The organism is Salmonella sp. SA15303 (assembly GCF_029962125.1).
Classification (GTDB): domain Bacteria; phylum Pseudomonadota; class Gammaproteobacteria; order Enterobacterales; family Enterobacteriaceae; genus Salmonella; species Salmonella enterica.
The window spans coordinates 3,568,022-3,625,692 of sequence record NZ_CP123924.1 but is presented as its reverse complement, the minus strand read 5'-3'; the positions used below and the strand labels follow the sequence as shown (position 1 = coordinate 3,625,692).

48 protein-coding genes and 2 pseudogenes (2 of these 50 running past the window's edge) are annotated in these 57,671 nt (G+C 51.2%); 35 read left to right on the top strand and 15 right to left on the bottom strand.

The genetic code is table 11. The annotated features are described in order from the left end of the window. The 3 genes in view from QEN31_RS17825 to QEN31_RS17815 are tightly spaced (at most 33 nt apart) and all read left to right on the top strand, a layout consistent with a single transcriptional unit that may run on beyond the window. Positions 1-265, top strand: the 3' portion of a protein-coding gene (locus QEN31_RS17825; protein ID WP_000780208.1) for a fumarylacetoacetate hydrolase family protein. Its footprint begins 614 nt before the window's first position; 265 of the gene's 879 nt are visible here — the last part of the coding sequence; its start codon lies beyond the left edge, outside the window; it ends in the stop codon at positions 263-265. Continuing rightward, positions 265-1,179: an alpha/beta fold hydrolase gene (locus QEN31_RS17820; protein ID WP_000105592.1), complete on the top strand. Its 915-nt coding sequence runs from the start codon at positions 265-267 to the stop codon at positions 1,177-1,179. The genes QEN31_RS17825 and QEN31_RS17820 overlap by 1 nt, the downstream gene beginning before the upstream one ends. A 33-nt stretch (positions 1,180-1,212) precedes the next feature. Beyond that, positions 1,213-2,178: a LysR family transcriptional regulator gene (locus QEN31_RS17815; RefSeq protein WP_000859020.1), complete on the top strand. Its 966-nt coding sequence runs from the start codon at positions 1,213-1,215 to the stop codon at positions 2,176-2,178. On the opposite strand, the gene QEN31_RS17810 is transcribed toward QEN31_RS17815, so the two are convergent. From QEN31_RS17810 to QEN31_RS17785, 6 genes are all read right to left on the bottom strand, one after another. Beyond that, the gene (locus tag QEN31_RS17810; protein ID WP_001749081.1) at positions 2,123-2,395 is read right to left on the bottom strand and encodes a hypothetical protein; all 273 of its coding nucleotides are present in this window, start codon (positions 2,393-2,395) and stop codon (positions 2,123-2,125) included. The two genes, QEN31_RS17815 and QEN31_RS17810, sit on opposite strands and share 56 nt — an antisense overlap. A gap of 138 nt (positions 2,396-2,533) precedes the next feature. After that, complete coding sequence (gene stbE, locus QEN31_RS17805) at positions 2,534-3,292, bottom strand: fimbrial biogenesis chaperone StbE (RefSeq protein ID WP_001247027.1); 759 nt, start codon at positions 3,290-3,292, stop codon at positions 2,534-2,536. Further along, the gene (gene stbD, locus QEN31_RS17800; RefSeq protein WP_000899082.1) at positions 3,258-4,583 is read right to left on the bottom strand and encodes a fimbrial usher protein StbD; all 1,326 of its coding nucleotides are present in this window, start codon (positions 4,581-4,583) and stop codon (positions 3,258-3,260) included. The genes stbE and stbD overlap by 35 nt, the downstream gene beginning before the upstream one ends. A 4-nt stretch (positions 4,584-4,587) precedes the next feature. Further along, on the bottom strand, positions 4,588-7,149 hold the full coding sequence (locus QEN31_RS17795) for a fimbrial outer membrane usher protein (protein ID WP_000075335.1): 2,562 nt from the start codon (positions 7,147-7,149) through the stop codon (positions 4,588-4,590). After that, positions 7,133-7,894 (bottom strand): fimbrial biogenesis chaperone StbB, encoded by a 762-nt coding sequence (stbB, locus tag QEN31_RS17790; protein ID WP_000781486.1) that lies wholly within the window; start codon positions 7,892-7,894, stop codon positions 7,133-7,135. The genes QEN31_RS17795 and stbB overlap by 17 nt, the downstream gene beginning before the upstream one ends. Positions 7,895-7,955: 61 nt before the next feature. Continuing rightward, entirely contained in the window at positions 7,956-8,492 is a 537-nt protein-coding gene (locus QEN31_RS17785; protein ID WP_099949704.1) for a fimbrial protein, read from the bottom strand. 663 nt (positions 8,493-9,155) lie between these two features. Here QEN31_RS17785 and QEN31_RS17780 point away from each other — a divergent pair. From QEN31_RS17780 to QEN31_RS17740, 9 genes and pseudogenes are all read left to right on the top strand, one after another. Further along, positions 9,156-9,890 (top strand): winged helix-turn-helix domain-containing protein, encoded by a 735-nt coding sequence (locus QEN31_RS17780; RefSeq protein ID WP_001005867.1) that lies wholly within the window; start codon positions 9,156-9,158, stop codon positions 9,888-9,890. Then, positions 9,863-10,163: pseudogene (locus QEN31_RS17775) on the top strand (hypothetical protein). Before QEN31_RS17780 ends, QEN31_RS17775 begins: the two are co-directional and overlap by 28 nt. 501 nt (positions 10,164-10,664) lie before the next feature. After that, positions 10,665-12,239, top strand: coding sequence for an EAL domain-containing protein (locus QEN31_RS17770; protein ID WP_099949703.1), 1,575 nt, complete (start codon positions 10,665-10,667; stop codon positions 12,237-12,239). Between the two features lie 99 nt (positions 12,240-12,338). Then, positions 12,339-13,082: a transcriptional regulator gene (locus QEN31_RS17765; RefSeq protein WP_000081376.1), complete on the top strand. Its 744-nt coding sequence runs from the start codon at positions 12,339-12,341 to the stop codon at positions 13,080-13,082. Further along, a complete protein-coding gene (locus tag QEN31_RS17760) occupies positions 13,055-13,543 on the top strand; it encodes a hypothetical protein (protein ID WP_000545415.1) in 489 nt (162 codons plus the stop codon). Before QEN31_RS17765 ends, QEN31_RS17760 begins: the two co-directional genes overlap by 28 nt. A gap of 401 nt (positions 13,544-13,944) precedes the next feature. Beyond that, positions 13,945-14,469: an Ail/Lom family outer membrane beta-barrel protein gene (locus tag QEN31_RS17755; protein WP_000830237.1), complete on the top strand. Its 525-nt coding sequence runs from the start codon at positions 13,945-13,947 to the stop codon at positions 14,467-14,469. A gap of 143 nt (positions 14,470-14,612) precedes the next feature. Beyond that, positions 14,613-15,254 carry a helix-turn-helix transcriptional regulator gene (locus QEN31_RS17750; RefSeq protein WP_000610824.1) on the top strand — a complete coding sequence of 214 codons (642 nt, stop codon included), beginning with the start codon at positions 14,613-14,615 and terminating at the stop codon, positions 15,252-15,254. 10 nt (positions 15,255-15,264) lie between these two features. Continuing rightward, complete coding sequence (locus tag QEN31_RS17745; RefSeq protein ID WP_000737127.1) at positions 15,265-15,489, top strand: membrane protein; 225 nt, start codon at positions 15,265-15,267, stop codon at positions 15,487-15,489. 57 nt (positions 15,490-15,546) lie between these two features. Further along, positions 15,547-15,906 carry a DUF4156 domain-containing protein gene (locus tag QEN31_RS17740; protein ID WP_000722978.1) on the top strand — a complete coding sequence of 120 codons (360 nt, stop codon included), beginning with the start codon at positions 15,547-15,549 and terminating at the stop codon, positions 15,904-15,906. Positions 15,907-15,975: 69 nt separating this feature from the next. Here the strand turns inward: QEN31_RS17740 and mdsC are convergent, their stop codons facing one another. From mdsC to mdsA, 3 genes are read right to left on the bottom strand one after another with little or no spacing between them, the layout of a single operon-like run. Next, complete coding sequence (mdsC, locus tag QEN31_RS17735; protein WP_024132171.1) at positions 15,976-17,433, bottom strand: multidrug efflux transporter outer membrane subunit MdsC; 1,458 nt, start codon at positions 17,431-17,433, stop codon at positions 15,976-15,978. A 16-nt stretch (positions 17,434-17,449) separates the two neighbouring features. Next, positions 17,450-20,617, bottom strand: coding sequence for a multidrug efflux RND transporter permease subunit MdsB (mdsB, locus tag QEN31_RS17730; RefSeq protein ID WP_000673157.1), 3,168 nt, complete (start codon positions 20,615-20,617; stop codon positions 17,450-17,452). Further along, positions 20,614-21,840, bottom strand: a complete 1,227-nt coding sequence (gene mdsA, locus QEN31_RS17725) for a multidrug efflux RND transporter periplasmic adaptor subunit MdsA (RefSeq protein ID WP_001254854.1) — start codon at positions 21,838-21,840, stop codon at positions 20,614-20,616. Before mdsA ends, mdsB begins: the two co-directional genes overlap by 4 nt. 276 nt (positions 21,841-22,116) lie before the next feature. Here mdsA and golT point away from each other — a divergent pair, with 276 nt between their 5' ends. The 13 genes and pseudogenes from golT (at position 22,117) to foxA (ending at position 38,328) form a co-directional block, all read left to right on the top strand. Beyond that, complete coding sequence (golT, locus tag QEN31_RS17720; RefSeq protein ID WP_000083306.1) at positions 22,117-24,405, top strand: gold/copper-translocating P-type ATPase GolT; 2,289 nt, start codon at positions 22,117-22,119, stop codon at positions 24,403-24,405. 11 nt (positions 24,406-24,416) lie between these two features. Continuing rightward, on the top strand, positions 24,417-24,881 hold the full coding sequence (gene golS / locus QEN31_RS17715; RefSeq protein WP_001020583.1) for an Au(I) sensor transcriptional regulator GolS: 465 nt from the start codon (positions 24,417-24,419) through the stop codon (positions 24,879-24,881). A gap of 77 nt (positions 24,882-24,958) precedes the next feature. Next, positions 24,959-25,153, top strand: a complete 195-nt coding sequence (gene golB / locus QEN31_RS17710) for a gold resistance metallochaperone GolB (protein ID WP_001159470.1) — start codon at positions 24,959-24,961, stop codon at positions 25,151-25,153. A 291-nt stretch (positions 25,154-25,444) separates the two neighbouring features. Beyond that, on the top strand, positions 25,445-26,698 hold the full coding sequence (locus tag QEN31_RS17705; protein WP_000288502.1) for an MFS transporter: 1,254 nt from the start codon (positions 25,445-25,447) through the stop codon (positions 26,696-26,698). Positions 26,699-26,886: 188 nt separating this feature from the next. Next, the gene (locus tag QEN31_RS17700; protein WP_000910349.1) at positions 26,887-28,845 is read left to right on the top strand and encodes a site-specific DNA-methyltransferase; all 1,959 of its coding nucleotides are present in this window, start codon (positions 26,887-26,889) and stop codon (positions 28,843-28,845) included. A gap of 9 nt (positions 28,846-28,854) precedes the next feature. Then, positions 28,855-31,827: a type III restriction-modification system endonuclease gene (locus QEN31_RS17695; protein WP_012219085.1), complete on the top strand. Its 2,973-nt coding sequence runs from the start codon at positions 28,855-28,857 to the stop codon at positions 31,825-31,827. A gap of 276 nt (positions 31,828-32,103) precedes the next feature. Continuing rightward, positions 32,104-32,205 carry a small effector SsaA gene (gene ssaA / locus QEN31_RS17690; RefSeq protein ID WP_000934834.1) on the top strand — a complete coding sequence of 34 codons (102 nt, stop codon included), beginning with the start codon at positions 32,104-32,106 and terminating at the stop codon, positions 32,203-32,205. Between the two features lie 116 nt (positions 32,206-32,321). Beyond that, positions 32,322-33,725, top strand: a complete 1,404-nt coding sequence (locus QEN31_RS17685; protein ID WP_000393711.1) for a cytochrome ubiquinol oxidase subunit I — start codon at positions 32,322-32,324, stop codon at positions 33,723-33,725. After that, positions 33,722-34,732, top strand: a complete 1,011-nt coding sequence (cydB, locus tag QEN31_RS17680) for a cytochrome d ubiquinol oxidase subunit II (protein WP_000151045.1) — start codon at positions 33,722-33,724, stop codon at positions 34,730-34,732. The genes QEN31_RS17685 and cydB overlap by 4 nt, the downstream gene beginning before the upstream one ends. Further along, a complete protein-coding gene (locus tag QEN31_RS17675; RefSeq protein ID WP_305954967.1) occupies positions 34,678-34,863 on the top strand; it encodes a DUF2474 domain-containing protein in 186 nt (61 codons plus the stop codon). Before cydB ends, QEN31_RS17675 begins: the two co-directional genes overlap by 55 nt. Further along, positions 34,782-34,974 (top strand): annotated as a pseudogene (locus QEN31_RS17670) (hypothetical protein). The gene QEN31_RS17675 and the pseudogene QEN31_RS17670 overlap by 82 nt, the downstream one beginning before the upstream one ends. Positions 34,975-35,069: 95 nt before the next feature. Next, entirely contained in the window at positions 35,070-36,074 is a 1,005-nt protein-coding gene (foxR, locus tag QEN31_RS17665) for a ferrioxamine uptake transcriptional regulator FoxR (protein ID WP_000074601.1), read from the top strand. Positions 36,075-36,219: 145 nt separating this feature from the next. Then, entirely contained in the window at positions 36,220-38,328 is a 2,109-nt protein-coding gene (gene foxA, locus QEN31_RS17660; RefSeq protein WP_099949702.1) for a ferrioxamine B receptor FoxA, read from the top strand. 40 nt (positions 38,329-38,368) lie between these two features. Here the strand turns inward: foxA and QEN31_RS17655 are convergent, their stop codons facing one another. Further along, complete coding sequence (locus QEN31_RS17655; protein WP_000433131.1) at positions 38,369-39,001, bottom strand: LysE family transporter; 633 nt, start codon at positions 38,999-39,001, stop codon at positions 38,369-38,371. A 231-nt stretch (positions 39,002-39,232) separates the two neighbouring features. On the opposite strand from QEN31_RS17655, the gene yahO reads away from it, so the two are divergent. Continuing rightward, positions 39,233-39,508: a DUF1471 family periplasmic protein YahO gene (yahO, locus tag QEN31_RS17650; protein ID WP_000848026.1), complete on the top strand. Its 276-nt coding sequence runs from the start codon at positions 39,233-39,235 to the stop codon at positions 39,506-39,508. Positions 39,509-39,643: 135 nt separating this feature from the next. On the opposite strand, the gene prpR is transcribed toward yahO, so the two are convergent. Further along, positions 39,644-41,269, bottom strand: coding sequence for a propionate catabolism operon regulatory protein PrpR (prpR, locus tag QEN31_RS17645; protein WP_020839545.1), 1,626 nt, complete (start codon positions 41,267-41,269; stop codon positions 39,644-39,646). A 265-nt stretch (positions 41,270-41,534) separates the two neighbouring features. Between prpR and prpB the strand changes: the two genes are divergently transcribed. The 4 genes from prpB (at position 41,535) to prpE (ending at position 47,132) form a co-directional block, all read left to right on the top strand. After that, positions 41,535-42,422, top strand: coding sequence for a methylisocitrate lyase (gene prpB, locus QEN31_RS17640; protein WP_001577356.1), 888 nt, complete (start codon positions 41,535-41,537; stop codon positions 42,420-42,422). Between the two features lie 122 nt (positions 42,423-42,544). Then, complete coding sequence (prpC, locus tag QEN31_RS17635) at positions 42,545-43,714, top strand: bifunctional 2-methylcitrate synthase/citrate synthase (RefSeq protein ID WP_000132746.1); 1,170 nt, start codon at positions 42,545-42,547, stop codon at positions 43,712-43,714. Positions 43,715-43,753: 39 nt separating this feature from the next. After that, on the top strand, positions 43,754-45,205 hold the full coding sequence (locus tag QEN31_RS17630) for a bifunctional 2-methylcitrate dehydratase/aconitate hydratase (protein ID WP_063916556.1): 1,452 nt from the start codon (positions 43,754-43,756) through the stop codon (positions 45,203-45,205). Between the two features lie 40 nt (positions 45,206-45,245). Continuing rightward, on the top strand, positions 45,246-47,132 hold the full coding sequence (gene prpE / locus QEN31_RS17625; protein WP_001524001.1) for a propionate--CoA ligase: 1,887 nt from the start codon (positions 45,246-45,248) through the stop codon (positions 47,130-47,132). A gap of 106 nt (positions 47,133-47,238) precedes the next feature. Here prpE and hemB read toward each other — a convergent pair whose 3' ends face one another. Further along, the gene (hemB, locus tag QEN31_RS17620) at positions 47,239-48,213 is read right to left on the bottom strand and encodes a porphobilinogen synthase (RefSeq protein ID WP_000130731.1); all 975 of its coding nucleotides are present in this window, start codon (positions 48,211-48,213) and stop codon (positions 47,239-47,241) included. A gap of 512 nt (positions 48,214-48,725) precedes the next feature. Here hemB and QEN31_RS17615 point away from each other — a divergent pair. Both QEN31_RS17615 and iprA read left to right on the top strand, forming a co-directional pair. Beyond that, a complete protein-coding gene (locus QEN31_RS17615; protein WP_079951164.1) occupies positions 48,726-51,548 on the top strand; it encodes an autotransporter outer membrane beta-barrel domain-containing protein in 2,823 nt (940 codons plus the stop codon). Positions 51,549-51,633: 85 nt separating this feature from the next. Beyond that, positions 51,634-52,257, top strand: a complete 624-nt coding sequence (gene iprA / locus QEN31_RS17610) for a hydrogen peroxide resistance inhibitor IprA (RefSeq protein ID WP_099949701.1) — start codon at positions 51,634-51,636, stop codon at positions 52,255-52,257. A 44-nt stretch (positions 52,258-52,301) separates the two neighbouring features. On the opposite strand, the gene ampH is transcribed toward iprA, so the two are convergent. Then, positions 52,302-53,459, bottom strand: a complete 1,158-nt coding sequence (gene ampH, locus QEN31_RS17605) for a D-alanyl-D-alanine-carboxypeptidase/endopeptidase AmpH (RefSeq protein WP_000830772.1) — start codon at positions 53,457-53,459, stop codon at positions 52,302-52,304. Positions 53,460-53,805: 346 nt separating this feature from the next. Here ampH and sbmA point away from each other — a divergent pair, with 346 nt between their 5' ends. Next, complete coding sequence (gene sbmA, locus QEN31_RS17600) at positions 53,806-55,026, top strand: peptide antibiotic transporter SbmA (RefSeq protein WP_000477024.1); 1,221 nt, start codon at positions 53,806-53,808, stop codon at positions 55,024-55,026. Positions 55,027-55,040: 14 nt separating this feature from the next. Then, a complete protein-coding gene (yaiW, locus tag QEN31_RS17595) occupies positions 55,041-56,135 on the top strand; it encodes a surface-exposed outer membrane lipoprotein YaiW (protein ID WP_023222115.1) in 1,095 nt (364 codons plus the stop codon). Positions 56,136-56,172: 37 nt separating this feature from the next. Here yaiW and QEN31_RS17590 read toward each other — a convergent pair whose 3' ends face one another. Next, positions 56,173-56,481 (bottom strand): YaiY family protein, encoded by a 309-nt coding sequence (locus QEN31_RS17590; RefSeq protein WP_000763139.1) that lies wholly within the window; start codon positions 56,479-56,481, stop codon positions 56,173-56,175. A gap of 267 nt (positions 56,482-56,748) precedes the next feature. Here QEN31_RS17590 and QEN31_RS17585 point away from each other — a divergent pair, with 267 nt between their 5' ends. Continuing rightward, positions 56,749-56,964, top strand: a complete 216-nt coding sequence (locus tag QEN31_RS17585) for a DUF2754 family protein (protein ID WP_001239240.1) — start codon at positions 56,749-56,751, stop codon at positions 56,962-56,964. A 25-nt stretch (positions 56,965-56,989) separates the two neighbouring features. On the opposite strand, the gene ddlA is transcribed toward QEN31_RS17585, so the two are convergent. Beyond that, positions 56,990-57,671, bottom strand: the 3' portion of a protein-coding gene (gene ddlA, locus QEN31_RS17580; protein ID WP_020999994.1) for a D-alanine--D-alanine ligase. It continues 413 nt past the right edge of the window; 682 of the gene's 1,095 nt are visible here — the last part of the coding sequence; its start codon lies off the right edge, out of view; the stop codon is at positions 56,990-56,992.

Here is a 57,671-nt window from a genome sequence, read left to right as displayed (position 1 = left end):
GGTGCAGAACGAATCTACGGCAAATATGATCCATCCTATCGCTTCACTCATTGCTTATATAAGCACATTTACTCTGCTTTCCCCTGGCGACACGATCCTCACAGGGTCGCCTGGTGGAGTGGGCAAAAAACGCGTTCCACCGCTGTTTTTACACGATGGTGATGTTATTGAAGTTGAGATTGAACATATTGGAACCCTGCGCAATGTCGTCCGGGATAGCCGTTATTTAACATCATCTGTTAGCTGGCATGACGGGAGAAAGTGATGAGTACACTGATTGAATGCGGCGCCTCTCCGTTTATTCCGGGGTTTGCGCTCAAGGATGTTCGTCTGGAAAATGGTCTGACGGTAAGAGTGGCTATCGGAGGCAGCGGTTCACCTTTGGTACTGCTACATGGGCATCCGCAGAATCATACAACATGGCGGAAAGTCGCACCGACATTGGCGCAAAATCATACAGTCATTTTGCCGGATTTGCGTGGCTATGGCGACAGCGATAAACCAACGAGCGATCCGGCGCACCGTACCTATTCAAAGCGCACCATGGCGCAGGATATCGTCATGTTAATGGACGCGCTCGGCTTTTCCCGTTTTGCCTTCGTAGGGCATGATCGTGGCGGACGCGTAGGACACAGGCTCGCGCTGGATTATCCGGATCGTGTGACCTGTTGTACTTTTATCGACATTGCTCCAACCGCGACGATGTACGCCTTGACCGATAAATCCTTTGCTACGCGTTACTTTTGGTGGTTTTTCCTGATTCAACCTTTCCCGTTACCCGAAACGATGATTGCGCACGATCCGGCATTTTTTCTGCGTAAGCATATTTCTGGCCAGCTAAAAATAGAGGGCGCGACCTCGCAGGAAGCATTCAATGAATACCTGCGCTGTTACCAGAACCCTGAGATGATCCACGCGATCTGTGAGGACTACCGGGCTGCTGCGACGATTGATTTGGACGATGATGCCGCAGATACGTCGGCGCGTATCCGGTGTCCGTTACAGTTGCTGTGGGGAGGGCTGGGAACGGTAGGGCAACTATATGATGTGGTTGGTACCTGGAAAGAAAAGGCGCTAAACGTTCAGGGGGAAGCATTGCCTTGCGGACACTCCCCGCAGGAAGAGTGTCCTGAGTACTTTATCCAGAAACTTCAGTCCTTTTTACATTCAGTGTTATAACTCGGTCATCCTTTGCAACTTCGCACTGATGCTATGAAAACGACACCTGTAGGAAAAAAACATCGCCAGCCCCTTGAGGGCTGGCCTTCTGTTGAAGATCTTTTCGTTTTTGTCACCGTTGCTCGCAACGGTGGATTTGCCCGGGCAGCGCTGGAGCTGGGGTTATCTCCCTCCTATATCAGCAAACGTATCGCTATCCTTGAAAAATGTCTCAACGCCCGGCTTTTTTTTCGAAATAACAGAGTGATGCGTCTCACACCGGAAGGCGAAAATGCGCTGTGTGGGGCTATGCAGGTCGTCAGTGAAATGGATGGTTTTGTCAGTCGTTTGGATAATCAACGTGGTGTGTTGGCTGGTAATATCACCATCAACTGCTCATTTGGTTTTGGGCATAAATATGTCGCAGAGGCGCTGTCGTCATTTATGATCGCCTATCCTGATATTACGGTAAAGCTCACGCTAACGGATCGTGAAGTGGATCTGGTGGAAGAGGGGATCGATATTGAAATTCGCGTTGGGGATGATATCAACGAATTGTATATCGCACGGCAGTTAGCCACTAATCGACGGATCCTGTGTGCTTCCCCTGAATACCTCGAACGCCACGGCAAGCCAGAGTCTGTTAGTGCGCTTGTGCAGCACGATTGCCTAATGATTCAGGAAAAAAACTCGGCATTTGGCAATTGGATATTAACGGACGGTAAGCAGCAGACGCATTGCCGACTAAACGGTTTTCATTCTTCCAACAGCGGCAGTGTGGTGCTTATTTGGGCCCTGAAAGGCCATGGCATTACATTGCGGTCGGAATGGGATGTTGCGCAGTATATTGAACGAGGTGAGCTGGTTCGCGTGTTGCCTCAGTGGTATCAGGAAGCGAATATCTGGGCTGTGTATACCCGGCGTTCATCAAGTTCTGATCGTATCAAAATCTGCATCGATTTCCTCACGGAGCATCTTGCACAATGCTTGCCAGGCGGTAAAGCACCGGGCGTACTGTGATCAGTCGGCGCCAACTGTCGTGGCGCCAGATGCTCTGACTTACGTTTACTGTTAGGTGTTCTTTTTGCCAACACCCAGTAGCTTTTAGGGCGTTGCGTTGGTGGCGCGGTTTTGTTTCCGCTATCATGGCGAAGTTATCTTTTATCCCACCACGCGGCCCAACCTCCACATAGATACCTCCATTATTACCGGATTTCTCACCTGGTTTTAACGTCATATTTTATCTCCTGATTTTTGGGTGACGATTATCGGAGGTTGAGAATTCTATTGGTATCGGCTGGATGGCATTGTAAGTATCACACACTCACTCCATAACAATCCTCAGGGATACGATCGTATCCCTGAATATTTCCCATCAAAACTCAGGAGTAAAATCACTCTCACTAATATATTTTTCCAGTATGGCGGTATATTGTCGCCAGTTCCCGGAGTCATTGATTACTGCATAATTTATCGATGCTCCCGGCGTTGGCGAGCGTGTTAGCGGCACATCACGTGCTGTTTTCGGCGCAACCATGATATCGCCGATACTTTTCTTGTCATCCGTCGTTAGTGTTAAACTCATATACCACGAGGTGGGGTTAACTATCCGTATAGTATTCTCTTTAGCAATAAAGCGTAATTTTTTCTCCTCCGCTTCCGTGGGCGCTTTTAGCCCAGTCGGGCGAATTAAAATTTTTAGCCGCAAACGAAGCGGTAACACCAGTTTTCGCGGGTGGTTTTTAATATCCTGGGGGAGTGGCGGTATCTGATAAATGTTTAGCCAGAAGAGACTCTCCCGGTCCGTTGCAAGCTGCTGGCGGGAACTCAGGAGCAGGCGAAGCGTTCTCAGTTCTCCTGGCTGCATTTTAAATACCGGCGGCAGCGCCACCAGCGGCGTTTTGCTGTTATCCGGAGAGGCGTCAATGTTTCCGGCGTCGGTCCATACCTGTAACAGCATCGGCGTTGTATTATCGTTGGATAATGTCAACGATTGAGCGACATCATCTGAAGCAAAAATAATTCGGGTTCTGTCAATATTAACGGCAGCTTGTGCCGGGCCATACCATCCCGTCAACCCAAGTAGCGTTAATATGACTTTACTGAAAACTAACCACTGCCTGTAATTGCGCATTCACGCTTCCTGCCGTTACTGTTTGTCCGCCGATCGCCTCAAGCGAGGCAGTAAAATCACCGCTATAGGTTTCTACTGAACCGGATGATACCCGTGTGGTTAAATCTTTATAGCCATACCAGCCTCGGGCGTTGCCAGTGCCTGTCTTGATCCGATCGGGTAACAGGTTAATTGGCGTACCGGCATCGTTATAGATGCGGATACCCACTCCGGAAGCTACGCCAGGTTCGCCATAATGGGTGTCCAGTAGCCACGACAGACCGCCTGCGGATGTGGTTAGCCCCAGGCGACGCGCCGCCGCCACGGCGGTGGGTTGATTAACGACAAACCCCATTGCGACATTAGCGGCGCTGGTGGACGGGAGGGCACTGGACACGGCGCCGGACTCACATTCCAGGCTGACGTGGAAAGGCGCCTGGCTATTGCCTCCGGCGGCTAATATGCCGACGGCGACAGGGGGAATTTTCACGATCGCAGGATAATCTGTGATTTTACATAACGCGCCGCGAACATAGGTGACGCTATTATATGTACTCCATGCCCCGGGCCAATAGCTGGGCCAGCCATAATAATCGCTGGCATGATCCAGTCCCGCTTTGATCCGCTCGGTAATCAAGCCTGGGCCTTTAAACGCGATATAACCCCGAGGCTGCGTCCAGGTATCTCGGTCCATTGGATTCTGGTAGGCAAAATATTTTCTTGAGTCAATTTTAAACATCTCATATAACACGTTACTAAACGCGCTGGCAGGAATATAAATATATTTGTCATCCTGAAACCAACTGTCTGCGGTAAGTTGGCGTTCTTTCCAGAAACGGCTGTAATATTCGCCGGTACTGAGGTTTGTCATACGGACAGCAACATTACGCTCCACATCATAATAAGCGCCTTCTACTTCGGGAGTAAAAAATGCCCCCGCAAAAGCGCTATCGCCATTTGTCGAATACATCTCATAGAGCTTCCCGGCATCGGCGGAATCGCAGCGGTAAAGTACCTGTTTACTGGAATAGGGCGTTCCGGTGGCGGCCGTCAGGAAGTTACCGATCCCACTGGCCAATAGTGTGCCGGAGGGTTGAAATGTTTCACTATTACTGATGCTAATCACCGTTGGCAAACCGATATTACCCGTATTCGTGTCAAGTGCGCCGATCCAGTTTTGCGCCGTGTAGCCCGCTTTTATCGCCGCGTCAGAGAGCGCGCTCTTATCGATGACTTTGATACATGACGACCATGTTCCGGCGCTGACGAACAGGCTGGTGATAAACAAGAGCGTTCGGAAACTAAAAAGCATTGTGCTATTCCTTCTCGCAGATTTTGTTCAGATAGAGAAACGGTTCTTTGGTGTGAAGATCGAGTTGGTAGGCAACCCGGCAACGCTGGTTTGCTTCTTTTCCCCAGCGCACCAGTAGAGAACCCGACGGATGGGCGATACGGGCATAAATCTGCCCACTCTGGCCGACCATGCCGATGTTTGTGCCTTCACCGTTGAAAACATCAGCGCCCATTGGCGGTATGCCGCCATCCGGCATCTTCACGGAGATCAGCACCGCTTTGCCGCTGATAGTGGCGAAATTGACACGCGCGATGGCGCCGGCATAGGGCACAATCTGCTGACTTCCTCCCGTCAGTTCGGCATCGCTGCGCATCTTACGGGTATCGAGCGTAACGTTATTGACGCGGTAAGGAGATAATGAAGGCAGAATGGCGTAACCAAAGCGATCAACCACAGCGCCCTGGCCATTTTGTACGATCGCGCCCTGCGCGCCATCGGCATGAATAAGCGCAAAGGTATCGCTGGTATAGGGGCCAGCCGTCAGACCGCCAGAGTGAAGTACCAGGGTGCCGGACGCGCCCAGCCCTTCCTGACGATAGTTATCACCCTGGTCATAGTTGGCGCGAAGTGCGCCAAACCGGGTGTTTTGTTGTAGATTACCGCCAAACGTCGTTGGCGCGCTGCTATCGCTATTACTATTGCGATAACGCTCGTAGCCGCCATAAACCGACCATGACAGGTCGCTGTTTTCACCGCTACTGCCGGTCATGGATACGGTTGAGGAACGGCTTTGACTGGACTGGTTATAATTCATGGCGACAGACGTTCTGTTTTCGCCCCAATCCAGCGGTATAGAGACATTAAACGACATTGTGGTTTCGGTATATTTTTGTCGGCTACTCACGTCCAGTGGTTCGTTGACGCCGTGATAAAAGCGATCGTAATCCCAGGTGGTGCGCTGTCGTGCGATATTCACCCCGTAGCTTATATTCCGCCACTGGTTGCTATACCCCATTTGTAGCTGTGTTATACGCGATTGGTTATTGTAGTAGTCTGCGGTGCTGGCGCTGAGGTTAAGCGTGCCAAGCCGTCCTAACGGCTGGCTTACCGTCGCGGACAGGCGATTGCGCTGATGCAGCGTGTCGGAGTAGTAATCAATCCCCGTTTTTGCTTCCCGGCGTACGCCGAGCACGTCCTGAAGATCGCGAAAGCCGTTGGTTGAATAACGATAAGCCGCCAGTACCAGGTTAGTGCCGGTGGTAAACGTTTTGCTGTAACTGAGTTCCGCGCGCCAGCCTTGCTGGCGATCGTTATGCTCTGCGCGCGCATTCGACCAGGTGGCGTTAAGGCCGAACGCGCCCATACCGGTGGCCCAGACGCCGCCCGCCAGCCATGCCTGGTAACGCTGCGCAATTCGTGAACCGAGGTTGAGGGTAATGGTGTTATTAACGCCGTGCTGGAACGTTCCCTCAAAGAAACGATTTTCAATATCGTAGTACTGACGAACCCTGCCGAAGGCCAGCGAATAGTGCCAGTTACCGGGACGTACCGAATCCGGCACGGAAGAATAAGGCACGGTGAAACGTGAGGTTTTACCGCTGGCCTCGATAACCTCTACCTCCAGATCGCCTTGATAACGGGTGTTGTACAGATCGTCAATATAAAATGGGCCCGGCGGAACGTTGGTTTCATAAATCACTTTCCCCAGTTGTTTTACTACCACGTGCGCGCTACTGGCCGCTACGCCCCGAACTTCCGGCGCATAACCGCGTTTGCCCTGCGGGCGCATCCGCTCGTCGGTGACAAGTTTAGCCCCGTTAAAAGACAGACTGCCGAATAAGCTGGAGTCCGTATAGCTATCGCCCAGCGACAGAATACTGTTAATAGACGCGACAGGTCTTTGCACCCAGGTTCGAACGCTATTATAGCGCCAGGCGCTTCCGCTCTGGTTGCTATTGGCATAGCGCAGATTACTTTGATGACGGACCTGCCAAAGTCCGAGGTTAACGCCCATGTTTAAACCGCTCCATAAGTATTGGTAGCGATAATGGCTGTCGGTATTTTCGGTGTGGGTCCAGTTTGTGTTATGGCGTAAAAACAGCGCCAGCGCGCCGCTATCCCACTCTGAAGGGGAGATATAACCGCGCGGTTTGTGCGTAAGTTCGGTCATTGGAATCGTCAGCAACAGGCGAAGCGTGGCGCTATCAAATTGCCAACCGGCATGAGGCACCCACTCCCTGAGCGGGCGACACTCGGTCGCAGCGTCGGTCGCGGGGAGTGATTTTATCTGCGCTGCTTTCATCACCGATAAGGGCAGGCAGGGTTCAGTCTGTTGACCCTCTTTTACAGCATTAAATCGAATATTAGTGCTCGAGGTTACCAGCGTGCCATTAACGTAAACGTCGGCAAGATAGTCTCCGGAAGGCGTTTGCTGTTCATTAAAACGGGCAATATTTTGTCCGTAAGTGGCCCCCTGAAGTAGCGCAGGATCAAAATAATACTCTTCACCCTGCGCGGAGCCTGAGCAAACTATGGCGATCAATAGCGCAAGGCTTTTGCGGTTCAAATTAATGGTGGGGGACATCGTAGCTCTCGCTTATCCTTGCGCCCAGGTCGTTAACCAAAGTAACGGTGACTGTACCGGAGAAGGATTTGAGTGACCGTTTGCCCGGCAGCCACCAGGTTTGACTGGAGAAAGGGGCAATCATGTCTGCATCCAGGTTATATGAAGCGCCGTTCACTTTTACATTCAAATTACTTAAAGAGGCAAACCAGGGCTGCGGATTAACAATAACAATACCGCTTTTTCCGGAACCCTTATTTACCGTTTTAATCTGTAATTTTTTCGCCAGACTATCAGGTTTACCTAGCCCGTCAGGACGATAGAAAAGTTTTATTCTTGAGCGCAGCATCACCAACATTTTATTTTGCCCGCTGTCGCTGCCAATATTCGTTGGTGGTACCTGTAATACGTTAAACCAGAATACTGACTCACGATCCTGCGGCAATTTTTTCGTGTTGTTATAAATTACGCGTACCACCTGGCCTGCTTTGGGTTGAATACGAAATACCGGCGGCGTGGCAATGAACGGCATCGCGCTGCTATTTTCCGGGCTGGTATTCATATCGCCATCGTCAAACCAGGTTTGTACGATATAAGGTATTGCATCATTATTTTTTAACTGCACATCTACGGAGGAGGCTGTTGATGGGTAAATTATTCGGCTACCCAAAATAGTAACGCTCGCCCACGATGCTGTGGCGGGTAGGGCCAGGAATAGAAAAACTATTAAGTAATATAATGCGGAATGTCGGGTATCCATTTTCATCTCAACAACTCCCTGGCGATTGAAAATGGTCTGGCGTTTCAACGCCAGACCGTAGCGACAATTATTTATACGAAACGGCGTATTGAAGGGTGGCAGCGACTGTCCCAGCCTCTGCTTTCCCGGTAGAGTAATACCGCGCGGTATAAGTCGCGCTCGCTTCAGAAGCATTTGGTTCCAGCTGTAGGTCGCCGTCGCCAGTAAAGCCGCCGGTCAGATTGATTGGCTCCCCTGAAGTGTCGAGTAATTGGACTTCAACATTTTTCGCGCTGCCAGTATTACCCAGGTTACCGTTACTGGTGACCTGATTACCGACAAAGACAGTGGAAATTTTTGTTGTTTTGTCCTTAGAGCCGGTACACCCGGACAGCCCAATATCAAACGTTATTGGCCCCGCAGTTTTCCCTTGTTCTGATAAGTCTTTAGTACTTACTGTTGGCAATAACACGACGGGTTTAGCCTGATTACCATTAATCACGACAGAGCATGTTTCATCAGAGACTTCCCCTTGAAAGGTGATGGTGTTATCAGAAATAGCCATCGCGCTGCTGGAGACAAGAAGTGAGCCTGTGATCATTGCTAAATACTTTTTCATAGACATATGATAATGTTCCTGTATTAATCTTTACTTTTTCAGGACGAGTGCAATTCGCCCGAATGTTTCGTGCTTATGGAGGAGTGGTAAAAATAACGATCATTAACTCTATTTTTGGATGTGAGCTATACCCTCCTGACTATTGATAATGCGATATAAAACAAACAGACTTATTTCTCTTATCATGAAATAGAGCGATAAGCGCTTTCGTACATACATCTCATTAGTACAACTGATAGTGTTATCATTTGATTGAGTGTAATCCGATAACAATTCTCTCCGCGTCTGAATAGATAGACTATGTTGCAATACAAACCTGCACATTTTTGCTATGTAAAATCCGCATCAGTTAAACCTCCCGATGGATAATACGATGGTGAGATTAAGGTAAATTTTCTGAAATGTGCTTCTGAAACAGTATAATTAGTCTTACTTTTTTCTTACTTTTGGCCTTTCAGAAGTTTCCTGAGTTTGCGTTAAGGTAAAGAAAAGTGTTCAGATTTACCTATAACTGTTTGATTTGTAATGTTCAGGTAATACTTGTGTCAATTATTGTTTACTATAAGTGAGACTTATAAGTTAAACTCAGGTTAATTAGGGGGCTGAATTCTTTTTTGAGCATGATAATATGTCGTCTGAATGATGGATGCAGTTACCTTTAGGATTGTCATGAATGAAAGCATATTTTTACTTGATAAGCGTGTTGTATTTGATAGTACGAAGATGACCTTATCGCATGGTAATGAGATAATCAGAATATCAGAAGCTGAGACCCATCTGCTTCTTGCTTTTTGGCATGGTCTTTACAAAAAAGAAGATATTATTCATTTTGTTTGGGAAAATCGTGGAGGCTGCGTCTCAGAATCAAGTTACTATAAACTCATTAATCAAATGAGAAATGATTTTAGTAGCATTGGTCTACAGTCATCTGACATCGTAACTCGCCCTCGGGTGGGGGTATCGCTGTCTGTTGCCATTGAACCTATAAAAAAAATCACCTCCCTAAAGGTGAGTGATGAAAACGTTAAAGGCACCACGACTCGGGAGAACATATTTTACAAAATTAAACGTCACAGCGTATTTGTGGTATTAACAGGAGCCATTCTTCTGGCATTGCTCTATGGTGTATTTACTATATATAAAGCGCCTGTTCGTAACAGCCCTGATAGTTTTTTTACATATCTTGGCGAATATAACGATTATGCAATCTATAAAACAAAAGAGGATAAGGTCACATTAAGTGAAGTAGTTTTTGCTTTTAACTCTCTAAAAATTAAAATTTACCGGCAAAATGGACGCCATCTTTATTATATCAGGGAGCCTAACATGAATATTTTTCTGCAATGCTTAAATCCTGTTGAAATGGCGGTGCCAAAATGTATTACAGTAAAAGAACGTTACTGATTATATTTGTAATATTTATCGCCATTGTCGCAATCGGATCGGTAATAGCGCTTGAGTGGGTAAATCGTGACTCTTATAGAACCAATAATCTTATATGCACGACAAAATCAGAAGCGTATATTGAACCACGAAAATTGTACATGGATGGTGGACTTGTGCTGGATCTTAAATCCGGCAGGATTACCCTACACTACGATGTTACTACCGATACGAAAGAGAAACGGCTTTTTTTTCGTGATATCTGCATCAGCAAACTGCGCAGAACGGGTATGAAAACATTTACTTTTAAAGTCAATTCAGTTAAGACTTTTGAGTCTGATACTGCTGGCGATTTGTTTTCCTGGTTGAGACTGTTACAGCCTGGTACGATTAATGAGTTAAAGATGGTCAAAATTGGGAAAAATACCTACATGTTTTCGCTTAATCGACATTTGTATAATGTGTGTACCACCAGTAGTAACGTTGAGTTGTAGCCAATAATCCCTGTATTGATGGGAATTCGTTCCGTGATGGTTATGCCTCATCAGGCAGCGAACCTGGCATCTGGCTAACATATTGAATTTAGATATCTGCTATCGCTTATTTTAACGATAGTATCCTGCACCTGTTGGGTATTGATATTTTCTTGTCTATTTTCGGCACAGGGAGTGCCATCTTGCTATCATTAAGAACGTATAACCTATCTCTCAATATTGCTTTTCTATATTAATGTTACTTTAGTTATCCTATAAAAGCGTACAGTGGCAAAAGGAAGGCCGGTAAGAGGGCAATGATTTGAAAGTAAGAAAGCTATTTCTGATGTTGTTTATTGCCGTTCCACTGATCGTAATGATATTGGTGGGGTTACTCGCGGGTATCTTCCAGCTAAAACGAGATATCGCCGTCAGCGCCAATACGCTGCTGCGGTTTAGCGCGGATATATCTGCCGCCTCCTGGCAAGTCGCCAGAAAAGCCGCCAGACTGGCTGAGAGTTCCTGCACTGATACGCTGAAAGAACTGTCCAGAACGCGGGCCTTCACTCCTTATGTCCGTGACATTGGGTTTCTGGAAAATGGTGATATCACTTGCTCCTTTGTCACAGGAACCGAACGCTATCATTTTTCCCGGCTGGCAGGGCTTTCCTTACCTGCTTCTTATCCGGAACGGTGGTTGCGATCTATCGGTAGTATGGTCGAAGGACCCGATCGCCTTGTTGTGGTTTATGTGAAAAAAGTAGCAGCGAATAAAGCGGCCTTCGTCATTGTGGATTCGCAGTATGTCCAGGAGCTCATAGAGATATTGGCAGCAGAGAGAGCATCAGTCTTTAGCCTGACATTCGGCGCAGGGGAGGCGATTACCAGCGCTGCGACGTTGCGCGGTAAGGCGTTTTTAACGCAGCGGTTCACCTCAACCGATCACACTCTCCAGCTGATGGTGCGAACCCCCTTCTCAACGTTATCGGCATACTGGTTACAAAACCTTTTTATTTTTGTTCCGCTGTCATTGTGTCTTTCTGTAGGGATGATGTTGTTCTACAGGCGCTGGTATTTAAAACGTTTATCTCTGGCCCGGGAGATTGCCAGGGGAATAACGCACAATGAGTTTACGGTACATTATCAGCCTGTTTTTAATGTTAAACACGGTAGTTGCGGCGGCGTGGAGGCGCTAATGCGCTGGCCGCAACCGGATGGCCGTTTTATAACCCCGGATATTTTTATTACCGCCGCAGAAAATGAAGGCATGATTATTCCACTCTCTCGTCATCTGTTCGAACTGATTGCTCATGACGTGATAAACTGGACTGTACCGGATGATTTCTATATCAGCGTAAATATATCGCCTGCGCATCTTATGGATGACGGTTTTATACAAGATATAGAGGCGCTCAGGACTCGTTTGGGAACGATAACGCTTATGTTGGAGCTCACCGAACGTAGCCTGATTGTAGAACCTTCACAGGTCGCAGAAAAACTTTCAACGCTCCGTGAAAAAGGCGTGTTAATAGCGATTGATGATTTTGGGACCGGCTATTGCTCCCTCTCCTATCTCCAGCAATTACCTGTAGACTCTCTTAAAATAGACAGAACGTTTATCGATACCATTGATACCAGCAGCGATGATGTTCCTGTCCTGGATACTATCATTACGCTGAGTCAGCGACTGGGACTCAATGTGGTTGCCGAAGGGGTCAGTACCCAGCACCAATTGCGTTACATCTTAAGCCACGGGGTAGGATTCGTTCAGGGATTTCTTTATGCCAGGCCGATGGGGACTAATGACTTTATGAGTTGGCTTGGCAAGTCAGCCCAGCGGCAAAATGGTTTGCTCAAGGGGGAAAGCGGATCCGCGAGCGATCTGGTGGCTGAATAATACAGGAGCTCGCTACGGAAAAAAATTCAATAGCACGATATATCCTGGTAATATGTTTATGCCGTGAAGAAACGTGATAGCACTGGGGCGGATATTTTTATGAGTCAGAACAATTATCTGATTGACAAAAGAGTTATTCTTGATTGTGAACGAATGACGCTTTCCTGCGCCGGAGAGTCGATAACGATATCTGAATCGGAACGCAGTTTGCTTATCGCTTTTTATGAAGGCCTTTTTAAAAAAGATGATTTAATTAACTATGTCTGGGGGCGCAAAGGTGTCGTGGTCTCTGATGCCAGTTATTATAAATTGATTAACCAGCTACGAGGGTCATTTGATAAAATTGGTCTTAAGGGGGCGTCTGTTGTGACTCGCCCTCGCGTGGGTGTTTTACTCTCAGTTTCCATTGAACCGTTGAGTGATGAGGCGCAAAATACGCCGTTGCCTGCTGTTGCTGAAACAGAAGTATCGACGGTTGAAGTGCGGCACGATGACACTATTATTACCCCAATACCGGGCGCTGTGAATAAAAAAGATTGGCTCTACTTTTGCCTGGCCGCGCTTCTGATGTTTTTTATGATGTATAAAATTAAGGGTGAAAATATTGATTACTTTACCCTCCAGGGTTCGTATGATGGATACACTTTTTATAGTGTCGGGCATGATAAAACCCATCTGACGGATATCGTTGAAGCGTACTCTGAGATGAGTAATGAAATACATAAACAAAACGGAAAAATCATTTATTACATTCGCGTTCCTAATACAAATATTTTTGTCCAGTGTCTTAACCAACTTGATATAGCGGAGCCGAAATGCATTTCCATAAAAGAACGTTATTAAGCGTGGCGACGCTTGGTATGCTGGCTGTTTCAGTCGTACTGATGGTAGTTTGGGTACGAAACAGTAACCATAGTTCTATTAATACTAATGAATTTTTATGTACGACAAGAACGGTAACGACGATACAACCTAAAGATATCCATGCCGATGGCAATCTTGTTCTTGATTTTAAGATGAAGAGAATTACGCTTCAATATGAAATAAAAACAAAAGATAACGGTGTAAAAATATTATACCGGGACGTATATATGAAAAATTTACATCGAACAGCGCCTGGTGTTTATACGTTCGAAGTATCCCAGGTAAAAGTCTTTGCCACGGACACGGCTGGCGATCTGTTATCATATTTACGGGTTCTGCATCCGGAAGCGGCTAATGAGATTCGAATATCTAAAGTGGGTGAGAAAACCTTTTTTTATTCTCTTAATCGGCAGCTTTATAACGTTTGTACCGCGCAGTAGATCTGAATGTTGTCTGAATGCGTCAGAAAGCGAGTTGCGAAATTGCCCTCCGCAAGGGTAAAGGTTAACTCGAACACCAGTTAAAGAGCATTAAAAACAATGAGTTATGAATTTTTTACTCTTCATGGAGGTAACTGATACTCGCTGATAACCTCTCGCAGTCCGCCTGACGGATGCGATGCCAGGATCGGGTCTGAAGCAACCATGAATCCGCCATTAATAAAAAAGTAAGAACTCTGTAAGACTGATTTCATATCCATTATCGAATATATCAGGTTATATTACCTCCGCAGTTGGCATGACTGGTAATAAGCGCATTAGGTGTTCTTAATCTAAATGCTATTTGTGTGCCATAAGTTCCGGTACCGCCTTAATTATATATCAAAAATGGAGTGGTTTTAATGAAAAGACGGTCTTCGTTCCTTGTTTTTTTAGGTTTATTATTAGCGTCACCTTTGGCTTTGGCTAACGATCAGCACACCGTATCGTTTGGTTATGCACAAACTCATCTCAGTTCATTGAAAAATAGCGATAGCAAAGATCTGCGAGGCTTTAATTTTAAATATCGTTACGAGTTCAATGAGACCTGGGGGATGTTAGGCTCATTCACCGCGACGCGCAATGAAATGGAGAACTACACCTGGAAAGAGGGAAAATTGCATAAAAATGGTTCCGATTCTGTAGACTATGGTTCTTTGATGTTTGGACCAACATATCGTTTTAATGACTATGTGAGCCTGTACGGCAATGCGGGTATAGCGACGATGAAATTTAATAAACACTCAAAAGAAGACTCCTTTGCCTACGGCGCTGGCGTAATATTTAATCCAGTTAAGAGTATATCTATCGATGCATCATGGGAAGCCAGTCGTTTCTTCGCTGTGGATACCAATACATTTGGTGTCAGCGTAGGTTATCGCTTCTGATATTAAAAGTATAAGCGTTACGTTTATGGCAAGGAATTAAAAATAATATGGCGCTGCTACAGAATAGGGATGGTTATGAGCGCTCAGGTAATCTTAAGAGGAAGATAAAACACTCACCGTAGCGTTATTCTATTGATGAAATTATGATAAATTCACTATCGGAACAACTTCCGTTAAAAACGATAGGTATAGTTTTAACGGATGATTATTATACTTATTTAGGCATCGCTTCACTCTTTGAGGATGGGAAGTGCTTTATGTTCCCACTCAATGGAGAATATAATTCGTGTCAGATATCAGCTAGCGAAGATATCATAATTATTATTGATGGACGAGTTTTGATTCAGGGGGTCTGGAAAGGTTTTAAGGCGCTCATGCAGCATTATCCACATGCTCGTCGAATCTGGCTCACGCGCAGAGATATTGGAAAACTTTATCCACATGGCTGCGATAGAGATCCTGATATCGATCCCGATTTGGCAAAGCCTGTTTTTATTGAGCATTTCATTAAATACGCTTGTGCAAACGATGTAGCGGTCGGTGAACTTGCGCCGTTGACAAAAAAGGAGGAGGAGTTGTTATGGCACTTTTTATATAAAAAGTCGATGAGTCAGATCGCCAGTAGCTATGGCATGAGTCGTAAGACTTTGTACATTCATAGATTGCGTATCTGCCGTAAATATGGCTTCAAACGCTTTTTCCATTTGCTATTTATTTACCAAAGAAGTCGCCATATCTTCGCATCTAAAATTTGCCGTGTAGACAAAAACGCCGATCAGGCTTGAAGCAAAAAAGATGAAAAAGTTAACGATGAGAGAGTGTGAAAGCATCAATCCTACTATGCTGCTTGCCATTAAGATACTTATCTCGGCGCTTGACGAAAAAACAAAAATAAGGCTCAGAGAGCATATTGAAAAAACTGAACAAGAAATAGCCTCAAGCATACATGATAGCATCATGACAGAGACTTTTCTTCAGCAAATGAAAGACATTCGTTACATCTTAAATATAGTTCCTTGACGGCGTTCAGAAGCAAGAACGCGTTATTATTTAATGATTAATAGACCAGGTATTAGTATGAAAAAGATCTTAGTATGTTTCGTCGGCTTGGCTTTAACCGCATGTAGCGCTAATTCGTTGAATTATGGCGCTGAACAGGTACGGGTGATGACCAGCGAGCCAGGTAAGGAATGCAGCTACTTAGGGGATATCACGGGCAGCCAGGGGAATTTCTTTACCGGTGGCTGGACTTCCAACAGTAACCTGGAAACGGGTGCCCGTAACGATCTGAAAAACAAAGCTTATAAAATGGGCGGAAATACGGTAGTCCTGTTAACCCAGCGTGCAGGCCAGACAGGAAGTTCATGGCACGGTTCGGGCTCAAGCAAACAAACGAATGTCACGTTAAGCGGGAACGTTTATCGTTGCCCTCGTTAACCTTATTTTGCAGGTAATATATGCCTGTTTAGCGCGCGCGCCGCACTGGCGACGCGGGCGCTATTTGGGCTAACCTTGCTTTTTCTCACTGTATTCCCGCCAACCGCCGCCTAATGCTTTATACAGGTTAATGATATTTAACTGTTGCATGAGACGTGTGCGTACCAGGCGCTGTTGTGCGCCATAAAGCATACGATGGGTATCAAGCAGCGTAAGGTAGTCATCGACGCCTTCCTGAAAACGGAGTCCGGCCAGCTCATAGGCGATTTGACTGGCTTCAACCGCGCGTTGTTCTGATTGCACCTGGTCATTCAGCGTACGCTGTCCCGCCAGACCATCCGCCACGTCGCGAAAGGCTTGCTGAATAACGTTTTCATAGCTGGCGATTTCAATCTGTTTTTGGACATGCGCCCTATCCAGGTCAGCGCGTAATGCGCCGCCGTGAAAGAGAGGCAAGGTGATTTGCGGTAGAAAACGCCAGCTTCCCGATCCCGGTTCAAAGAGTCCGCTAAGAGACGCGCTGGCCGTTCCCGCCGAGCCTGTCAGGCTGATGGTCGGGAAGAAGGCGGCGCGCGCTGCGCCTATCCGGGCGTTTGCGCCGCGCAGCCTGTACTCGGCGGCGCGAATATCCGGGCGGCGTACCAGCAGATCTGACGGTAATCCGCCTGGCAGTGTGGTCGGGATCGCGCCTTCTGTAAGCGTGACCGCTTCGTTTAGTCGACGCGACAGTTCAGGCGTGAGCGGCTGGCCCAACAGCAATTCCAGCGCGTTACGATCCCGCGCCAACTGTCGCGTATACGCCGCGCGATTGATTTCCGCAGAACGCAGCGCGATCTCCGCCATACGCAGATCGAGCTGTGTGGCGTTACCTGTCCGGGCAAGCTGGGTCGTCAATGTGTATGAACTTTTTTGCGCGGCCAGCGTATCCTCGGTTAAGCGCAGCAGCTCCCGGTCAGCCCGTAGCGTCAGCCAGGCGCTGGCGACTTCGGAAACCAGGCTCATTCGCGCCGCAATGTACGTCTCATCAAGCGCCATATAGGCGGCTAATGCCTGGTCGCTAAGGCTTCGCACTCGCCCCCAGAGATCCAGTTCCCAGGCCGTCGTCGCCCCAGCCGCCTCGTAGCGTCGGTTAATCTCAGACTCGTCCATGACGCTGAGATCGGCGGGAGTGCGACTGGCGTCCATGGCGGTGGCGATGCCGAGCGTCGGCAGCATCTCCGCGCGCTGAATGCGGTATAACGCCCGGGCGGCTTCAACATTGAGCCCTGCCTTGCGTAAATCCCGATTATTGCGTAACGCGATCGCAATCAGTTCCTGTAGAAGCGGATCGTGGAAGAAATCACGCCAGCCAATGTCAGCGGCATCCGGCGCGCCAGAAACGGTTGACGTTGCGTAGGGATAGACCATCGCAGTCGGCGATGCGGGGCGTTCGTGCTTCGGCGCCATCGTACAGCCAGCAAGCGTGGTGACGAAAGCAAGCGTCGCCAGCGTGGCGGTCTGCCGATAGCCTGTAAAAGTGATCTTCATTATGCCATTCCCATCATTATGCTTGCTGATCATGCGAATCAACGCGGTTCTCACGCTTTAATGCCATCCTGCGAACCACCACGTAAAATACAGGCGTCAATAACAGGCCGAAGAGCGTGACGCCCAACATGCCGGCAAACACGGCGATGCCCATCGCATGTCGCATTTCCGCGCCGGCACCCGTCGCGAGTACCAGCGGTACTACGCCTGCGATAAAGGCGAATGAGGTCATCAGGATAGGACGCAGACGCAGGCGGGACGCTTCCAGTACGGCGGTCAGCGGGTCTGCGCCGTCGTGTTCTTTGGCGCGGGCAAACTCGACAATCAAAATGGCGTTCTTGGCCGCCAGGCCGACCAGCACCACGAAACCAATCTGCGTAAAGATATTGTTATCTCCGCCAGATACCCACACGCCGACAATGGCTGAGAGTAATGACATAGGCGCAATAAGCAGGACGGCGAAGGGCAGCGACCAACTGTTGTACTGCGCCGCCAGGATCAGGAAGGCCAGCAGCACCGCCAGCGCAAAGATAGCAAGCGCAGAGTTGCCGGCCTGTTTTTCCTGATAAACCAGATCGGTCCATTCGAAGACCATCCCTTCCGGCAACGTTTCACGCACGATCTTTTCAATCGCGTCCGTCGCCTGTCCGGAGGAGAAACCCGGAGCCGGTCCACCGCTAATATCTACCGAGGGGAAGCCGTTGTAATGGATGATTCTGTCCGGCCCCGACTGGCGCATAATCGTGACGAAAGCGCTAAGCGGGATCATCTCGCCCTTCGCATTGCGGACTTTAAGCAGGCCGATATCCTCTTGTTGCATACGGAATGGCGCATCGGCCTGCGCCATCACCCGCCAGGTGCGGCCAAATCGGTTGAAATCGTTGACGTAAAGCGAGCCGAGGTTAATTTGCAACGTTTCAAAGATGTCGGTGAGCGATACCCCCATTGATTTCGCCTTTACCCGGTCGATATCCACCTGTAATTGCGGGGCGTTTGTCTGGAAACTGGCCAGCATATTGGCCAGTTCGGGCGTCTGCATCGCCTTAGACATAATCTCGCTTTGCACCTTTGTCATCGCTTCAAATCCCAGTTCCGCACGATCTTCAATCTGCAATTTAAAGCCGCCCGTCGCGCCAAGCCCTGGAACCGGCGGTGGCGGGAAGATGCCAATAAATCCGTCGGGAATGTGGCTAAATTTGTGCATTAGCTTTCCGGCGATAGCGTTAGCGGAAAGCGAAGGATCTTCACGCTCGTCAAAGGGTTTCAGCATGGCGAACATCAGCGCCGAATTTGGCACATTTACCGGGCCGTTAACCGACAGACCGGGGAAGACGACGACGCTTTCAACGCCGGGTTCCGCCAGCGCGATAGCGGACATCTGTTTCACGACCGCCTCTGTGCGATCCAACGATGCGCCGCTTGGGAGCTGGGCGATGCCGACGAGATAGTATTTATCCTGCGCAGGCACAAACCCGTTCGGCACCTGATGGAAGCCAAGCCAGGTCAGCCCCACAAAGCCAGCATAGAGCACCATCACAATGACGCTGCCGCGCACGGCCCGACGGACGGCGCTAACATAGCGGTTCGACGCGCTGTCGAAGAAACGGTTAAAGCGATGGAAAAAACCGCCAGTGACCGTGCCCATCAACCGCGTTAGCCAGTCAGCCTTCGTAGTATCGTGGTGCGGTCTTAGCAAAATGGCGGCCAGCGCAGGGGAGAGCGTCAGCGAGTTAATGGCCGAAAGGATGGTCGAAATAGCGATGGTCAACGCGAACTGACGATAAAACTCACCCTGCAGGCCCGCCAGGAATGCGGAAGGGATAAAGACCGCCGTTAGCACCGAGGTAATAGAAAGAATGGGACCAGTGACTTCATCCATCGCCTTCTTTGCCGCCTCTCCGGGACTTTTGCCCTGCGAGATATGCCGTTCCACGTTTTCGACCACAACGATGGCGTCATCGACAACGATACCTATCGACAGGACCAAACCAAACAGCGAAAGCGTATTCAGCGAAAAGCCAAACAGGTGCATCAAGGCAAAGGTGCCGACCAGCGAAACGGGAACCGCCACCAGAGGAATAATGGACGCCCGCCAGGTTTGCAGGAACAGCACCACGACAAGGACGACCAGCACGAGGGCTTCCAGCAACGTAATCGCCACCGATTGTAGCGATGCGCGCACGAAGACAGTAGGATCATAGGCAATCCGGTATTCGATATCCTGCGGGAAGTTTTGCTGCAACTCATCCATTTTGCCGCGAATCGCGTTAGAAACGTCAATCGCATTGGCGCCCGGACTTTGAATAATCTGTAACGCTGGCGCCGCTTCGCCATTCAGTAAACTGCGCAGCGTATAGGCATCTGCGCCCAGCGTGACGCGGGCGACATCACGCAGACGCGTCACCTCGCCGTCAGCGCCGATTTTTACCACAATCTCGCCGAACTGTTCTTCGCTGGTCAGGCGGCCCAGCGTGTTTACCGTCATCTGAAAAGCGGCGGAGGCCTCCGGCTGTTGCCCGACGGAACCGGCGGCGACCTGTACGTTTTGTTCCCGCAACGCCGTAACGATATCACTGGCGGTAAGACCGCGGTTGGCGATTTTCGCCGGGTCCAGCCAGACGCGCATGGCGTACTCGCCCGCGCCCCAGACGAGAACATCACCGACGCCGGGTAAACGGGCCAGTTCGTCGCGAACCTGCCGGATGGCGAAGTTAGACAGGTAAAGTGAGTCATAGCGTTTTTGCGGCGAGACAAGATGGACCACCATCAACATATCGGGGGACGTTTTCTCCGTTACAACGCCAATTCGTTGGACTTCTTCGGGCAGGCGAGGCAGCGCGCGGGATACCCGGTTTTGCACCTGAATTTGCGCCATATCAGGATCGGTTCCCTGTTCGAAGGCGATAGAGATAACCATGCGACCATCAATGGCCATCTGGGTATTCATATACAACATGCCGTCAACGCCGTTGATCACCTGTTCCAGCGGCGCGGCTACCGTATCGGCAATCACTTGCGGGTTAGCGCCGGGGTAGCTGGCGCTAACCTGTACCGTGGGCGGCGTAACGGCCGGATATTCACTCAGCGGCAGTTTTAAAAAGGCGATAGCGCCAGCCAGCAGCATTAACAGCGACAGGACGATGGCGAAGATGGGGCGTGCAATGAAAAAGTGGGTGAATTTCATTGGCGCACCGCCTTCGACGCGCTGTCGCCGTCCGCTTTAGTCAATGTCGCGGTCTGTTTGTCGGGCATATTCTGCCGCATCGGCACCAGACGCGGCGCAACGGTCATGCCAGGACGCACCAGCCCCTTGAGGATGATTTTTTCTCCCGGCTGTACTCCCTGTGTAACGACGCGGAGTCCATCGACCATTTGTCCCAGCTCAACCGGACGATACTCCACCTGATTCTCCTTGCCGACGATCAGCACATAGTTTTTGCCCTGATCGGCGCTCACCGCCAGATCGTCAATCAGCACGGTTTCCCGCGGCTCGCCGATGGGCAAACTGATTCGGGCAAACAGGCCGGGAGAAAGCATTCCGTCGGGGTCAGGAATCACGGCGCGCGCCCGGATAGTGCCGGTGCTGCGGTTCATCTGATTGCCCATAAAGTCGAGTACGCCCTGATAAGGCAGCCCGTTATCGGTGGTTAACCCCATGTTGACTACCGGTGGATTTTTGTCGGAGCGGGTATGTCGTAACGCCTTCAGCCAGGTGGCTTCGTCAATATCGAAATACACATACATGGGATTGTGAGACACGATAGTCGTCAGAAGCGTGGCGTTACCCGCTACGCCGCCGCTGACCAGATTGCCCCGGGTCACCAGTACGCGGTCAACGCGTCCGGCAATGGGCGCGGTAATACGGGTCCAGGAGAGTTCAAGGCGCGCTGCGGCGACGGCGGCTTTGGCCGATTGCATCTGCGCCTGTCGCGCATTACGCGTGGCGGTGACATCGTCAGCGTTTTTGCGTGATACGGCGCCGCTGGCGACCAGTCGTTGAATGCGATCGAAATCCGCCTGCGCCTGGCGGGCCAGTACTTCAGCCTGACGTAATTGCGCGACGGCGGTGTCGAGGGCGACCTCGAACGGGCGCGGATCGATCTGGAACAGCAGTTGTCCGCGGCTTACCAGACGTCCTTCCGGAACGCTGACGGCGTCAAGGGTTCCTCCCACGCGCGAACGCAGCTCCACGGTCTCCGGCGCGGCCAGAAAACCGGTGAATTCCGCCGTAGGCGCGAGTGTACGGCTAAGGGCTTTAGCAACCGGTACCGACGGTGGAGGCGGCGCGCTGGCCGGTGGTCCGACGGCGTTGTCTTTATCCCATAGTGCTTCGCCGGCCATGTAAATCACGCCCCCGATGGCGGCGATGACGCCGGCTATCAACATAATTTTGAATGTTCTACGCATGTCGTTTCCCTCTTTACCGCAGCGTGTCGGCCATTCCGCAACGCTGCCGCAGAATTTTTGGCAAAGGCTAGGCGTTACAACGAAGGAAAGGTCAAGCGTTCCTGACGGGTTTTTTCGGGGCGTGGGTCGGCATCGTGGCGTAAATGTCTCGCATCATCCTCTTTTATGAGCCATCTCACATTCTCGCCGAACCGTGCAGCCTGAATACGCTTGACCTTCCCACAATGGCAAGCTTTAGGCTTTCTGATACCGAATAGTCAGGATGGGGAAGTCGTCATGAGTCAGTCAGAAAATCGTCACGACACGATAAGCTTGCTTATTGAAGGTATGACCTGCGCGTCGTGCGTCGCTCGCGTTGAAAAAGGTATTAAGGCTGTGCCTGGCGTAACGGACGCTACGGTGAATCTGGCGACGGAGCGCGCCACCGTTCGCGGGACGGCGTCGGCGGAGGCGGTGATCGCGGCGATTGAAAAAACGGGGTATGAGGCGCGACCGGTAGAGACGGCGGGGCAGGGAGAAGACGACTCTGAAGAGAAAAAAGAGGCCGAGCGCGTCAGGCTGAAGCGCGATCTGATTCTCGCCAGCGTGCTGGCGCTCCCCGTTTTTGTGCTTGAAATGGGTTCGCACCTTATTCCTGGTATGCACGAGTGGGTGATAAAAACGATTGGCCTGCAACAAAGCTGGTACTGGCAATTTGCACTGACCCTGTTGGTGCTGACGATCCCCGGTCGCCGTTTTTACCTTAAAGGGTTCCCGGCGCTGGCGCGTCTGGCGCCGGACATGAACTCGCTGGTCGCCGTGGGAACCGCAGCGGCATTCGGCTACTCGCTGGTGGCGACCTTTACGCCCGACCTGTTGCCTGAAGGGACGGTAAACGTCTATTACGAGGCCGCCGCAGTGATTGTCGCGCTTATTCTGCTGGGGCGCTTTCTGGAGGCAAGGGCGAAGGGGCGGACTTCCGAAGCGATTAAACGTCTGGTGGGGCTACAGGCGCGGGTCGCGCATGTGTTACGCGAGGGCCGCATCGTGGATATCCCTGTCGACGAGGTTGTGCTGGGAGACTGTATGGAGGTTCGGCCAGGCGAGCGGATACCGGTTGACGGCGAAGTGACCGAAGGCCGCAGCTTCGTTGACGAGTCGATGATTACCGGCGAACCGATACCGGTAGAGAAATCCGCAGGAAGTGCGGTGGTGGGCGGTACCGTAAACCAAAAAGGCGCGCTCACGTTGCGGGCGACCGCCGTCGGCGGACAGACCATGCTGGCGCAAATCATTCGTCTGGTGGAACAGGCGCAGGGTTCAAAACTGCCGATTCAGGCCGTCGTGGATAAAGTGACACTGTGGTTTGTCCCGATGGTGATGCTTATTGCTGCGCTGACCTTTGTGGTATGGCTGGCGTTTGGGCCGTCGCCAGCGCTGACTTTCGCTCTGATCAATGGCGTTGCGGTTCTGATTATCGCCTGTCCTTGCGCGATGGGCCTGGCGACGCCGACCTCCATTATGGTGGGAACCGGTCGTGGGGCGGAAATGGGCGTGCTGTTCCGTAAGGGGGAGGCGTTACAGCTACTCAAAGACGCTAAGGTGGTGGCCGTAGACAAAACCGGGACGCTTACCGAAGGCCGCCCGGTACTGACCGATCTCGACGTGGCAGGGGGCTTTGAACGCCGTGAGGTGCTGGCGAAAGTCGCGGCGGTAGAATCGCGTTCAGAGCATCCGATTGCCCGTGCGATTGTCGTGTCGGCAGAAGAGGAAGGGATCGCGCTACCAGGCATGAACGGCTTCGAATCGGTGACCGGGATGGGCGTATACGCTACCGTTGCCGGTACGCGTGTTGACGTGGGGGCTGATCGCTATATGCGCGAAATTGGCGTGGATATTAGCGGCTTCGCCACCACCGCCGAACGGTTAGGGCAGGAAGGGAAATCGCCGCTCTATGCGGCTATTGACGGTCAACTGGCGGCGATTATCGCCGTGGCCGATCCGATCAAACCCAGTACGCCCGCCGCAATTAACGCTTTACATCAGCTCGGCATTAAGGTCGCCATGATCACTGGCGATAATGCCCGCACGGCACAGGCTATCGCCAGACAGTTAGGGATTGATGACGTGGTCGCCGAGGTATTGCCAGAAGGGAAAGTCGAGGCGATACGGCGCCTGAAAGCGGCGTATGGGCAGGTGGCGTTTGTCGGCGATGGCATCAACGATGCGCCAGCGCTGGCGGAGTCCGACGTGGGGCTGGCGATTGGCACCGGCACCGATGTGGCGGTGGAATCCGCCGACGTCGTACTAATGTCCGGCAACCTGCAAGGCGTGCCGAATGCTATCGCGCTGTCTAAAGCGACCATCCGCAATATCCACCAGAATCTGTTCTGGGCCTTTGCTTACAATACGGCGCTGATTCCTGTCGCGGCAGGCGCGCTATTTCCGGTCTGGGGCATATTATTGTCCCCGGTATTCGCCGCAGGGGCGATGGCGATGTCGAGCGTGTTCGTGCTGGGCAACGCTTTGCGGCTGCGCCGTTTCCGGGCGCCGATGGCAACCCCATCCGACACATCCACGACATGAGGAGGAGCGTCATGAACATCGGTAAAGCAGCTAAAGCATCGAAAGTCTCGGCCAAAATGATTCGCTACTATGAACAGATTGGTCTGATTCCCGCGGCAAGTCGGACGGATTCCGGCTATCGGGCCTATACCCAGGCTGATGTTAATCAATTGCATTTTATACGCCGCGCGCGCGACCTCGGTTTTTCAGTTGCTGAAATCAGCGACTTACTGAATCTTTGGAATAACCAGTCGCGGCAAAGCGCTGACGTCAAACGCCTGGCGCAGACGCACATTGATGAACTGGACAGACGTATCCAGAACATGCAGCACATGGCGCAAACCCTCAAAGCGCTGATTCACTGCTGCGCCGGCGACGCGCTGCCAGATTGCCCCATTCTGCATACGCTTGGACAACCTGACGATAGCGAGCCGGAGGCGCGTACCGGAGCGGTGTTGCGCCGTCCTCGTCGTCATGGACTGGCAAAGCGTCTGTAAGTCCTGAGATTACGCTTGACCTTCCAACACTGGCAAGGCCCAGACTGGCAACAGTTCCCACACAAAAGGAGTTCACTATGCAGTTCCATATTGATGACATGACCTGCGGCGGCTGCGCCAGTACGGTAAAAAAGACGATTCTGACTCTCGATGCTAATGCGACGGTGAGAACCGACCCGGCGACGCGTCTGGTTGACGTTGAAACGTCGCTATCCGCGGAGCAGATTGCCGCCGCCCTGCAAAAGGCCGGTTTCCCGCCGCGCGAGAGGTAATCGTCAATGGCGATCGGTCTGGCGACAGGCCGGTCGCGATACGCTAGCCACGCTTCGCTTTCCTTTGCATGAGATAATCCCCATAAAAAATGTGACAAATCATGTGCCAGTAAGCTTTGTTAATAATATGTAATGATTTGTCTATTTTTGCTAACATTTTACCTGCTATATACAAAAAGATAACAAATAAGTAGCGCAACGCTACCTTGTTACGTCGCTTTGACGACGGGAGCGCTCCAGCGTTTCGCCGCTTCAAAGCTTGATGTTATTTTTTGATGCAGGACACTACCTATGTACACCCCCCTGAACTGGACGACGACACAACGACATGTGGCGTTTGCCAGCTTTACCAGTTGGATGCTGGATGCGTTTGATTTCTTTATCCTTGTCTTTGTACTTAGCGATCTCGCCGAATGGTTTCACGCTTCCGTATCGGACGTTTCCATTGCGATTATGCTGACCCTGGCGGTACGTCCCATTGGCGCGCTGCTGTTTGGCCGAATGGCGGAAAAGTACGGACGTCGACCGATACTGATGCTCAATATTCTGTTCTTTACGGTGTTTGAACTGCTTTCCGCCTGGTCGCCCACCTTCATGGCATTTCTGATTTTTCGGGTCATGTACGGCGTGGCGATGGGCGGGATATGGGGCGTCGCGTCATCACTGGCGATGGAAACCATTCCCGATCGTTCGCGTGGCCTGATGTCGGGCATTTTTCAGGCGGGCTATCCCTGCGGCTATCTGTTCGCCTCGGTTATTTTTGGCCTCTTCTACAGTATGGTTGGCTGGCGCGGTATGTTCCTGATTGGCGCCCTGCCTGTTGTCTTGCTGCCTTATATCTGGTTTAAAGTGCCGGAATCCCCCGTCTGGCTGGCGGCCAGAGCGCGTAAAGAGAATACCGCGCTGCTTCCTGTTCTGCGCAAACAGTGGAAGTTGTGTCTGTATCTGGTGCTGGTCATGGCGTTCTTTAACTTTTTCAGTCACGGCACGCAGGATCTCTATCCTACCTTCCTGAAGATGCAGCATGGTTTTGATCCGCATCTGATCAGTATCATTGCAATTTTTTATAACATTGCCGCCATGCTCGGCGGTATTTTCTACGGTACGCTATCGGAACGTATTGGGCGTAAAAAAGCGATCATGATCGCCGCCTTTCTTGCGCTTCCGGTACTCCCGCTATGGGCATTTTCCAGCGGATCATTCACGATTGGTCTGGGCGCGTTCCTGATGCAGTTTATGGTGCAGGGCGCCTGGGGTGTCGTGCCGACCTGGCTGAACGAGCTGGTTCCGGCGAATGCGCGCGCCGTGCTGCCAGGGTTTGTTTACCAACTCGGTAATTTACTGGCGTCGGTTAATGCGACGTTACAGGCCCGCATCGCGGAAACGCATGGTGGCAATTACGGGTTGGCAATGGCGATCGTGGCTGGCGCGGTGGCTATTTTAATCTGTGTATTTGTGGCATTTGGTCGCGAGACCCGGGGAGTCGTCATCTCCGGTACAGATAGCGACGCCCTCCCGGAGTCGGCCATCGGTCATCGCACGTAAACACTACGCTCCTGGCGCATACTGTCGCCGGGAGCGCTCCTTCCTCCTGTGGTTTTTACGCCCTTTCAACGAACAACAAAGGTTAATGATGGCATCTGCCTTTCGTGACCATTACAATCATCGCTTACTTTTTTCTTTATAAGAAATTGATTGTTGGACCTTAAAATTGTCAACGGAGCGAAGATATCATGTTGAAAGATAACCAAAAACACAACGAGTCTGTTGCCCCGAATAGCGCCTTTCTGTCTGAGTTACAACGTGCATTACCGGAATTTTTTATCGCCGATCGCTATAACGAGCAGGGCGAACTGATCGCGAAAGGCGGATTTGATCTCGCCAAATTTGAGCGCGCGCTGAAAGCGCGTAATATTGATGAGCTGACTAGCGGTTATCAGATTGATTTTATTGGTAAAGATTACGCAAAAAAACAGGCGGGTGAAAAATCCGTTACCGTTATCGTTCCTGACGTGGAACACAATACTCTGGCAGAAAATAAAAACAGCCATAATCTTTTTCTGACCGGAGATAATCTGGATGTGTTACGCCATCTGCAAAATAATTACGCCGATACCGTCGATATGATCTATATCGATCCCCCTTATAACACCGGATCGGACGGGTTTGTCTATCCCGATCATTTTGAATATAGCGATCGGGCGTTGCAGGATATGTTTGGTCTTAATGATACTGAACTGGCACGTTTAAAATCCATTCAGGGTAAATCGACGCACTCCGCGTGGTTATCTTTCATGTATCCGCGTCTTTTCCTGGCCAGGAAGCTCCTGAAAGATACCGGATTTATTTTTATCTCTATCGACGATAATGAGTACGCCAATCTTAAATTAATGATGGATGAGATTTTTGGCGAAGGCGGATTTGTCACCAATGTGATGTGGAAGCGCAAAAAAGAGATTTCTAACGACTCTGATAACGTTTCCATCCAGGGGGAATACATTCTTGTTTACGCCAAAACCGGTCAGGGCGCTTTACGTTTAGAACCGCTTTCTAAAGAGTATATTCAGAAATCCTATAAAGAACCGACCGAACAGTTTCCAGAAGGGAAATGGCGACCGGTGCCGTTAACGGTGTCAAAAGGGCTGAGCGGCGGCGGCTATACCTATAAAATTACCACGCCGAACGGTACGGTACACGAAAGACTATGGGCTTATCCTGAAGCCAGTTACCAAAAACTGGTGGCCGATAATCTGGTCTATTTTGGCAAAGATAACGGCGGTATTCCCCAGAGAGTCATGTACGCGCACCACAGTAAAGGGCAGCCAACGACCAATTACTGGGATAACGTAGCGTCGAATAAAGAGGGGAAAAAGGAGATTCTGGATCTCTTCGGCGACAACGTTTTTGATACGCCGAAACCGACCGCATTATTGAAGAAAATCATCAAGCTCGCTATCGATAAAGACGGCGTCGTTCTGGACTTTTTTGCCGGTTCCGGCACCACGGCCCATGCGGTGATGGCGCTGAATGAAGAAGATGGGGGGCAGCGCACGTTTATTCTGTGTACTATCGATCAGGCATTAAGCAATAACACTATCGCGAAAAAAGCAGGTTATAACACTATTGATGAAATCAGCCGCGAGCGAATTACACGCGTTGCGGCGAAGATCCGCGCCAACAATCCCGCGACCAATAGCGATCTCGGTTTTAAACATTATCGTTTTGCCACTCCGACACAGCAGACGCTGGACGATCTGGATAGCTTCGATATTGCTACCGGCCATTTTATCAATACCAGCGGTCAACTGGCCGCTTTCACCGAGTCAGGATTTACCGACATGATCAATCCTTTTTCCGCCAGAGGATTGGGCGTGCCGGGCGGCGCAAGCGGCGAAGAGACCTTATTAACGACATGGCTGGTCGCCGATGGTTATAAAATGGATATTGACGTACAGACCATTGATTTTTCCGGCTATTGCGCCAGGTATGTTGATAATACGCGCCTGTATCTGATTGATGAACGATGGGGAACAGAGCAGACCCGCGATCTTCTCAACCACATTGGTACGCACCAGCTTCCGGTTCAGACCATTGTCATTTACGGCTACTCTTTCGACCTTGAATCCATTCGTGAACTGGAAATCGGCTTAAAACAGCTTGATCAAAAAGTGAACCTGGTGAAGCGTTATTAAGAGGGGATGATGATGAATATTTTACTGGAAGAACTTCCCCATCAGGAACAGGCGTTAGCGGCGATTCTGGCGAGTTTCACCGGTATCGATCACGCGCAGGCCGATCATAATCACTATGCTAATCCGCTGATTAAGGAACGTTACGACGATAAGGCCAATATTGACGTTAAAATGGAGACCGGGACGGGCAAAACCTATGTCTATACCCGGTTGATGTATGAACTGCATCAGAAGTATGGCCTCTTCAAATTTGTGCTGGTGGTGCCGACGCCAGCCATTAAAGAAGGCGCGCGGAACTTTATCACCAGCGATTACGCCAGACAGCATTTTTCACAGTTCTACGAAAATACGCGGATGGAACTTTGCACCATCAACGCCGGTGATTTTAAAGTAAAGTCGGGGCGTAAAAATTTTCCGGCCCAGCTATTAAGTTTTACTGATGCCAGCCGTCGTGATAGCCATACGATTCAGGTTTTGCTGATCAATGCGCAAATGCTCAATTCCGCCAGTATGACGCGAGACGATTACGATCAAACGCTACTGGGCGGGCTGACGTCGCCTGTTAAAGGGCTGCAAATGACGCGACCGGTGGTCATTATTGATGAACCGCATCGTTTTGCGCGAGATAACAAATTTTATCGAGCGATTCAGGCCATTCAGCCGCAAATGATCGTCCGCTTTGGCGCTACCTTCCCGGATATTGTCGAAGGTAAGGGTAAAAATAAATGTGTACGTAAAGATTACTATCGCCGGCAACCGCAGTTTGATCTCAACGCGGTGGACAGTTTTAACGATGGTTTGGTGAAAGGTATTGATATTTATTACCCGAATCTCCCCGAAGAACAGGCCAACAATCGTTATATCGTTGACAGCGTCACGGCAAAGAAATTAATCCTCCGACGGGGGAGCAAAATTGCCGAGGTTGGCGTGGGCGAAAATCTCGCCGATGTCGATGCAGGATTTGAAGGCAGTATCGAATATGCCGGCAGTAAAATGTTGTCGAACGATCTGGAGCTGGAGGCAGGGATGGCGCTGGTGCCAGGAACCTTTGGCGCGAGCTACCAGGAACTGATTATTCAGGACGCTATCGATAAGCATTTTGACACTGAGCAGGCAAATTTCTTACGCAGCAATGAGCCAGAAAATAATGCCCCGCGTATTAAGACCTTAAGCCTTTTCTTTATTGACAGTATTAAAAGCTATCGTGATGACGAAGGCTGGTTGAAAGTCACTTTTGAGCGTTTGCTGAAAAAGAAACTGACGCAACTGATTGACGATTATCAGCGCAAGACCCTGCCGCGAGAAGTGGAGTATCTGTCGTTTCTGCAGGCCACGCTCGCCAGCCTGCACTCGGATAACCAAAACGTCCACGCTGGTTACTTTGGCGAAGACCGCGGAAGCGGCGATGAGGCGATCCAGGCTGAGGTAGATGATATTCTGAAAAATAAAGAGAAGTTGCTCAGTTTTTCAGACCATCACGGCAACTGGGAAACGCGCCGCTTTCTGTTTTCAAAATGGACGCTTCGCGAAGGCTGGGATAACCCGAATGTTTTTGTCATTGCTAAATTACGTTCTTCCGGTAGCGAGTCGAGCAAAATTCAGGAAGTGGGGCGCGGCCTGCGGCTACCGGTAGATGAAAATGGTCATCGCGTTCATCAGGAAGAGTGGCCGTCCCGACTGTCGTTTCTGATTGGTTATGATGAAAAAGCGTTTGCCAGCATGCTGGTTGATGAGATTAATCGCGACAGCAAAGTTCAGCTTAACGAGCAGAAACTGGATGAGGCGATGATCACACTCATCGTCACCGAGCGGCAAAAAGTCGATCCTGCGTTTACGGAGCTTCGTTTGCTGGAAGATCTGGATGATAAAAAACTGATCAACCGGAGTAATGAGTTTAAACCCAGCGTCACGCTTAACGGGGAAACCAAAAGTGGTTTTGCGTGGCTACTGGAGTTCTACCCTGAGCTGACGCAGGCGCGGGTGCGAGCGGATCGCATTCGTGACAATAAGCCCGCCTCCCGACTGCGAGTCAGGTTACGCAAAGAGAATTGGGAACAACTTAGCAGTATCTGGGAGCAGTTTTCCCGCCGTTATATGCTGCAATTCGAGCGTAGCGGCGCGTCTCTGGAACAGATTGCCGCCGAGGTGCTGCGCGATCCGGCGCTGTATATACGCCAGAAGCCAAGCCAGGTTCAACAACGGCTGGTATCGAATGAAGATAATGGCCGTTTTGAAGTGGCGCAGCGGGAAGGCGAATTAGCCGCCAGCGAATTTAGGGCGGGCATGAAATATGGCCATTTTCTTAAGCAACTGGCGTTACGCACCAGTCTGCCGGTTAACGTCCTGCACCCGGTGTTAATGGCGATGCTGCGTGATGTTTTGCACGGAGATTCACGTTATTTAAGCGAGATCTCGTTGGACAATATGACCCGCGCATTACAGGCGCGGATTAATGCGCATTTTGCGCAGCGCCACGATTATCTGCCTCTCGATTTTCAGGCTTCAACGTCGGTATTTGATTCTACGGCACGGCAGTTCAGAGAGGAGATTAGCGCTGAAATTGTGGGGAAAAATGTGGATGAGAATGCGATAGACGATCCCCGTTCTCTCTATCAAATACCGCCGTTGCGTTATGACAGCGTCGATCCAGAATTGCCGCTATTAAAATACGATTATCCGCAACAGGTTTCTGTGTTTGGCAAACTGCCTAAGCGGGCCATTCAGATCCCCAAATATACGGGGGGCTCTACTACGCCGGATTTTGTGTACCGTATTGAGCGTCAGGACGCCGACAGCGTTTATTTACTGGTTGAAACTAAAGCAGAAAATATGCGCGTAGGCGATCAGGTTATTCTTGATGCGCAACGTAAATTCTTCGATATGCTGCGTCGGCAAAATATTAATGTCGAGTTTGCGGAAGCGACCAGCGCGCCGGCGGTATTTTCTACGATCAATGGCTTGATTGAGGGGAAGGCAAACTAACGGGTTTGAATGGACCTTAACGGTTATCTTTTTGATAGACCATATAAAATGGCCGCCGCGCAGCGAGCGTTGCGGTCATTCTCCCTGTACTAATCCCCCGTCCCGTAAACCGCGTTGACTTGAAGGTTATCGTTTTACGTCTATTCTTAACTTTCAGCTAAGCGTATTTTGCTGAAATTGCAAATAGTCTTGAAGACGCTGTTTTTTTGTTTTGCCGTTATTTTTATAACGGCCAGGTAGATATTGCCAAGTGAATGTAACTAAGGGAGACATGTTATGCTAAATAGATACTACCGTTTCGCTGTCGAAAAAGACGACCCCTCCGAAGCGCCAGAGTCGGGCGATAAGCCTGACAGCCAGCCGCAAAAAAAATCGTAATTTATCTGGATATTCCCCGACGTTTTTACGTTTGGGGAAAATAACCGTTTCGTTTCAACCTGGTTGCGAACAGTGAATATTTTACACGAAGTGACTATATATAAACGGGAGGGAACATGGAGTTTGATGCATTCTTTTTAGCGAGACTCCAGTTTGCCTTTACCGTCTCTTTTCATATTATTTTCCCCGCGATTACGATTGGCTTAGCCAGTTACCTGGTGGTACTGGAAGGTTTATGGCTAAAAACGCGTAATCCTGTCTGGCGCTCGCTCTATCAGTTCTGGCTCAAAATTTTTGCCGTCAACTTCGGGATGGGCGTGGTCTCCGGTCTGGTCATGGCTTACCAGTTCGGAACGAACTGGAGCGGTTTCTCCCAGTTCGCCGGCAGTATCACCGGGCCTTTATTAACCTATGAAGTGCTCACCGCATTCTTCCTGGAAGCGGGATTCTTAGGCGTGATGCTTTTTGGCTGGAACAAAGTCGGGCCGGGCCTGCATTTCTTGTCTACCTGTATGGTGGCGCTGGGCACGTTAATGTCGACGTTCTGGATTCTGGCGTCTAATAGCTGGATGCATACCCCGCAGGGATTTGAAATTCACAACGGTCAGGTGGTCCCGGTGGACTGGTTCGCGGTGATTTTCAACCCGTCGTTCCCGTATCGCCTGTTGCATATGTCCGTTGCGGCGTTTTTAAGTAGCGCGATGTTTGTCGGCGCGTCCGCTGCCTGGCATTTACTGAAAGGTAACGATACGCCGGCTATCCGCCGTATGTTCTCGATGGCGTTATGGATGGCGGTCGTGGTGGCGCCCGTTCAGGCATTGATTGGCGATATGCACGGCCTTAACACCCTGAAGCATCAGCCGGTCAAAATCGCCGCGATTGAGGGGCACTGGGAAAATACGCCCGGCGAGCCAACGCCGCTTACGCTGGTAGGCTGGCCGGATATGGAGGCGGAACGGACCCGCTATGCGCTTGAGATCCCGGCGTTGGGCAGTCTGATCCTGACGCATAGCCTGGACAAACAGGTGCCTGCGCTAAAAGATTATCCCAAAGAGGATCGCCCCAACTCTACCGTGGTGTTCTGGTCTTTCCGTCTGATGGTGGGCATGGGCGTACTGATGATCTTCCTGGGGCTGGCCAGCCTGTGGCTACGCTACCGACGCCGACTGTATCATTCGCGGCCCTTTATGCACTTTGCGCTGTGGATGGGGCCGTCCGGGCTTATCGCCATCCTTGCCGGATGGGTGACGACTGAAGTAGGACGTCAGCCGTGGGTGGTCTATGGCCTGCTGCGAACGCGTGATGCGGTTTCCGCGCACAGCACCTTGCAGATGAGCATCAGTTTGCTGGCCTTCTTTGTGGTCTATTCCCTGGTCTTTGGGGTTGGCTATATTTATATGATTCGCCTTATCCAGAAAGGGCCGCAGCCGGCGGAGACACCGACCGCTGAAACCGATGGCAGACCCGCGCGTCCTATCTCTGCCGTGGGAGAATCGCTTGAGCAGGAGAAACGCGAATGACCATCGATCTTCCGGTTATCTGGTTTGCTATTATCGTGTTCGCCACGCTGATGTATATCGTAATGGATGGGTTCGATCTGGGCGTCGGTATCCTGTTTCCGTTTATTCGCGATAAACACGATCGCGATGTTATGGTGAACTCGGTCGCGCCGGTATGGGACGGGAACGAAACCTGGCTGGTGCTGGGCGGGGCCGGGCTTTTTGGCGCGTTTCCGTTGGCTTATGCCGTCATCACCGACGCGCTGACTATCCCGCTGGTGGTTATGCTGCTTGGTCTTATCTTTCGCGGCGTCGCTTTTGAATTCCGTTTTAAAGCCACCGAGTCGCATCGCGCGTTCTGGGATAAATCCTTTATCGTCGGGTCAATCCTGGCGACCTTTGCCCAGGGGGTTGTGGTGGGCGCGGTGGTGAGCGGTTTTCAGGTGGAAGGGCGAACCTTTAGCGGTTCGCAGCTTGACTGGCTGACGCCGTTTAATCTGTTCTGCGGCGTCGGTCTGGTTGTCACCTACGCGCTGCTGGGCGCTACCTGGCTGATTATGAAAAGCGAAGATCCGCTGCATAGCCGGATGTGCGCGCTGTCGCGCCCGTTGTTGATCGTCTTGTTGTTGGTGATGGGAGGCGTCAGCGTGTGGACGCCGCTCACCCACGACGACATCGCCGAGCGCTGGTTCACGCTGCCCAATTTATACTACTTCCTGCCGGTGCCTGTGCTGGTGTTGGCTTTTAGCATCTGGCTATGGCGCAGCGTGAAAAAACCAGAATCCCATGCGCGTCCATTTATTCTCACGCTAGGGCTGATTTTTCTGGGTTTCAGCGGGTTAGGCATCAGTATTTGGCCGAATATTATTCCACCGGATATTTCGCTGTATGCCGCCGCCGCGCCACCGCAAAGTCAAAGCTTCATGCTGGTTGGGGCGCTGATAATCATCCCGATTATCCTGGCTTATACCTTCTGGAGCTACTACGTCTTCCGTGGAAAAGTGCGACATGGAGAGGGATATCACTGATGGTTAAAGTGAAAAAATGGTCGCGGCGAGTCGTATGGATGGTCGCGATATGGTGCGCCAGCGTGCTTCTGCTGGCGGGCGTCGGAATGTTGTTCAGACTGCTCATGACCTCCGCAGGATTTCGCTCCTGACTGATATCCCCCGGACGCGCTTTCGTCTCTCGCGAAAGCGCGTTTTTATCGACAGATCGGCGTTTATCGATCACCTTTGCTCGCCTTATCTCTCCCCTCAATAGCGGTTGATAATTATTCTCATCTTTATTGTCGTTCCCGGGCCGCAGTGATATGGTTACACAGTGGCTAACGCTCTGGTATAACGCAGATAAACGGTATTGATAATGTCTCCGATCTCCTGTCACTCTTCCGCCGCCCCGGCGATGAAAAAGATCTTTTCCGTCAGCGACTTCATCGCGTTTGGCGAGCGTTATGGCATTGATTACCGCTTCCCTGCGTTACCGCAGTATACGCAGAGTAGTCCCGTACTTCATGGCGATATCGAAGAGATAGCGCTTCCCGGCGGGATTTGCATTACACGCTCGGATGTTCACGTGTTACAACCTTATGAAACCACCTCTCGCCATAGCAGTCCGCTGTATATGCTGGTGGTGCTGGAAGGTAACGTCGCGCTGGCTGTCAATGAGCAGACCTTTTTGTTGAGCGCGGGGATGGCGTTTTGCTCGCAACTGAGTGAGCAGCAGACGATACGCGCCCATCACGGCGCAGACAGTAAATTGCGCACCTTGTCGCTGGGAATGTACCCGGACGGCGGATGGCGGGAGCGTTTGCCTGTCTCGCTGGCAGACGAGTGGGAAAATAGCGCGGCCTCGGCGAGGGTCTGGCAGGTGCCGGAGTTTCTGCTTTCGGGGCTACGTTATGCGCAGCAGCCCGGACCTCATGCGGCGTCACGCCAGTTAATGCTGGAAGGCATCATGCTGCAATTACTGGGCTATGCGCTAAATCTATGTCAGCCCGCAACGCAAAAACGCGGACTTCCCGTCACCGGTGAATATCAGCGGCTGGAGCTCATTCGGCGTTTACTGGAGCAGACGCCGGAAAAAGCCTACACGCTGAACGAACTGGCGCGTCGGGCGGCAATGAGTCCAAGTAGCCTGCGGTGCAAGTTTCGCCATGCCTATGGGTGTACCGTGTTTGATTATCTGCGCGATTGCCGCCTGGCGCGCGCGCGTCGTTATCTGATGGAGGGATACAGCGTGCAGCAGGCCGCCTGGATGTCAGGCTATCAACATGCCACTAACTTTGCGACGGCATTTCGTCGGCGTTATGGCTGCTCGCCCGGCGAGCTGCGTGACGCGTCTCTGACGGCGTCCCGCCACTGTGCGTAACGCGCCCCGCCAGAACGGTAATATCCGCCGCTAACCCGGTTTTCTGCCGCTTTGGGTGATTTTTTATCATTGCGCATAGGCAATCTGGCGTTACGCATAGTGGTCCGTTATCTCTAAAAGGTAATAATTCTTATTTACAATAAAGATGCCTTTGGAGATGTTCATGTTTGCGACAACGCGTATGGCGCTATTGATAGGCGGAGCTATCGGCGGCGCGACTTTTCCTCTTTTTGCCCAGGAAACCACAAAAAATGATACCGTCATTGTCACCTCGCCCGTTCAGAGTGGCGCGACCAAGCTGGCGACACCAGATATTGAAACGCCGCAGTCGGTATCCATTATTACCCGCCAGCAGTTTGAAGAGCAGGGCGCAACCAGCGTGCGTCAGGCGGTCAGCTACACCCCAGGCGTATACAGTAACCAGATAGGCGCCTCTAACCGCTTTGATTACATCGTATTGCGTGGTTTTTCGGACGGTAGTCTGGATAACGTCTATCTCGACGGGTTAAAAATGATGGGCGACACCAATTCGCACAGTTCGTTGGTGGTTGACCCCTGGTTTCTGGAAGATATCGAGGTGGTACGCGGCCCGGCGTCCGTTCTGTATGGACGTTCATCGCCAGGCGGCATTGTCGCGCTGACGTCGCGAAAACCGGCGTTTGATGCCGGAGGAGAGGTGAAGCTGTTTGCCGGCAATAACAACCAGCGCGGGGCGGCTTTTGATGTGACCGGCCCACTGGATGACAATGAACGTGTGGCGGCGCGTCTTAGCGGCATGACACGTTACGCCGATTCGCAGTTTACCCCCTTGAAAGAGGAACGTTCTGCGCTGATGCCGAGCCTGACCTGGAGAATTACCGATCGGACGCGTCTTGATCTTATGGCCTATCTGCACCGTGATCCGGAAGGCGGTAGCCACTCCGGACTGCCTTATCAAGGCACGGTTGTACCTTATAACGGCGGAAAAATTTCTAACACTTTCTTTGAAGGTGAAGATGACTACGACAAATACGATCGCCGTGAAAATATGGTGGGTTATAACATTGAGCATCTGTTCGATAACGGCTGGTCGGTACGGCAAAAATTGCGTTATTTGCATACCAAAGTGACGTTGAATCAGGTCTATGCCGCAGGTTGGTTGAATGAAACGGCGCTGAATCGCGGCTATTCCGGCTCCGGGGAGAAAATGTCGGCTATCGCGCTGGATAATCAGCTCGACGGCAGCGTGGATACCGGGGCGATTAATCATCGTCTGCTGGTGGGGATCGATTATCAGGATCGCAGTAATCATACCACTGGCTATTATGGCGCGTTTCCGCCGATTGACGCTTTCAACCCCGTTTATGGCGCTCAACCGGACTACATTACGTTGTATAGCCGTGAACAACATAAGCTGCGGCAGACCGGATACTATTTACAGGATCAGATGTCATGGGATCGCTGGCGCTTTACGTTGGGCGGTCGTTACGATCGGGTCAGCGTGTCTAACATCGACAAACTTCATGATTCACGCAGCGATCTCGATAAAAACAACGTCAGCACCCGTGCCGCGTTGCTTTATCTGTTCGACAATGGCGTCGCCCCCTATCTCAGTTATTCTACCGCGTTTACGCCGACCAGCTTCGCCGACGAAAACGGCAATGTGCTGGAACCGATGAAAGGCAAGCAGTGGGAGGCGGGGGTAAAATACGAACCGCCGGGGGGGAATAGCCAGTTTAGCGCCGCCGTGTATCGTATTAACCAGACCAATATCGCGACCAAAGAAGAACCTACCGATCCGTACCGCTCGATTGGTGAAATTGAGTCTAAAGGGGTTGAACTGGAGGCCATTAGTCATTTGTCGGATAGCGTCCGTTTGCAGGCGGCGTATACCTATACTGATATCCGTTATAAGAAAAGTAGCCCGCAAGAGCAGGGGAAGCGCGCGGTTTATGCTCCACGGAACCAGGCCAGCGCCTGGCTAAGCTACGATGTGAAAAGCGGTCTGTTAGAGGGGCTGACTTTGGGCTCCGGTATCCGGTACGTCAACGGCGTGACCAGCGATCGCCTGAATACCCACACGTTGCCGTCTTATACACTGGTCGACATGGTGGTTGGGTATGATTTATCCAGCATTGGGTTAAATGGCTTGAGCGCCCAGCTCAACGTAAATAACCTGACGGACAAACGCTATGTCGCTGCCTGTAATTCGCTCTCTTATTGTTATTTTGGCGCCGAGCGTAGCATTGTAGGCAGCGTGTCATGGGCGTTTTGATAACGCTTATCGTCCGGTAGCAAAGGCTACCGGGCAAACATTAGCGGTGCGTCACGCCTTCATAGAGAAGTCTGAGCGCAAACATCCCGATAATGGCGCCGATAACACGGCTGGCAATGCGCTGTATACGCCCATAAGCGCGGCGGACTGCGGGAAGCGAAAAAGCCTGGCTGAGAAAAATACGCCAGATAACGGATGACAGCACAATTCCGGCCCAGGCCATTAATCTTGCCCATGTGGGCGTTTCTGCGCTAAGCGTTACGGAAAAAATACTGATAAAAAACAGTACGGTTTGCGGATTGGATAAATCGGTCATTAATCCCCGGCGAAAGAAAATTGTCCACGGGGCGGCAATTGGCGTCTGGAGCGTGCTCATTTGCGGCGTCGCCTGGTGGCGAATACTGTTCCAGGCGAACCATAATAAATAGGCGCCGCCGACAATTTTGATAAGAGAAAATACCGCTTCGCATTGCGTAATGAGCGTCGCCAGACCGAAAAGCCCCAGCCCGGAATAAAAGGCGTCTCCCGTGGCGACGCCCAGGCCGGTGATGACTCCCGCCCGGCGTCCTGATGCGAGGCTGGTTTGCACCACCACAAACAGATTCGCGCCGGGATTAAAAAAGGTTAACACAAACAGACTGACGGTAAGCACAACAGCATGAAATGGCTCCATAGACAACTCTTCCCATAGCCTCAAGAAATAACGTTCATCTTATTAATAGTCAAACCAGATGATTGCGAGTGAGATCACAAAGCAGGGGCGTTTTAATCCGCGTTGTTACGCCGACTGAGCGGGGGCTGACTGGATTTTTCCAGCAATCTACACTACTTATTTAATCAGTCCGAACGGCCTTTTTGTTCTGATAAAGCGATGATGGCGTAATAATAAAACGAGGGTTTTGCTATGAAAACTGGCTACAAGGTTATGCTTGGCGCATTAGCGTTTGTCGTGACAAACGTTTATGCCGCAGAAATCATGAAAAAAACGGACTTTGATAAAGTCGCCTCCGAATACACGAAAATTGGCACGATTTCCACCACCGGGGAAATGTCGCCGCTGGACGCCAGAGAAGATTTAATCAAAAAGGCGGATGAAAAAGGGGCGGATGTGGTGGTGCTGACGTCCGGGCAGACAGAAAATAAAATTCATGGTACGGCTGATATTTATAAAAAGAAATAAAAGCGTTGCATCATAAAAATACCCGCCTGGGTTTCCGGCGGGTATATTTATTCCTGGCAACCGGCATCCGTTTTGCCGGATGACGGCCTGCAGTAAACGTAGCGCCATCAGGCATTCAGGACGCTGTCATTTGTCTTAATTATCCGACTGGTCTTTGGCACCTGCTTTTAAACGACGCCACAGAGTGGTGCGGCTAATCCCCAGATAACGCGCCGTGGCGCTCTTATCGCCCTTAAAGCGCGCCAGTACATCCTGTAACGCGTTCGCATCCACGGTTGAAGGCGTCAGTTCTGCTGTGTTCACCATAAGCTCAGGTAATAACTGCCGCATAAATTGCCTGTCCAGCGTTGGCGCGGGATCGACGCTTAAAAAAAGCGCCAGGCGCTCCATCATATTACGCAGTTCGCGAATATTACCGGGCCAGCGCCAGGCCAGCAAAAGCGGCTGACACTGTGTCAATCCATGACGTATCGATTCGGTAAACGGAATTTCCATCGCCGCCAGCGACTGTTTTAAAAAGCTTTCCGCCAGCGGCAAAATATCAGCCTGCCGCTCGCGCAAAGGAGGAAGCGTCAGACGCAGAATACTCAGGCGATAAAAGAGATCGGGGCGAAAACGTCCTTGCATTATCTCCCGATCCAGATCGCAATGCGTAGCGCTGATCACCCGGACATCCACCGGGATCGGCTGGTGTCCGCCGACGCGAGTGACGGCTTTTTCCTCCAGTACGCGCAAAAGTCGGGTTTGTAACGGCAAGGGCATTTCGCCGATTTCATCCAGAAACAGCGTGCCGCCGTGTGCGATTTCAAACAGCCCCGCCCGGCCTCCTCGTCGTGAACCGGTAAACGCGCCCTCTTCATAACCAAACAGTTCCGCCTCCAGCAATGACTCGGTAATCGCGCCGCAATTGACGGCGACAAAGGGAGGGGATGGCTTATTCTGACGGTGAGGCTGGCGGTGAAAAAACGTCTGGTGAATCGCCTGCGCCGCCAGCTCTTTTCCGGTCCCTGTTTCCCCCTGAATCAGCACTGCCGCACGGGAGCGGGCATAGAGCGTAATCGTCTGGCGGAGCTGCTCCATTTGCGGCGACTGGCCGCGTATATCACCCAGTTCATACCGGGTTTGTAATCCCTTGCCGGATGGGTAATCCACGCGCTGTCGCCGTGTCAGACGGGTCATATCCAGCGCATCATGGAAAGCCTGACGAACGGTCGCCGCGGAATAAATAAAGATGGCGGTCATTCCCGCTTCTTCCGCCAGATCGGTAATTAATCCCGCGCCGACGACGGCTTCAATACCGTTGGCCTTAAGTTCGTTAATTTGCCCGCGCGCGTCCTCTTCGGTGACATAGCTTCGCTGTTCAAGACGGAGGTGAAACGTTTTCTGAAAGGCAAGTAACGCCGGAATGGTCTCCTGATAGGTCACGATACCGATAGACGAGGTGAGCTTTCCCGCTTTCGCCAGCGCCTGTAATACATCGAATCCGCTGGGCTTGATGAGGATCACCGGTATTGACAGGCGACTTTTTAAATAGGCCCCGTTCGAACCCGCCGCGATAATCGCGTCGCAGCGCTCGGTCGCCAGTTTTTTGCGAATGTAGGTCACCGCCTTTTCAAAGCCGAGTTGAATAGGCGTGATGGTCGCCAGATGATCGAATTCCAGGCTGATATCCCGAAACAGTTCGAACAGACGCGTTACGGAGACCGTCCAGATCACCGGTTTATCGCTATTATCGCGCGGAGCGCTGTGGGCAGTCGTCATCGCAGTAGGTTCATCTTTAAGGGGCGATTTTTTGTTTTAAACGTGTTTCATAAATGTTGCAATGAAACGGAGCGATTCGTTTCATGAAACGTTAGCTGACACGTTTTTCTTTTCCCTTAATCGCGCTTATTCATAACAGGAATGACTGTAATCACCTGTTTTTAAATCTTATTGTATTTAATTTTCTCGCTGCCTCTTTGCCTGGCATAGCCTTTGCTTTGGTGAATACATCCTGAGTAACAATTTACTAACATGAGGACGAGATATGTCTTTACATTCGCCGGGGCTGGCATTTCGCGCCGCGCTCGCTAAAGAGAATCCATTACAAATTGTCGGCGCGATCAATGCTAACCATGCTCTGTTGGCCCAACGGGCCGGGTATCAGGCTATCTATCTTTCTGGCGGCGGCGTAGCGGCGGGCTCGCTCGGACTGCCGGACCTGGGGATTTCGACGCTGGATGATGTGTTAACCGATATCCGTCGCATCACGGATGTTTGCCCGCTGCCGCTGTTGGTGGATGCGGATATTGGCTTTGGCTCCTCCGCCTTTAATGTCGCGCGGACGGTAAAGTCCATAGCCAAAGCGGGCGCCGCCGCGCTGCATATTGAAGACCAGGTTGGCGCTAAGCGCTGTGGACACCGTCCAAACAAAGCGATCGTCTCGAAAGAGGAGATGGTAGACCGAATTCGGGCGGCAGTGGATGCGCGCACCGATCCGAACTTTGTGATCATGGCGCGTACCGATGCGCTGGCGGTGGAAGGGCTGGAGGCGGCTCTCGATCGTGCGCAGGCTTACGTGGACGCGGGGGCTGACATGCTGTTCCCGGAGGCGATCACCGAACTGTCGATGTACCGCCAGTTCGCCGACGTGGCGCAGGTGCCGATCCTCGCCAACATCACTGAGTTTGGCGCGACGCCGCTGTTTACGACCGACGAGTTGCGCAGCGCACACGTGGCGATGGCGCTCTATCCGCTGTCGGCGTTTCGCGCCATGAACCGCGCCGCAGAAAAAGTCTATACCGTGCTGCGCCAGGAAGGGACGCAAAAGAACGTGATCGACATCATGCAGACCCGCAACGAGCTGTACGAAAGCATCAATTACTACCAGTTCGAAGAGAAGCTGGACGCGCTGTACAGGAATAAAAAATCGTAGCCTGTAGGCCTGATAAGGCGAAGCCGCCATCAGGCAATGCCGGATGGCACTACGTTTAACCCGCCTACGGTACGGCCTACACGCCTCAATACCCTACACATTACAATAATGACGAGGACAATATGACAGACACGACGATCCTGCAAAACAACACGCATGTCATTAAGCCTAAAAAATCGGTCGCGCTTTCCGGCGTACCTGCCGGAAATACCGCTCTGTGTACCGTGGGAAAAAGCGGTAACGATCTGCACTATCGCGGTTACGACATTCTCGATCTGGCGGAGCACTGCGAATTTGAAGAAGTCGCGCATTTACTGATCCACGGAAAATTACCGACCCGCGACGAGCTGAACGCGTATAAAAGCAAGTTAAAAGCGCTGCGCGGATTACCCGCCAATGTCCGTACCGTTCTGGAAGCGTTACCGGCGGCCTCGCACCCGATGGACGTGATGCGTACCGGCGTTTCCGCGCTGGGCTGCACCCTGCCGGAAAAAGAGGCACATACCGTCTCCGGCGCGCGCGATATTGCCGATAAGCTGTTGGCCTCGCTCAGCTCTATCCTTCTTTACTGGTATCACTACAGCCACAACGGCGAACGTATTCAGCCGGAAACCGACGATGATTCCATCGGCGGCCATTTCCTGCATCTGCTGCACGGTGAAAAGCCAACCCAAAGCTGGGAAAAGGCGATGCATATTTCGCTGGTGCTGTATGCCGAGCATGAGTTCAACGCCTCGACGTTTACCAGCCGGGTGATTGCCGGAACCGGCTCGGATGTCTACTCCGCGATTATCGGCGCGATTGGCGCGCTGCGCGGCCCGAAACACGGCGGGGCGAATGAGGTGTCGCTGGAAATTCAACAGCGTTATGAAACGCCGGACGAGGCAGAGGCGGATATCCGTAAACGCGTGGAAAACAAAGAGGTGGTGATTGGCTTTGGACATCCGGTTTACACCATCGCCGACCCGCGCCACCAGGTGATCAAACGGGTGGCGAAACAGCTTTCAGAAGAAGGCGGCTCGCTGAAGATGTACCACATCGCCGACCGTCTGGAAACGGTGATGTGGGAGACCAAAAAGATGTTCCCGAATCTCGACTGGTTTTCGGCGGTCTCCTACAACATGATGGGCGTCCCTACCGAAATGTTCACCCCGCTGTTTGTCATCGCCCGCGTTACCGGCTGGGCGGCGCACATTATTGAACAGCGTCAGGACAACAAAATTATTCGTCCCTCTGCCAACTATACCGGGCCGGAAGATCGTCCGTTTGTCTCGATAGACGATCGTTGCTAACTCACTCTTATTAAAAATAAAACGCAGGAAACGTACCCTATGTCTACCCAAGAACTGAACATCCGCCCAGACTTTGACCGTGAAATCGTCGATATCGTGGATTACGTGATGAACTACGACATCACCTCAAAGGTGGCGTACGACACCGCGCATTATTGCCTGCTCGACACGCTCGGTTGTGGTCTGGAAGCGCTGGAATACCCGGCCTGTAAAAAATTGCTTGGGCCAATCGTGCCAGGCACGGTGGTGCCCAACGGCGCACGCGTGCCGGGCACCCAGTTCCAGCTCGATCCGGTACAGGCAGCCTTTAACATTGGTGCGATGATCCGCTGGCTCGATTTTAACGATACCTGGCTTGCCGCCGAGTGGGGCCATCCTTCTGATAACCTCGGCGGTATTCTGGCGATTGCGGACTGGCTGTCACGCAACGCCGTCGCCGCCGGCAAAGCGCCGCTGACCATGAAACAGGTATTGAGCGGGATGATCAAAGCCCATGAAATTCAGGGCTGCATCGCGCTGGAAAACGCCTTCAACCGTGTCGGGCTTGACCATGTGCTGCTGGTGAAAGTGGCCTCGACCGCGGTGGTCGCTGAAATGCTGGGGCTGACGCGCGATGAGATCCTCAACGCGGTATCGCTGGCGTGGGTGGATGGGCAGTCGTTGCGCACTTATCGTCATGCGCCGAATACCGGTACGCGCAAATCCTGGGCGGCGGGCGACGCTACCTCACGCGCGGTACGTCTGGCGCTGATGGCGAAAACCGGCGAGATGGGCTATCCCTCGGCGCTCACCGCCAAAACCTGGGGCTTCTACGACGTTTCATTCAAAGGTGAAACGTTCCGTTTCCAGCGCCCTTACGGCTCCTACGTGATGGAAAACGTGCTATTTAAAATTTCTTTCCCGGCAGAATTCCACTCGCAAACCGCCGTCGAAGCGGCGATGACGCTGTATGAGCAGATGCAGGCCGCGGGCAAAACGGCAGCGGATATCGAGAAAGTGACTATCCGCACCCACGAAGCCTGTCTTCGCATTATCGATAAAAAAGGCCCGCTCAATAACCCGGCGGACCGCGATCACTGTATCCAGTATATGGTCGCCGTGCCGTTGCTGTTCGGACGGTTAACCGCGGCGGATTATGAAGACGAGGTGGCGCAGGACAAGCGTATTGACGCCCTGCGCGAGAAAATCGTGTGTTATGAGGACCCGGCTTTTACCGCCGACTATCACGACCCGGAAAAACGTGCTATCGGCAATGCGATCTCCGTAGAGTTTACTGATGGCTTACGCTTTGGCGAGGTTGTCGTTGAGTATCCGATTGGTCATGCGCGTCGCCGCGCCGACGGTATTCCGAAGCTTATCGAAAAATTTAAAATTAACCTGGCGCGTCAGTTCCCGACTCGCCAGCAGCAACGCATTCTGGATGTCTCCCTGGACAGAACCCGCCTGGAGCAGATGCCGGTTAACGAATACCTCGATTTATATGTCATCTGAGCCAGCCAGCAGTAAGGCGTAAGTTCAACAGGAGAGCGTGATGTCTTTTAGCGAATTTTATCAGCGTTCCATTAACGAACCGGAGGCGTTCTGGGCCGAGCAGGCCCGGCGTATCGACTGGCGACAGCCGTTTACGCAGACGCTGGATCATAGCCGTCCACCGTTTGCCCGCTGGTTTTGCGGCGGCACCACTAACTTATGTCATAACGCCGTTGACCGCTGGCGGGATAAACAGCCGGAGGCGCTGGCGCTGATTGCCGTCTCATCAGAGACCGATGAAGAGCGTACATTTACCTTCAGCCAGTTGTATGACGAGGTCAACATTGTGGCCGCCATGTTGCTGTCGCTGGGCGTGCAGCGTGGCGATCGCGTATTGGTCTATATGCCAATGATTGCCGAAGCGCAGATAACGCTGCTGGCCTGCGCGCGCATTGGCGCGATCCATTCGGTGGTCTTTGGCGGTTTTGCCTCGCACAGCGTGGCGGCGCGCATTGACGATGCCAGACCGGCGCTGATTGTGTCGGCGGATGCCGGAGCGCGGGGCGGTAAAATCCTGCCGTATAAAAAGCTGCTCGATGACGCTATTGCGCAGGCGCAGCATCAGCCGAAACACGTTCTGCTGGTGGACAGAGGGCTGGCGAAAATGGCGTGGGTGGATGGGCGCGATCTGGATTTTGCCACGTTGCGCCAGCAGCATTTCGGCGCGAGAGTGCCGGTGGCGTGGCTGGAATCCAATGAAACTTCGTGCATTCTTTACACCTCCGGCACTACCGGCAAACCGAAAGGCGTCCAGCGCGACGTCGGCGGTTATGCGGTGGCGCTGGCAACCTCGATGGACACCATTTTTGGCGGCAAGGCGGGCGGCGTATTCTTTTGCGCATCGGATATCGGCTGGGTCGTCGGCCACTCCTATATTGTTTACGCGCCGCTGCTGGCAGGCATGGCGACTATTGTTTATGAAGGACTGCCGACGTACCCGGACTGCGGGGTCTGGTGGAAAATTGTCGAGAAATACCAGGTTAACCGGATGTTTTCCGCCCCGACCGCGATTCGCGTGCTGAAAAAATTCCCGACGGCGCAAATCCGCAATCACGATCTCTCCTCGCTGGAGGCGCTTTATCTGGCCGGTGAGCCGCTGGACGAGCCGACGGCCAGTTGGGTGACGGAGACGCTGGGTGTGCCGGTTATCGACAATTATTGGCAGACGGAGTCCGGCTGGCCGATCATGGCGCTGGCCCGCGCGCTGGACGACAGGCCGTCGCGTCTGGGAAGTCCCGGCGTGCCGATGTACGGTTATAACGTCCAGCTACTCAATGAAGTCACCGGCGAACCTTGCGGCATAAATGAAAAGGGGATGCTGGTGATCGAGGGGCCGCTGCCGCCGGGCTGTATTCAGACTATTTGGGGCGACGATGCGCGTTTTGTGAAGACTTACTGGTCGCTGTTTACCCGTCAGGTTTATGCCACTTTCGACTGGGGAATCCGCGACGCCGAGGGGTATTACTTTATTCTGGGCCGTACCGATGATGTGATTAATATTGCGGGTCATCGGCTGGGGACGCGAGAAATAGAAGAAAGTATCTCCAGTTACCCGAACGTAGCGGAAGTGGCGGTGGTGGGGATAAAGGACGCTCTGAAAGGGCAGGTGGCGGTGGCGTTTGTCATTCCGAAGCAGAGCGATACGCTGGCGGATCGCGAGGCGGCGCGCGACGAGGAAAACGCGATTATGGCGCTGGTGGATAACCAGATCGGTCACTTTGGTCGTCCGGCGCATGTCTGGTTTGTTTCGCAGCTCCCCAAAACGCGTTCCGGAAAGATGCTTCGCCGCACGATCCAGGCGATCTGCGAAGGCCGCGATCCGGGCGATCTGACAACCATTGACGATCCCGCGTCGTTGCAGCAAATTCGCCAGGCGATCGAGGAATAGCCGTAAGCCGGATAAGCCGCGTCCGGCAACGGGTCAGGCTCAGCGACTGAATAGTGGGGTGTAAAGTCGGGAAAGGGCGGCGGCAGCGCGCCGCCCTGTAACAGAATTAACGCAGAATATTTTTCTCAGCCAGATCCAGCGCGAAGTAACTGAAAATCAAATCGGCGCCGGCGCGTTTAATCGAGCCCAGACTTTCCAGCACGACCTTTTCTTCATCGATGGCGCCAGCCATAGCAGCAAATTTAATCATGGCATATTCACCGCTCACCTGGTAAGCGCCAAGCGGCAACTCTGTGCGTTCGCGGATTTCACGCAGCACGTCCAGATACGCGCCGGCCGGTTTCACCATTAAGCAATCCGCGCCCTGGGCTTCGTCGAGCAGTGATTCGCGAATCGCTTCACGGCGGTTCATCGGATTCATTTGATACGTCTTGCGGTCGCCTTTTAACGCGGTGCCCGCTGCTTCACGGAAGGGGCCGTAGAAAGAAGAGGCGAACTTGGTGGAGTAGGACATTATTGCCGTATCGGTAAAACCGGCGGCATCCAGCGCCTGGCGGATAGCCTGGACTTGTCCATCCATTGCCGCGGAGGGCGCAATAAAATCTGCTCCAGCCGCCGCCGCGATAACGGCCTGCTTGCCGAGGTTGGCCAGCGTCGCATCGTTATCCACGCCGTGTTCGCACAACACGCCGCAGTGGCCGTGCGAGGTGTATTCGCAGAAGCAGGTGTCGGACATGACGATCATCTCCGGCACGGTTTGCTTACAGATGCGGGACATTCTTGCCACCAGGCCGTCTTCTTTCCAGGTATCGCTGCCGGTGTCATCAGTATGGTGAGAAATGCCGAAGGTCATAACGGAACGAATACCAGCATTTGCGATACGTTCAATCTCTCGCGCCAGCTGCTTTTCCGGGATACGCATTACGCCGGGCATGGCATCAATAGTTTTGTAATCGTCGAGTTCTTCTTCAACAAAGATCGGCAACACCAGGTCGTTCAGGCTAAGTGTTGTCTCTTCAAACATAGCGCGCAGCGCAGCGGATTTGCGCAGGCGGCGAGGGCGATGGATAAGGTCTGTCATGGTCTGCCTGATGTTTGTGGAATCGAAGGCCCAGTATACCTGAATCTGCAGGCAGATGTTTTACGAAAACGGTCCTTAACGTAGCAGGCGCAGCCCCGGCGGCGGCAGAACATGGCGCTTCTTTTATATACCGGAGATTAATACCTCAGGCACTATATCATTTTAAATAAGAATTAGTTTTACGTTGTTTTTAGTTTTATTTCATCGTCATTTAAGTAAATGTGGGTTTCAACATTATTCATGTTTATTTTGTTTTTCTTTAATTCATATTTATCTTATATGTACTTTGTTTTTTTGTTTTCTTGTAAGGTCATGAAAAAGAATGCTTTTTAATTATAAAATTTCCTTTTATTACGTCTTTTTAATTCATGTCCGAATCCGGACTGAGGATAAAGAATAATTGAACCTTTTAGCAATGACGCCGCATAATCCTTCTTGCTAAACATCTCTATGTTTTTATGCATTGATAATTGATGGATCAACTATATTACGTCCCTGAGGAGGGATGACAAATGCACTCCTGGAAAAAGAAACTTGTAGTCTCACAATTAGCATTGGCTTGCACTCTGGCAATCACTTCTCAGGCGAATGCTCAAGATATTTCTGGCACAACCTACAACACGTTTGGTTACGACAGTGTAACTAACCATGATGGTTGGTTGTATGATGGCTATGTAAACTGGAATAACACTTCTGCTGATTCTACCAACATCTGGAATGCCGATATTTATCCAGTAATCAATAAAAGTACTGTGAATGGCGTTATTTCTGCATACTATCTGGACGATGGTTTTGATGGTACAGCGAACTCAATGTCCATTTCTAACAGCACAATCAATGGCATGGTTACTACTCTGTGCATGACTGATGAATGTGATGATGGTGTCGATGAAGATGGTACGAATCATACTCAATACGATCGTTTTAGCCTGACCGTTGATAATTCAACTATCAACGATACCTATGAACATTATTATTATGATGTTGTTGATGGCGATACCACCACGACTAAAGTTGTTGATACTTACGATATTGGTAATGCTATCACTGTTGATGAAGAGTCAGACATCGTCATTCAGAATAACTCTCATGTTGCAGGTATCACTTTCTTACAGGGCTATCAGACGCTTGATAATACCCCGTATGATAATGTTGAAGGTATAGCGAATAGCGATAATATCTTCACTAACACACTGGTTGTTAAAGACTCTGTCCTGACTTCTGGTGCCTATAGCGATCTGGGAACTGATGGTTTCTACGGTCAGGGCGAGAAGCCAAGCGACTACAATGGCACTGCAGATTACTGGTTTAGCTACAATGATGATGATCCCCTTGATGATGCCGCGTTAATTGTTAGCGATAATACTAACGCAGACAACTCAATGCAGACTACCGCTACGTTTGATCATTCCACTATCACTGGTGACATTCTCTTTAGTAGCACCTTCGACAACAACTTCTATGAGAATGGTGATCCTGCAACGGATACTACGGATGATGGTGTCTATAATCCAACAACGAATGGTTGGGATGATACTGACTCTTTAACCGTGACGCTGACCAATGGCTCGAAATGGGTTGGCGCGGCTCAATCTGAAGTTGAGGCAATCGGCACTGGTAAGATGTACGGTTGGGGATATACCGATGCTGATTGGCATGCTTTAGTACCAAACAGCATTTGGCCGTCTTCAACTTACTATTCTGATGATGAGCACCTTGCTGGCGCAGAGGTTTATCAGAGCGGTATCTTTAATATTGCGCTGGATAACGGCTCTGAATGGGATACTCGCAAGATTTCCAATATTGACGACCTGACAGTGAATAATGTCTCTCAGGTAAATGTTGAAAACTCTGGTTTAATCGCCGACAGCATTACGCTGGCTAATTCTTCTTCTCTGAACATTGGTGACACCGGTGGTGTGGCGACAAATAGTCTGTATCTGGATAGTTACAGTACCGCTTCTCTGACAGAAGAGACCGCTTCTCTGTATGCTAATACCATTACTGTTGATAATGGTGCCCAGCTGAACCTGGGTCTGGGTCAGGTTGATACACATAATGTGATTTTGACTGATGGTGGCGTACTGAATGTCGCCAGCCGTGATTATGTGTTGAACTCTGATCTGAACAACGCACGTTATATTACCAACGACGTTTACGATGCTAATTATGACTACGGTGTGGTTGCATTGAACTCTGATGGTCATCTGGCGGTTAATGGGGACGTTGCAGGTAACTATAAAGTCCGCATTGATAACGCTACTGGTGCAGGTTCTGTTGCTGATTACAAAGATAAAGAAATTGTCCGTGTTTATGACGATAACGCTGACACTACTGCTAGCTTTACTGCAGCTAACAAAGCTGACCTCGGCGCTTACACCTATCAGGCGCAGCAGCAGGATAACTCTGTTGTTCTGCAGCAGATGGAACTGACCGACTACGCTAACATGGCGCTGAGCATTCCTTCTGCGAACACCAATATCTGGAACCTGGAACAAGACACCGTTGGTACTCGTCTGACCAACGCTCGTCATGGTCTGGCGGATAACGGCGGCGCATGGGTAAGCTACTTCGGCGGTAACTTCAACGGCGACAACGGCACCATTAACTACGATCAGGATGTTAATGGCATCATGGTCGGTGTTGATACCAAAGTTGACGGTAACAACGCTAAGTGGATCGTTGGTGCGGCAGCAGGCTTCGCGAAAGGCGATCTGAGCGATCGTACCGGTCAGGTGGATCAGGACAGCCAGTCTGCCTACATCTACTCTTCCGCTCGTTTCGCAAACAACATCTTTGTTGACGGTAACTTGAGCTACTCTCACTTCAACAACGATTTGTCTGCTAACATGAGCGACGGTACTTACGTTGACGGCAACACCTCTTCTGACGCCTGGGGCTTCGGCTTGAAACTGGGTTATGATCTGAAGCTGGGTGATGCAGGCTACGTAACGCCTTACGGTAGCGTATCCGGTCTGTTCCAGTCTGGCGACGACTACCAGCTGAGCAACGACATGAAAGTTGACGGTCAGTCTTACGACAGCATGCGTTATGAACTCGGTGTAGATGCAGGTTATACCTTCACTTACAGCGAAGATCAGGCGCTGACCCCGTACTTCAAACTGGCTTACGTTTACGACGACTCCAACAACGATGCTGACGTAAACGGCGACTCTATCGACAACGGCGTAGAAGGTTCTGCGGTACGTGTTGGTCTGGGTACTCAGTTCAGCTTCACGAAGAACTTCAGCGCCTACACCGATGCTAACTACCTCGGCGGCGGTGATGTTGATCAAGACTGGTCTGCAAACGTTGGTGTTAAATATACCTGGTAATCATTTTCTCTCAGGAGAAATAAAGGTAATTTAAACTGAAAAATGCCCGTCAAGGACTTGACGGGCATTATTGCAAGGAATGCATATGTTATCTTTAAGCAAGCCACTACAGGAATTCTACAGACTCGATAAATGCCTTTCTAAGCATGGTACGCGTTTCGAGTTTGTTAATGATAAAGAGATTATCTGTTCACCTGATGAAAGTAATACCCATACCTTTGTTATTTTAGAGGGGGTTGTTTCGTTAGTTCGCGGTGATAAAGTTCTTATTGGTATTGTGCAGGCCCCCTTTATTTTCGGCTTAGCCGATGGTGTGGCGAAAAAAGAGGCACAATATAAATTAATTGCGGAGAGCGGTTGCATCGGTTATCGCCTCTCATCATCACAAACTCTCGCCATCATTGAGCAGAACCAACTGTGGCGTGAAGCCTTCTGTTGGATAGTATGGAAAAGTCAGGTACTGGAACTTCGTGACAAGCAGCTCATTGGTAATAATTCCTACGACCAAAGTCGTGCGACATTAATGACAATGATTGAGTGGGATGAAGAACTTCGCTCACGTATTGGTGTTATGAATTATATTCATCAACGAACGCGCGTATCGCGATCGGTGGTGGCGGAAGTTCTCGCGGCCCTGCGTAAGGGTAATTACATTGAAATGAATAAAGGCAAACTGATCAGTATTAACCGTTTGCCCTCCGAATATTAACAAAAATGTTGCGCCTCGTCTGATATAGCGCGAGGCGCGACGACTCAGGATGCAGGAATAGCAATCGGTTTATTGCCGCTTAGCTCAGTAACCAAATCGTTAATCCCGTCGCTCATATTGGTAAAACGAGTGAGGGGGGAACGGGTTACGACCACAAAAGCGCCAATATTATATTGCGGGATCATCGCCATATAGGTAATAAAACCGCCACCGCCTCCTGTTTTCTGGATAATGCCAGGACGTCCGTCTTTTGGCGCCATATAGACCCAGCCCAGACCGAGCGCGTCGGCTTTACCCGGTACGTCCATCCCGATGATTTTCTTTAACTGTGTGCGCTGATAAATCAACGTTTGCATACGATCGGCCTGATGGCTACGGTGATAAAAATCTGAAGACAGATACTGTTGCATCCAGCGCATCATATCTCCTGGCGTAGAATAGACCCCGCCGCTGCCAATGGCAGCCAGCGTATTATTACAGGGGCTTGCGCCTTTTTCTGCCACCATCAGACGTTTACACTGATCGGGAGAGGGGGTAAACGTGGTGTCTTTCATTCCCAGCGGGCGGGTAATCTTTTCTTCAAACAGTTGCGTATAAGGTTTGCCGGAGGCGGTCGCCAGCGCGTCGGCTAACAGGTCGAACGCCAGATTGGAATAGGCCGCCTGTGAACCGGGCGCGACTTTTAACGTTGCTGTGGAGAGCCAGCTCCAGCGTTGTTCGCGGGTTGGCCAGACAAATACCGGACGATGCGCCGCGCCGCCGGGCTGTTCTCGCGGAAGCGCACTGGTATGGGTCGCTAAGTTGACCAACGTAATCGGCGTGCCTTGATACGTCGGGACATGCGCGCCGGGAGGCGCATATTTGCTGAGAGGATCGTTTAATTTTACCGTTCCCTGATCGAGCAATTTTACCAACATTTCACTGGTCATGAGCTTGGTGATAGAAGCGATACGAATGACCGAATCAAGCTGTGGACGAACATTATTGCCCGGTCTGGTGTCACCGAAACTACGAAACACGCGTTGATTGCCGTCGATCACCACCAGCGCCATGCCTGTGGCGCCGCTACCATAAAAGATATGCTCGGCATAACGATCAACGATATCAGAGGCAAAAACCGGATCGGCAATCGGCTGAGCCGCCTGGACAGAAGTAAGTGATGCCGCAAACAGCATGGCAGTAAAAAGCAGACTACGTTTCAACGGTGATGTCCATAAGTGAAATAACGGTGGTTATGCGTATTTATACTACCCGGCGGCACATTGCAAAACGTTAAAGAGAAAAAAGTGGGTGAAAAAACGTAACGGCGGGTTTTCGTGATGGAGAATGTTTACTTTTGTGATAGAGCGCTTGTGATAACCTGATAGCGTCAGCGTGCCTGCTGTGTATGAAACTCGTCGAAACAATTCTGTTGAGCAGAAATGCGAACTAAGCGTCACAACGTAGGTCACAATGCCTGGTTTAGCCCTTTCATTTGCGTGGGCATGGCGTGCTATTGCCGCCGTCACAGCAGCCGTAATAAAGATAAGAAGTTAGCAGGAGAGCATGATGTTTAAATCTTTTTTCCCAAAGCCAGGGCCGTTTTTCATGTCGGCGTTTGTTTGGGCGCTGATCGCCGTCATTTTCTGGCAGGCGGGAGGAGGAGATTGGGTGGCGCGACTTGTAGGGGCATCCGATGAAGTGCCTATCAGCGCAGCGCGCTTTTGGTCGCTGGACTATCTGATTTTTTATGCTTATTACCTGATTTGCGTGGGATTATTTGCAACGTTCTGGTTCATCTATAGCCCGCACCGCTGGCAGTACTGGTCGATACTTGGCACCTCGCTCATTATTTTTGTCACCTGGTTTTTGGTGGAGGTTGGCGTCGCGGTTAACGCCTGGTACGCGCCGTTCTATGATTTGATTCAAACGGCGCTCAGCTCGCCGCACAAGGTCACTCTTGGTCAATTTTATCATGAAGTGGGGGTGTTTCTCGGTATTGCGCTTATCGCCGTGGTGATCGGCGTGCTGAACAACTTCTTTGTCAGCCACTATGTATTTCGCTGGCGTACCGCAATGAATGAGCACTATATGGCGCACTGGCAGTACCTGCGCCATATCGAAGGGGCCGCCCAGCGTGTGCAGGAAGACACCATGCGTTTTGCCTCTACACTGGAGAATATGGGCGTGAGTTTTATCAATGCCATCATGACGCTTATCGCCTTTCTGCCGGTGTTAGTCACCCTGTCAGCGCATGTGCCGAATTTACCCATCGTAGGACATATCCCTTACGGCCTGGTCATTGCCGCCATAGTCTGGTCATTAATGGGGACGGGCCTGCTGGCGGTCGTCGGGATCAAATTGCCGGGGCTGGAATTTAAAAATCAGCGAGTGGAAGCAGCTTATCGTAAGGAGCTGGTCTACGGTGAAGATGACGCCAGCCGCGCCACGCCGCCCACCGTCCGTGAACTGTTTAGCGCGGTGCGCCATAACTACTTCCGTCTCTACTTTCACTATATGTATTTCAACATCGCGCGCATTCTCTATTTGCAGGTCGATAACGTTTTCGGTTTGTTCCTGCTGTTTCCTTCCATTGTTGCCGGTACGATTACGCTGGGGCTGATGACGCAAATCACCAACGTGTTTGGCCAGGTGCGCGGTTCGTTCCAGTATTTGATTAACTCCTGGACGACGCTGGTGGAGCTGATGTCTATTTATAAACGTTTACGTAGCTTTGAACGTCAGTTGGATGGTCAGCCAGTTCAGGAAGTGACCCACTCTTTTAGCTAACAGAAGGAAACGTTATGTCGGCGGCGTCCCGTCTTTATCCTCTGCCTTTTCTGGCGGTCGCCATGTTGGCTGGCTGTAGTAGTCAATCCGGGCAGCCGGTGAGCAAGGGCGAGAAGCCTGTCGACGTGGCAAGCGTAGTACGTCAGAAAATGCCAGCCAGTGTCAAAGACAGAGAGGCCTGGGCGAAAGATATCGCGACAACGTTTAAGAGCCAGGGGCTGGCGCCGACGGTAGAAAATATCTGTTCGGTGCTGGCTGTCGCCCAGCAGGAGTCCGGTTATCAGGCGGATCCTGTCGTGCCGGGGCTAAGTAAAATCGCCTGGCAGGAGATTGATCGCCGCGCTGAACGACTACACATCCCGCTGTTTCTGGTGCACACCGCGCTGAAAATTAACTCCCCCAACGGCAAGAGCTATAGCGAACGCCTGGACACGGTAAAAACCGAAAAACAGCTTAGCGCTATTTTTGATGATTTTATCAATATGGTTCCTATGGGGCAGACGCTATTTGGCTCATATAACCCGGTGCATACGGGCGGCCCGATGCAGGTCAGCATTGCCTTTGCCGAACAGCACGCGAAAGGTTATCCGTGGAAGATGGCGGGTACGGTACGTCAGGAGGTCTTTACGCGCCGTGGCGGGTTGTGGTTTGGAACTTACCATTTGCTGAATTACCCGGCGAACTACAGCGCGCCTGTTTTCCGCTTCGCCGACTTCAACGCGGGATGGTACGCCAGCCGTAACGCTGCGTTCCAGAATGCCGTCAGTAAAGCCAGTGGGGTAAAACTGGCGCTGGATGGCGATCTGATTCGTTATAACAGCAAGGAACCGGGCAAAACAGAGTTAGCGGTACGCAAACTGGCAGGGCAGTTGGGAATGAGTGAGCGTGAAATTCGCAGCCAACTGGAGAAAGGCGATAGCCTGGCGTTTGAAAAAACGGCGCTCTACAAGAAAGTCTATAAACTGGCCGAGGCCAAAACGGGCAAGACGCTTGCGCGGGAAATGTTGCCCGGTATTCAACTGGAAAGTCCGAAGATCACGCGTAAGCTGACGACCGCCTGGTTTGCTAAACGAGTTGATGAGCGGCGGGCGCGGTGTATGGGGCGATAAATTTCGCGCTGGGATACTTTCTCCAGCGCGCTAAGGTTTATTGGTGACGGTGACGCCAGCGTAAAAACGCGGCGATAACGGCGAAAATGAGGCAGCCCGTGAGGAAGGGCACCAGGCCAAAAATCGTCCCGACGCCCAGCCCAATCTCTACCCGCGGTCGACCTGTATCCTGTACCTGCATCAGATGCTCATAGATGCCCGGCGCATGAACCAGCAGGTTTAAGAGTTGCGCTCCGGCCCAGAAGCAAAACAGTACAAATATGGCGTAAGCAATATTTCCGGGCGTAGAGGAGGTTTCTCGATGCTTCCCGCTGAACAGCGATTTTGAGAGAGTGAAATCAGCCATAAAGACCTCCAGGATGATCGGCTACGATCTGGCGTTATGCCATCGGCTTACTGTGAAGTCTGACAGGTCATTGTGTTTGTCAATATCAGAATCATGGTAATTTCACATACGGAATGTATCCATCGCGTAAATTTTTGTTAGTTGTCACAAAACGATCACTTTTATCAAAATCAATTAACATTTAAGAAATTCCGTATCCCCCACAGACTCGCTCGCCAGAAGTATGCAAAAATACGTTTTTGTTACTGTTAATACGTCGGAGTCGTTATGCGTTTGCCTGTAAAAATTCGTCGTGACTGGCACTACTATGCCTTCTCTATTGGCCTTATCTTTATTTTGAATGGCGTCGTAGGATTGCTGGGTTTTGAGGCGAAAGGATGGCAAACCTATGGTGTTGGGCTGGTAACGTGGATTATTAGCTTCTGGCTGGCGGGGTTCATTATTCGCCGGCGCGAAGATGATGAGGTAAAAGACGCCCGATAAACGTTGCGCTATCGGGCGTGCGGTATTACATCGTGGTTTTTAAGGCGTTATTCGCCGTATGGCGTTCCAGCGCCAGCTCAATCAGGCGGCTGATCAAATCGGTATAGCCCAATCCGCTCGCCTGCCAGAGTTTTGGATACATACTGATATTGGTAAAACCTGGCAGCGTATTAATCTCGTTAATCACGACCTCATTGTCTGCCGTTAAGAAGACATCGACACGCGCCATACCCGCGCATCCCAGTGTCTGATAAGCCTGGATCGCGATTGCGCGGATCTTGTCATTCACCCCGGAAGGGATCTGCGCAGGCACGACAACTTGTGCGCCATTATCATCAATATACTTAGTATCGTAGGCGTAAAATTCGCTGTTCAGTACGATTTCGCCGCAGGTACTGGCCTGTGGGTTATCGTTACCTAATACGGCGCATTCGATCTCGCGCCCTTTGATCCCTTGCTCCACCACCACTTTATGATCGAATTCGAAAGCCAGCGCGACCGCCTGCTGATATTGCGCTTCGTTAGCGACTTTACTGACGCCGACCGAAGAGCCCTGATTGGCGGGCTTAACGAACAGCGGCAGTCCCAGACGGGATTCAACCTCGGCAAAACTAAACGCGTGACGATTCGTTCGGGTGAGTGTAATAAACGGGGCGATATTCAGTCCTGCATCGCGTAGCAGTCGTTTGGCGACGTCTTTATCCATG

What these genes read in the sequence shown, in the direction of transcription:
- QEN31_RS17820 (WP_000105592.1), top strand. Translation starts at nt 265, where the DNA reads ATGAGTACACTGATTGAATGCGGCGCCTCTCCGTTTATTCCGGGGTTT.
- QEN31_RS17815 (WP_000859020.1), top strand. Translation starts at nt 1,213, where the DNA reads ATGAAAACGACACCTGTAGGAAAAAAACATCGCCAGCCCCTTGAGGGC.
- QEN31_RS17810 (WP_001749081.1), bottom strand. Translation starts at nt 2,395, where the DNA reads ATGACGTTAAAACCAGGTGAGAAATCCGGTAATAATGGAGGTATCTAT.
- stbE (WP_001247027.1), bottom strand. Translation starts at nt 3,292, where the DNA reads ATGCGCAATTACAGGCAGTGGTTAGTTTTCAGTAAAGTCATATTAACG.
- stbD (WP_000899082.1), bottom strand. Translation starts at nt 4,583, where the DNA reads ATGCTTTTTAGTTTCCGAACGCTCTTGTTTATCACCAGCCTGTTCGTC.
- QEN31_RS17795 (WP_000075335.1), bottom strand. Translation starts at nt 7,149, where the DNA reads ATGTCCCCCACCATTAATTTGAACCGCAAAAGCCTTGCGCTATTGATC.
- stbB (WP_000781486.1), bottom strand. Translation starts at nt 7,894, where the DNA reads ATGAAAATGGATACCCGACATTCCGCATTATATTACTTAATAGTTTTT.
- QEN31_RS17785 (WP_099949704.1), bottom strand. Translation starts at nt 8,492, where the DNA reads ATGTCTATGAAAAAGTATTTAGCAATGATCACAGGCTCACTTCTTGTC.
- QEN31_RS17780 (WP_001005867.1), top strand. Translation starts at nt 9,156, where the DNA reads ATGAATGAAAGCATATTTTTACTTGATAAGCGTGTTGTATTTGATAGT.
- QEN31_RS17765 (WP_000081376.1), top strand. Translation starts at nt 12,339, where the DNA reads ATGAGTCAGAACAATTATCTGATTGACAAAAGAGTTATTCTTGATTGT.
- QEN31_RS17760 (WP_000545415.1), top strand. Translation starts at nt 13,055, where the DNA reads ATGCATTTCCATAAAAGAACGTTATTAAGCGTGGCGACGCTTGGTATG.
- QEN31_RS17755 (WP_000830237.1), top strand. Translation starts at nt 13,945, where the DNA reads ATGAAAAGACGGTCTTCGTTCCTTGTTTTTTTAGGTTTATTATTAGCG.
- QEN31_RS17750 (WP_000610824.1), top strand. Translation starts at nt 14,613, where the DNA reads ATGATAAATTCACTATCGGAACAACTTCCGTTAAAAACGATAGGTATA.
- QEN31_RS17745 (WP_000737127.1), top strand. Translation starts at nt 15,265, where the DNA reads ATGAAAAAGTTAACGATGAGAGAGTGTGAAAGCATCAATCCTACTATG.
- QEN31_RS17740 (WP_000722978.1), top strand. Translation starts at nt 15,547, where the DNA reads ATGAAAAAGATCTTAGTATGTTTCGTCGGCTTGGCTTTAACCGCATGT.
- mdsC (WP_024132171.1), bottom strand. Translation starts at nt 17,433, where the DNA reads ATGAAGATCACTTTTACAGGCTATCGGCAGACCGCCACGCTGGCGACG.
- mdsB (WP_000673157.1), bottom strand. Translation starts at nt 20,617, where the DNA reads ATGAAATTCACCCACTTTTTCATTGCACGCCCCATCTTCGCCATCGTC.
- mdsA (WP_001254854.1), bottom strand. Translation starts at nt 21,840, where the DNA reads ATGCGTAGAACATTCAAAATTATGTTGATAGCCGGCGTCATCGCCGCC.
- golT (WP_000083306.1), top strand. Translation starts at nt 22,117, where the DNA reads ATGAGTCAGTCAGAAAATCGTCACGACACGATAAGCTTGCTTATTGAA.
- golS (WP_001020583.1), top strand. Translation starts at nt 24,417, where the DNA reads ATGAACATCGGTAAAGCAGCTAAAGCATCGAAAGTCTCGGCCAAAATG.
- golB (WP_001159470.1), top strand. Translation starts at nt 24,959, where the DNA reads ATGCAGTTCCATATTGATGACATGACCTGCGGCGGCTGCGCCAGTACG.
- QEN31_RS17705 (WP_000288502.1), top strand. Translation starts at nt 25,445, where the DNA reads ATGTACACCCCCCTGAACTGGACGACGACACAACGACATGTGGCGTTT.
- QEN31_RS17700 (WP_000910349.1), top strand. Translation starts at nt 26,887, where the DNA reads ATGTTGAAAGATAACCAAAAACACAACGAGTCTGTTGCCCCGAATAGC.
- QEN31_RS17695 (WP_012219085.1), top strand. Translation starts at nt 28,855, where the DNA reads ATGATGAATATTTTACTGGAAGAACTTCCCCATCAGGAACAGGCGTTA.
- ssaA (WP_000934834.1), top strand. Translation starts at nt 32,104, where the DNA reads ATGCTAAATAGATACTACCGTTTCGCTGTCGAAAAAGACGACCCCTCC.
- QEN31_RS17685 (WP_000393711.1), top strand. Translation starts at nt 32,322, where the DNA reads ATGGAGTTTGATGCATTCTTTTTAGCGAGACTCCAGTTTGCCTTTACC.
- cydB (WP_000151045.1), top strand. Translation starts at nt 33,722, where the DNA reads ATGACCATCGATCTTCCGGTTATCTGGTTTGCTATTATCGTGTTCGCC.
- foxR (WP_000074601.1), top strand. Translation starts at nt 35,070, where the DNA reads ATGTCTCCGATCTCCTGTCACTCTTCCGCCGCCCCGGCGATGAAAAAG.
- foxA (WP_099949702.1), top strand. Translation starts at nt 36,220, where the DNA reads ATGCCTTTGGAGATGTTCATGTTTGCGACAACGCGTATGGCGCTATTG.
- QEN31_RS17655 (WP_000433131.1), bottom strand. Translation starts at nt 39,001, where the DNA reads ATGGAGCCATTTCATGCTGTTGTGCTTACCGTCAGTCTGTTTGTGTTA.
- yahO (WP_000848026.1), top strand. Translation starts at nt 39,233, where the DNA reads ATGAAAACTGGCTACAAGGTTATGCTTGGCGCATTAGCGTTTGTCGTG.
- prpR (WP_020839545.1), bottom strand. Translation starts at nt 41,269, where the DNA reads ATGACGACTGCCCACAGCGCTCCGCGCGATAATAGCGATAAACCGGTG.
- prpB (WP_001577356.1), top strand. Translation starts at nt 41,535, where the DNA reads ATGTCTTTACATTCGCCGGGGCTGGCATTTCGCGCCGCGCTCGCTAAA.
- prpC (WP_000132746.1), top strand. Translation starts at nt 42,545, where the DNA reads ATGACAGACACGACGATCCTGCAAAACAACACGCATGTCATTAAGCCT.
- QEN31_RS17630 (WP_063916556.1), top strand. Translation starts at nt 43,754, where the DNA reads ATGTCTACCCAAGAACTGAACATCCGCCCAGACTTTGACCGTGAAATC.
- prpE (WP_001524001.1), top strand. Translation starts at nt 45,246, where the DNA reads ATGTCTTTTAGCGAATTTTATCAGCGTTCCATTAACGAACCGGAGGCG.
- hemB (WP_000130731.1), bottom strand. Translation starts at nt 48,213, where the DNA reads ATGACAGACCTTATCCATCGCCCTCGCCGCCTGCGCAAATCCGCTGCG.
- QEN31_RS17615 (WP_079951164.1), top strand. Translation starts at nt 48,726, where the DNA reads ATGCACTCCTGGAAAAAGAAACTTGTAGTCTCACAATTAGCATTGGCT.
- iprA (WP_099949701.1), top strand. Translation starts at nt 51,634, where the DNA reads ATGTTATCTTTAAGCAAGCCACTACAGGAATTCTACAGACTCGATAAA.
- sbmA (WP_000477024.1), top strand. Translation starts at nt 53,806, where the DNA reads ATGTTTAAATCTTTTTTCCCAAAGCCAGGGCCGTTTTTCATGTCGGCG.
- yaiW (WP_023222115.1), top strand. Translation starts at nt 55,041, where the DNA reads ATGTCGGCGGCGTCCCGTCTTTATCCTCTGCCTTTTCTGGCGGTCGCC.
- QEN31_RS17590 (WP_000763139.1), bottom strand. Translation starts at nt 56,481, where the DNA reads ATGGCTGATTTCACTCTCTCAAAATCGCTGTTCAGCGGGAAGCATCGA.
- QEN31_RS17585 (WP_001239240.1), top strand. Translation starts at nt 56,749, where the DNA reads ATGCGTTTGCCTGTAAAAATTCGTCGTGACTGGCACTACTATGCCTTC.